Raw genomic sequence first — 57,178 nt, forward strand, 5'->3', positions numbered from 1 at the left:
CCCCTCTCGCAATTGCAAGCGTTCTATCAGCAGCGGCTGCCCATCCCGCCACACTTCCAGACGGTTTTGCAGCGTGCCGTGGCTGAAGACTTCCTGCATAACCGGTCGCCCAAGACACAGCAGATCCCAGGCCAGCAGGTGGCTTGCGGATGTCAGATGAAAGACGGTCTGAATAGCGGCGTTGGCACCGGGAAAGAGGATCGTATCCTGCGGCAGCCACTCCAGCGTGGCGTGTGAGGCAAGCGTGAAATGCTGGCGCAACAATGCCTGTGGTCCGCGGCTGCGATAAAATTTTCCCGCGCCTGGCTGGGTGATTAACGCGTGGCTGTTTTCGTCGAGCGTTACGGCGATATGGAGCTCATCCCCGCCGACGATCCCCGCCGGTGGATGAAGCAAATAGAGATGGCAAACGTCCTCTTCCGGGTAAAACGGGCGCTGAACCGTCAATGGACCCTGATGGCGCGCCGAGACGAGCACCGTTTTGTGACCGGTGCGGGTAAAATGCAGATCCAGTTCGGCCTGCCAGCCCCGTGTGAGTGTCTCGTGCGCAACCGTGTCCAGAGCGTTTCCCTTATCAGCATGAGGGTGTTTGCATACAAAAAAGTATGCCTCAGCGCATCGGGAAATCGATCATATGAGAAGCTTATGGATAAAGGGGCGGCAATACGCCGCCCCACCAGAGTCTTACAGTAAAACGAGGGGCATCCAGACCAGACCGGTAATCACCAGCAGCACGAGGAAAATCAGGCCAAAAATAGCACCGAGTCGCCAGTAATCCGCCGTTGGCAAATAGCCGCTGCCATAGTAGATAGGGCTGGGACCGGTGGCGTACGGGGTCAGAATGCTTCCGAGGCCAATGGCTGCGCCGACCATCAGGCAGAAGACCGGAAGCGGGATTTCCGGCATTGCCAGCGCGGCGGCAATCATCATCGGCGCCAGGGCGGAGGTATACGCCGTGGCGCTGGCAAAGAAGTAGCGCAGCAGATAGAAAACCACGATCAGCGCCACCATCACCATCATTGGCGAATAGCCGCTCAGCCCGTTTGCCAGCAGCTTGCCAAACCAGGTAATAAAACCGGTGTTATTGAGCCCGGTGGCCAGCGTGATCAGCGAGGCCAGCCAGAAAAAGACGTTCCACGCGGCTTTATTGCTGATAATGTCATCCCAGCTAATGATGCGCAGTACCAGCATCAACGCCACCACGCTGTATCCGACCATCGCAGCGTCAATGTAATCGCCGCCGAAGATCCACAGCACCAGCGCGCCGACCATCAGCACCAGCATCTTTTTCTCGCGAGCGCAGAGCGGTCCCATCGCTTTTAGCTCCGCATCCGCCCAGCGCGGAACCTGATCGCCGGATTTGAGCACTGGTGGATACAACACGTACGCCAGCCAGGGCACAATCAGCACCAGTAAAATGCTCAGCGGCAGCATGCCTAAGAACCAGTCGCCCCAGCTCAGCGCCGTGTGGGAGGCTCCTTTCATCAGGCCGATCAACAGCAGGTTCGGTGCCATCGCCGTTAAGAAAATAGCGCTGGTAACGCAGTCGGCGACAATGCCCATCCACATGATATATGAGCCAATGGAGCGTGAACTGGCGCTATTGGGCTGTGAGTTATACAGCGGCGGCAGGTTGCGGATAATCGGGTAGATTATTCCGGCTCCGCGCGCGGAGTTGGAAGGCGTGACGGGGGCGAGGATAAGCTCAGAGAACATCACCGCATAGCCGAGAAACAGCGTCCGGTGCCCCATCTTTTTCACCAGCATCAGCGCGATACGCCGCCCAAGCCCGGTTTTCTCATAGCCGGTACCAAACATAAAGGCCGCGAAGATCAGCCAGATGACCGAGTTTGAAAAGCCAGATACCGCCCACGACAGCGATTTGGCGGTAAATTTAAAACCGTCCTGCGCGAGTTGCTCCGGGCTGAACAGCAGCCATGGCGAAAGGACGGCGATGATCGAAATACCAATCATCGCCACCACCGCGCCCGGTACAGGTTCCAGAATAAGCCCGACAATCACACCGGTAAAGACGGCAAAATAGAGCCAGGTGTGGCTCTCAAGACCGGTGGGAACGGGCAGAACAGCAATAATGGCGATGACCACCAGCGGAGCCAGGTATCGCCACCAACCAGCTAAAGGTGCCATTGTTGTATCCCTACGAAAGGGGAGAGGCGCAGCGCCTCTCCGGGAGGGTTATTTGATGTAGTGCACGTGCTCGCAGATTTCATCGACGATAGGATCGCGACGTTCAGCGAACAGTTTTTTGTTTTCGGCGATCAGGTTGTTGCCGTGGGTATCGATGGAAACGATCAGCGGGCCGAACTCTTTTACCCGACACACCCACAGGGACTCCGGCATGCCGAGTTCCGTCCAGTGCACTTCTTCGATCTCCTCAACCTGGGTTGCCGCCACGACCGCGCAGCCTGCCGGGAAGATGACGTGCAGCGCTTTAAACTGCTGGCAGCCTTCTTCTGTCAGCGGTCCCATGCCGCCCTTGCCGACCACCAGCTTGACGCCAGTCTGTTCGATAAAGTCTTTCTCAAACGCTTCCATACGCATGCTGGTGGTTGGGCCGACGGAGACCATCTCCCATTTCTCACCGTTCTTACGTACGATTGGGCCTGCGTGGAAAATGGCTTTGCCGTTCAGGTCATAAGGAATCGGGCGCTTCAGTTCGATCAGGCGACGGTGGCAAACGTCACGGCAGGTCACCAGCGTACCCGTCAGGTAAATAACATCGCCAACGCGAATGTCTGCCAGATCTTCGGCTTTGATCGGGGTTGTGAGGATCTTTTTCATAACGCGCTCCGGGTGTGAGACAGGTTTTCGAAGGAGAGGTCTGCATGAACCAACAGCGTGCCGCGGCGGTGCGCCCAGCAGCCGGTAGAGACGGCAACGCCGATAGTCGACGGATGGCGTGCGGCGGATTCGATATGCACGCCCATTACCGAGCTATTCCCGGTCAACCCTTGTGGACCAATACCCAGACGGTTAAGCCCTTCTTCCAGACGCAGTTCCAGTTCGGCCGCTTTCGGATTCGGATGACGTGATCCGATAGGGCGCAGCACCGCTTTACGAGATAGAACAGCGGCGGTTTCTACGGAGGTGGCAATACCTACGCCCACCAGCACCGGCGGACAGGCGTTGACTGCCAGCGTGGAGATATTTTCGAAGACAAATTTCACCACGCCTTCGTAGCCCTCAGAAGGCATTAACACTTTCGAGCGTCCCGGCAGCGTACAGCCGCCGCCTGCCATGTAGACTTCGATTTCCGCGTCATCATTATCAGGAATGATGTCCCAGGTGACCCACGGCACACCGGTACCGGTATTTTTGCCGGTATTCACTTCATCAAAAATCTCGACAGCGTTATGGCGCAACGGCGCTTTTACCGTGGCGTCTTCAACGGCCTGCTTCAGGATGCTTTGCAGTTCGCCGAGGAGTGGAAAACGGGAACCAACCTTCACAAAAAACATAATCTCGCCGGTGTCCTGACAGGCAGGACGGTTCAGGTCGATAGCCTTCTGCATGTTGTCAAACATGGTGTGGTAGATGATTTTACCCATCGGCGAGGTTTCGCCTTCACGCAGCTGCTTTAATTTATCCACGACGTCGTCGGGCATGCGGGTAGAAATCATGGCGGTAAAGTCCGCGACAATGTTCGTCAGCGTAGTTATCGCATTTTGGTTATTTTGATTGCTCATCTTGTTAACTCCAGTTCTTTTATTTGTCTGGAAATAAATTCTCCGCCACAAACTACCATTAAAAGTGTGGTTTTATATTATTTACCACTGTGAATATCCAATTAACAGTTCGTGAATGATGTCCGGATAAGACAATAAAAATTGCGCAAAGGCAGGGTTTAATACGCATGAGGGAATTACACTGCGGTTAACAACATTACGGATCTACCGATCATGCTGAACACGTATCCCCTGGCGAAAGACCTGCAGGTGCTGGTCGAAATTGTGCGTAGCGGCAGCTTCAGCGCCGCCGCAGCGACGCTTGGCCAAACGCCGGCGTTTGTGACGAAACGCATTCAGATCCTTGAGGCCACGCTGGGAGCGACGCTGCTAAGCCGCTCTGCGCGCGGTGTGGCATTAACGGAGAGTGGTCAACGTTGCTATGAACATGCGCAGGCTATTCTTGCGGGCTATCAGCATCTGGTCGATGACGTCACGCAGCTCAAAACACGCCCGGCAGGGATGATTCGTATCGGCTGTAGCTTTGGTTTTGGGCGCAGTTATATTGCACCGGCAATTACCGAATTGATGCATAGCTATCCTGAATTACAGGTGCATTTTGAACTTTACGATCGGCAAATTGATTTGGCACAGGATAATATTGATTTGGATATTCGTATTAATGACGAAATTCCTGATTATTATATTGCGCATTTGTTAACGAAAAACAGAAGAATATTATGTGCAGCACCGATGTATTTACAAAAATACGGCAAACCGATGACGCTACAGGAATTAAGCCGGCATGATTGTCTGGTTACCAAAGAACGCGATATGACTCACGGGGTGTGGGACCTGGATAACGGCAAGGAGAAAAAGTCGATCAAGGTAGCGGGTCATCTTTCCTCTAACAGCGGTGAGATTGTGCTGCAGTGGGCGCTTCAGGGGAAAGGGATTATGCTGCGTTCCGAATGGGACCTGCAGCCGTTTCTGGCAAGCGGTGAACTGGTGCGTGTGCTGCCGGACTATGCGCAAAGCGCCAATATCTGGGCGGTTTATCAGGAGCCGCTGTATCGCAGCGTGAAGCTGCGCGTGTGCGTGGAGTTTCTGGCGACGTGGTGTCAGAACCGTTTAGGCAAACCGGTGGAGGGGTATCACATCCCTCACGCCGGATAAGACGCCGTCGCGTCGCTATCCGACATCGAAATCACTCGGGATCTCTTTCGCGCTTTTTCTTCAGCTTGGTCCAGATCTTTGGTTCCTGACGACGCCACAGACGCTGAATGTTGTCATGGTGACGTAGCAGAATTAAGCACGACAGCATAGACACCGGGAACGTGAACTGGGGATTGAACCACCAGACGTAGAAGGGGGCGATCAGCGCGCTGACGATAGCGCCTAACGACGAATAGCCGCTTAATAAGACGGTCAGCAGCCAGGTTCCGGCCATCACGCCGGTTAAGTCCCAACCAATCGGCGCAATTGCGCCAAAGGCGGTGGCAACGCCTTTCCCACCTTTAAAGCCGAAGAATACTGGCCAGATGTGTCCCAGACAGGCGGCGATCGCGATCAATCCCAGCCAGAAGGGGCTGACGCCTAGCGCATAGGCACCCCAGACGGGTAACATACCTTTCAGGACGTCGAAAATCAGTACCGCGACGGCGGCTCCCTTGCCACCAATGCGCAATACGTTCGTCGCGCCCGGATTCCCAGAGCCGCTGTCGCGCGGGTCCGGCAATCCAGCAAGGCGGCATACCAGAATAGCACTGGAAATTGAGCCACAGAGGTACGCGAAGATAATCATTCCAGGCGCGATTGCACTCATAAGCTGTTCCGTTTTGAAAATGTCGTGTAAAACGCTACTTCTGTGGATAATACGCATATTTCGCCGGAAGTGGTATCCGGGTTAGCCAAAAAGCAGGCAGGTCGTGATGGATATTGTATTTATAGAGCAACTTTCTGTAATCACCACTATTGGTGTTTACGACTGGGAACAAACGATCGAGCAACGATTGGTGTTCGATATCGAAATGGCGTGGGATAACCGCAAATCGGCTAAAAGCGATGATGTGGCTGATTGCCTGAGCTATGCTGATATTGCTCAAACGGTTGTTAATCATGTGGAAGGTGGGCGTTTTGCGTTGGTAGAACGCGTGGCGGAAGAGGTGGCGGATCTGCTGCTTAGCCGCTTTAATTCTCCCTGGGTACGGATCAAACTCAGTAAACCTGGCGCGGTAGCCCGTGCGGCGAACGTCGGGGTTATCATTGAGCGTGGCAATAATCTGAAAGAAAATAATTAATTTAATAATTTCTAAAACAAACGGGTATAAAAGGGTCCTTTCGTCGGCTCTTTTTTGCCGTGGTTTCTCTATCTAGGGGTTTATTAATGAGTGATATGCACTCGCTGCTGGTGGCGGCAATTTTGGGTGTGGTCGAAGGGTTGACGGAATTTTTACCCGTTTCCAGTACCGGCCATATGATTATTGTTGGCCATCTGCTGGGTTTTGAGGGTGACACCGCAAAAACTTTCGAGGTGGTAATCCAGCTAGGTTCTATTCTGGCAGTCGTGGTGATGTTCTGGCGACGTCTGTTTAGTTTGATTGGCATTCACTTCGGCAAAACCCCGCATGAAGGTACTGGCAAAGGTCGACTGACGCTGGGACATATTCTGTTGGGGATGATCCCAGCCGTAGTGCTGGGGCTGATATTCCACGACACCATCAAATCGCTGTTTAACCCGATCAACGTGATGTATGCGCTGGTGGTAGGGGGCGTGCTGCTGATTGCCGCAGAATGCCTGAAGCCGAAAGAGCCGCGTGCGCCGGGTCTGGATGATATGACCTATAGGCAGGCGTTTATGATCGGCTGTTTCCAGTGTCTGGCCCTGTGGCCGGGCTTTTCTCGCTCCGGGGCGACGATTTCTGGCGGTATGCTGATGGGCGTGAGCCGTTACGCGGCGTCTGAGTTTTCTTTCCTGCTGGCCGTGCCGATGATGATGGGTGCAACGGCGCTGGATCTCTACAAGAGCTGGTCGTTTCTCAGCGCATCAGATATCCCGATGTTTGCCGTCGGTTTCGTGACGGCGTTTATCGTGGCGCTGGTAGCGATCAAAACCTTCCTGCAGCTGATTAAGCGTATCTCGTTCATTCCGTTTGCGATTTATCGCTTTGTTGTAGCGGCTGCCGTTTACGTCGTGTTCTTCTGATGACTTACCGTTGTGCCGGATGGCGGCGTTCCGCCTTATCCGGCCTACGGGTTATATCCGTTTAGGTGGTGGGTTTAGGGCAACGCTGCTCCTTCCAACATGCCACTGCCGCGATGCGACGCCGGGTCAGCTCCTCGCGAATAGCCTGACCTTTGAATCCCGCCTCAACGACGTCTTTCGTTGGCACCGCCTGCGCAACCTGCCAGGCTTCGCGCAACAGTCTGCCTTGCGGGTAATCCGCCGCTTCAAAACCGGTTCGCCCGCGTACGTCGGCCTCGCTGGTCAGGGCGATTTGCTCCACGCGCTGCGGTTTACGCCAGGCATCGATGGAATCAAACAGCTTAACGATGGTTTTTGGCTGCAGGATCGGGAAGGTATGAATGAGGTCGTGGAACTCGGCCACCAGTTTGGCTAAATCACGGATGTCATTCGGCACGCGCAGGCGCAGACACAGTTGCTCGACCAGCTTAACGCCAGCCGGACCGTGGCCGTGGTGGCGCGGCCACAGCGCTTTTGGCGTCAACGCCTTGCCAAGATCGTGGCACAGCGTGGCGAAACGCACGTCGACCTCCGGACTTAACATGGCTGCCATCGACAGCGTCATCAACGTGTGAATACCGGTATCGATTTCCGGGTGCCACTGAGCGGGCGCGGGAACGCCGAACAGAGCATCCACTTCCGGAAACAGAACGCGCAGTGCGCCGCAGTCGCGCAGGACCTGAAAAAATACCTGTGGGTTGCGGGTGGTTAATGCGCCTTCTGTTTCTTTCCACACCCGCTCTGGCGTCAGGTGTTCCAGTTCGCCAGCGTCGTTCATGTCTCGCATCAGCGTCATGGTTTCGTCAGCGATACGAAAGCCGAGGTGCGCATAGCGGGCAGCAAAGCGCGCCACGCGCAGCACGCGCAGCGGATCTTCGCTAAAGGCAGGAGAAACATGGCGCAGCAGACGCCTTTCCAGATCGTCGCGTCCGTTATACGGATCGATAATCTCTCCATCGTCATCGCGGGCGATTGCGTTGATAGTCAGGTCGCGCCGCTGAAGATCGGCCTCCAGCGTTACATCCGGCGCGGCGTAGCAGGTGAACCCGGTATACCCCGAACCGGATTTACGTTCGGTACGCGCCAGCGCATACTCTTCCCGGGTTTGCGGATGCAGAAACACGGGAAAATCGCGGCCTACCTGCTGGTAGCCCGCGTCGAGCATCTCTTGCGGCGTGGCGCCGACAACAACCCAATCTTTATCTTTAATCGGTAGCCCTAATAACGCATCCCGAACAGCACCACCGACCAGATAAATCTTCACGCCACTTTCCTTTTGAAATTATGATCTCTTAATCATATGTCAGTGTGGCTGAGAAGGCGATTCAGTTCATCCAGCGATCTTTGCGTTTACGGCTTGGGATCATGTGTGGCAGAACCAGACCGAGCAGCAGACCAAGACCCAGTACGCCGCCGCCGTACATGAACCACTGCATAATGATGGTGCGCTGTTTGTCATCAAGCTGAAGGTTGGCTGCGCTGACCTTCTTTTGCGCCACAATAAGCTCGTTCTTCAGCTTCTGGTTTTCTTGTTTCAGACCGTCGATCACGCTGTCGCTTTGCGATACTTTTTGCTGCATATCGGCGGTGCGCTGATTCCACGTGGTATCGATATTATTGAGCTTATCGGTCAAGGTCTTAACCTGGTTTTCCAGATCGGGAACGCGGGTACGCAGGCTCGGAGTACTGTTCAGCTCTTTCAGCGGGATCCAGGCGGTACGACCGGTGCTGTCTTTCACCTGGCCGTAGTTAGTGTTGGCATCGGTCTGTAATAGCGTAACTTCCTCGCCTGCGTTAACCGTGCCCACGAGGCGATAATTATCTCCCGGACCGCTGCGGACCCAGGTGTTCAGTTCGTCAGAGACATAGCGCTTTTCTTCGGCATGAGAAACTGCAGTGGCGCTAAGTGCGAGTAAAGTTAATCCAATCAGGCGTAATTTTGGCATCAGGCTGTCGTTATTGTCATAGAAAGTGGAACGATAGTAGTGGCATCAGTGTCTCTACGCAAAGCATTCGACATCAATCGGAATCATCTGTGTCCTTTTAGCCACCACCCGAAACTTTTACGCCCGTCAAATTGCTCGTTGCATGGCAATTTGGCGCAAAATACTATCTACTGACCATAAAGAACGAACTTAGTTCGCAGTCAGTTTTCTCAACTGTGACATAACCCATAAGTACAAGACCATGGCCCAGGAAATCGAATTAAAATTTATCGTCAATAGTGATGCTGTAGATGCACTACGTGAACGTCTGAATACGCTGGGGGGTGAGCATCATGCGCCCAGTCAGTTGCTGAATATCTACTACGAAACGCCGGATGCGTGGTTGCGTGGTCACGATATGGGGCTGCGTATTCGTGGTGAGAATGGTCATTACGAAATGACCATGAAAATTGCCGGACGGGTGACGGGCGGCCTGCATCAGCGGCCTGAATATAACGTTGCGCTAAACGCGCCAGAGCTGGATCTCGCTCTGTTCCCAACGGAAGTCTGGCCCGATGGCGAGCTGCCTGCTGAACTTGCCTCTCAGGTGCAGCCGCTGTTCAGCACCGATTTTTATCGTGAGAAATGGCTCCTTGATGTTGACGGCAGTCGAATTGAAATGGCTCTCGACCTTGGGGAAGTGAAAGCGGGCGAGTTTGCTGAACCTATCTGTGAGCTTGAACTTGAACTGCTAAGCGGCGATACCCGTGCGGTATTGAAGCTGGCAAACCAGCTGGTTTCGCAAGCCGGCTTACGCCAGGGCAGTCTGAGTAAAGCGGCGCGTGGCTATCATCTGGCTCAGGGGAATGCGCCGCGTGAACTCAGACCGACGCGCATTTTGAAGGTTCCGGCGAAGGCGAGCATTGAGCAAGGGCTGGAAGCGGCGCTGGAGCTGGCATTATCACAGTGGCAGTACCATGAAGAGCTGTGGGTGCGCGGCGTCAAAGGGGCGAAAGCCGAGGTGCTGGCGGCAATGGGCCTGGTGCGTCACATACTGATGCTGTTTGGCGGTAATGTGCCGCGAAAAGCGAGCGCTCACTTACGTGATTTGCTGACCCAGTCGGAAGCGGTCATGGCGTCGGATGTTTCTGCCGTTTCGGCGGTTTACAGCACGCAAACAGCAATGGCTAAACTGGCCCTGACCGAATGGCTGGTGACCAAAGGATGGCAGTCGTTCCTGGATGAGAAGGCGCAGGGCAAAATTGCCGACTCCTTTAAGCGTTTCTCAGATACTCATCTTTCGCGCCATGCCGCTGAACTGAAAACCGCTTTTGCTCAGCCGCTTGGCGATCAGTACGCCGATCAACTTCCACGCCTGACGCGCAATATTGATAGCATGCTGATGCTGGCGGGGTACTACGACGAAAATGTTGCCTCGGAATGGATCGCCAACTGGCAGGGTCTGCGTCACGCCATTGCGGCCAATCAATATATTGAAATTGAACACTTCCGCAACGAGGCAATCGCACTGGAACCGTTCTGGCTGCATAGCGGTAAACGATAATCAGGGTTGAGACCGGGATGCCTGATGGCGCTGCGCTTATCAGGCCTATAAGGCCATACCTTGGGCCTCAATACGCAAAGGATGTCCATAAATGAAGCAGCTCTCTTCACCGTTACAGCAGTACTGGCCGACCGTTGTGGAGCGGCTGCCAGCAGCAATATCTGAGTCCTCGCTTAGCGTGCAGGCGAAGTCAGTGCTTACATTCAGTGATTTTGTCCGCGACAGCATTATTGCCCATCCCGAATGGCTGGTAGATCTGGAAAGCGCGCCCCCTCAGGCGGATGAATGGCAACACTATGCCGACTGGTTACAGCAAGCATTGGCCGACGTCAGCGATGAAAACACGCTGATGCGCGAGCTACGCCTGTTTCGCCGTCACATCATGGTGCGTATCGCCTGGGCGCAGACGCTGTCGCTGGTGGCGGAAGAGAGTATCTTGCAGCAGTTAAGCCATCTGGCTGAAACGCTGATCGTCGCCGCGCGCGACTGGTTATACGCCGCCTGCTGTCGCGAGTGGGGAACGCCCTGTAATCCTGAAGGTGTTGCGCAGCCGCTGCTGATTTTAGGCATGGGGAAACTGGGCGGCGGCGAGCTGAATTTTTCCTCTGATATTGACCTGATTTTTGCCTGGCCGGAGCACGGCAGTACGCAGGGTGGGCGTCGCGAACTGGATAACGCGCAGTTCTTTACCCGTATGGGCCAGCGGCTCATCAAAGTGCTGGATCAGCCCACAATGGATGGGTTTGTTTATCGAGTGGATATGCGCTTACGTCCGTTTGGCGACAGCGGCCCGCTGGTGCTGAGCTTCTCCGCGCTGGAGGATTATTACCAGGAACAAGGGCGCGACTGGGAACGCTATGCGATGGTCAAAGCCCGCATTATGGGCGATGCCGATGGCACTTACGTCAGCGAGCTTCGCGCTATGCTGCGACCTTTTGTCTTCCGCCGCTATATTGATTTTAGCGTGATCCAGTCTCTGCGTAACATGAAAGGGATGATTGCCCGAGAAGTGCGCCGCCGTGGCCTGAAAGACAACATCAAGCTGGGGGCGGGCGGCATTCGTGAAATCGAATTTATCGTACAGGTATTCCAACTGATTCGCGGTGGGCGCGAGCCGTCGCTGCAATCCCGCTCGCTGTTACCGACGCTTAGCGCCATCAATGCGCTGCACCTGCTGTCTGATACCGATGCGGAACAACTGCGAGCAGCCTATCTCTATTTACGCCGCCTCGAAAACCTGCTGCAAAGCATCAATGATGAACAGACCCAAACGCTTCCTGGCGATGAACTGAATCGCGCGCGGCTGGCGTGGGGGATGAACGTCGATGACTGGCAGCAGTTAACCGATGTGCTGGCAAATCATATGAACAACGTGCGCCGGGTATTTAACGAGCTGATTGGCGATGACGAAGCTGAAACCCAGGAAGAGTCGCTCTCAGAACAATGGCGCGAACTGTGGCAGGACGCCTTGCAGGAAGATGACACCACGCCGGTGCTGACGCATCTGGCTGATGACGATCGCCGGCGCGTGCTGTCTCTGATTGCTGATTTCCGCAAAGAGCTGGATAAACGCACCATTGGCCCACGCGGACGGCAGGTGTTGGATCATTTAATGCCGCATCTGCTGAGCGATGTCTGTTCGCGTGACGACGCCTCGGTACCGCTGTCGCGCATTACACCACTGCTGGTGGGTATTGTGACCCGCACGACCTATCTGGAGCTGCTGAGCGAATTCCCCGGAGCGCTGAAGCACCTGATTTCGCTCTGTGCCGCCTCGCCGATGATCGCCAGCCAGCTGGCGCGGTATCCGCTGTTGCTCGATGAACTGCTGGATCCGAACACCCTGTATCAACCCACCGCGACGGACGCCTACCGTGATGAGTTACGCCAGTATTTGCTGCGCGTGCCGGAAGATGACGAAGAGCAGCAACTGGAAGCGCTGCGCCAGTTTAAGCAAACGCAGTTGTTGCGTATTGCCGCGGCTGATATCGCCGGAACGCTGCCGGTGATGAAGGTAAGCGATCACCTAACCTGGCTGGCGGAAGCTATTATTGATGCGGTAGTCCAGCAAGCGTGGATGCAGATGGTTGCTCGCTACGGGCAACCCACTCATCTTAGCGAACGCGAGGGGCGCGGTTTTGCCGTCGTCGGTTATGGCAAGCTGGGCGGCTGGGAGCTGGGATACAGCTCGGATCTCGATTTGATCTTCCTGCATGACTGTCCGATGGACGTGATGACGGACGGTGAGCGTGAGATTGACGGGCGACAGTTCTATCTGCGTTTGTCGCAGCGCATTATGCACCTTTTCAGCACCCGCACCTCGTCCGGTATTTTGTACGAAGTGGATGCGCGCCTGCGTCCGTCCGGCGCGGCGGGAATGCTGGTGACATCAACCGACGCCTTCGCCGATTACCAGCGCAACGAAGCCTGGACATGGGAACATCAGGCGCTGGTACGTGCGCGCGTGGTATACGGCGACCCGCGGTTGACCTCTCAGTTCGATGCGATTCGTCGCGATATCATGACCCTCGTTCGCGATGGCAAAACCTTGCAGACCGACGTGCGCGAAATGCGTGAGAAAATGCGTGCCCATTTGGGCAATAAGCATCGCGATCGTTTTGATATTAAAGCGGATGAAGGCGGTATCACCGACATTGAGTTTATTACGCAATATCTGGTGTTGCGCTATGCGCATGAAAAACCGAAGCTGACGCGCTGGTCGGATAACGTGCGCATTCTGGAGTTACTGGCGCAAAACGACATTATGGATGAGCAGGAAGCGCTGGCGCTTACTCGTGCTTATACGACGCTGCGTGATGAACTTCACCATCTTGCCTTGCAGGAGCTTCCGGGCCATGTGGCACCAGAGTGCTTTGAGGCTGAACGCACGCTGGTGCGCGACAGCTGGCAGAAGTGGCTGGTTGCCGAGTGAAGTGTGCTATTATCGCGCGCAAATTTTAAGACCCTCAGAGAATCTCTCAGGAGACAGGAATGAAAGTAACGCTGCCAGAGTTTGAACGTGCAGGAGTCATGGTTGTCGGTGATGTGATGCTGGATCGCTACTGGTACGGTCCTACCAGCCGTATTTCACCTGAAGCGCCGGTGCCGGTGGTGAAGGTTGATACCATCGAAGAACGTCCCGGTGGCGCAGCAAACGTGGCGATGAACATAGCCTCTCTGGGAGCGAATTCGCGTCTGGTGGGCCTGACCGGCATTGACGACGCGGCGCGTGCGCTGAGCAAAACGCTGGCGGATGTGAACGTAAAATGTGACTTCGTTTCCGTGCCCACTCATCCGACGATCACTAAACTGCGCGTACTTTCCCGTAACCAGCAACTGATTCGCCTGGATTTCGAAGAAGGCTTTGAAGGTGTGGATCCGCAGCCGCTGCACGAGCGTATTAACCAGGCGCTGGGGTCTATCGGCGCACTGGTACTCTCCGACTATGCCAAAGGCGCGCTGGCAAGCGTGCAGCAGATGATTGCGCTGGCGCGGAAGGCTGGAGTGCCGGTGCTTATCGATCCTAAAGGGACCGATTTTGAACGCTACCGTGGCGCAACGCTGCTGACGCCGAACCTGTCCGAGTTTGAAGCGGTAGCGGGCAAGTGCAAAAGCGAAGATGAACTGGTTGAGCGCGGCATGAAAGTGATTGCGGATTTTGACCTTTCCGCACTGCTGATCACGCGCTCCGAACAGGGGATGACGCTGCTGCAACCGGGCAAATCGCCGCTGCATATGCCGACGCAGGCGCAGGAAGTGTATGACGTGACCGGTGCGGGCGATACGGTTATTGGCGTGCTGGCGGCGACGCTGGCGGCGGGTAACACCCTGGAAGAAGCGTGCTATTTTGCTAACGCCGCAGCAGGCGTAGTCGTCGGTAAGCTGGGGACCTCCACCGTTTCTCCTATTGAACTGGAAAACGCCGTGCGCGGTCGGGCCGATACTGGCTTTGGCGTGATGAGCGAATCTGAGCTGAAACAGGCCGTTGCCAGCGCCCGCAAGCGCGGTGAGAAAGTGGTGATGACCAACGGCGTGTTCGACATCCTGCATGCGGGCCATGTTTCCTATCTGGCGAATGCGCGCAAGCTGGGCGATCGCCTGATCGTAGCGGTAAACAGCGATGCTTCGACCAAACGTCTGAAAGGCGAATCTCGCCCGGTCAATCCGCTGGAACAGCGTATGATCGTGCTGGGCGCGCTGGAGTCCGTCGACTGGGTGGTTTCTTTTGAAGAAGATACGCCGCAGCGTCTGATTGCCGGCATCCTGCCGGATCTGCTGGTCAAAGGCGGCGACTATAAGCCGGAAGATATTGCGGGCAGCGAAGAGGTGTGGGCGAACGGCGGTGAAGTGCTGGTGCTGAACTTCGAAGATGGCTGCTCAACGACCAATATCATCAAGAAGATCCAGAAAGACAGCGATAAGTAACACCTGGAAAGTTTGCCGGATGGCGGATAAAACGCGTCAGCGTTGCCATCCGGCAATTCTATATCTTATTCTTCAGTCGTTTTCTCAACAGGCTGTGGGCTGTTTTTCAGCGGATCGGCCAGCGCCGACAGCGAACCGCCGGACAAACCAATTTCATTTAACAGCGAGTCAATCAGCGGCGCTTGTGTACGATAGGCAAGAGCTGCGGATAATGCTTGCTCCGCCAGATTCCCACCGTTTACGTTACCTGCGGTCACTTCACCGACTGCACCGCCGCGATTGAGACCATCAACCTGAATAATCTTGATCCCATCGATAGACTTCATTGGCTCAACGGATTTCTCAATGACTGCTGGCAGGGACTGCAACAGGGCCAGCTTAAATTTCAGACTGGTCTGTTCGTCGGAAAGCACGTTGATGGCATCGTTCAGCGCGCGTTGTGCTTCTGCTTCCGCCAGACCTTTTTTCCGCGTGGCTTCAGCCAGTTCAACAATCGCGGCGGCCTGCAATTCTGCCGCTTCTTTCTCCGCTTTCGCACGTACGGTTAGCTCAACGGCCTGTGTTTCCGCATCCTGCGCGGCGGCAATCAACGCCACCTGTTTGGCACGATCCGCTTCTGCAGTCTGACGGGTGGTTTCTACGTTTTGCTGGGCGCGAACCGCTTCGGCCAGCGCATCGTTAGCGCGTGCTTCAGCCTGAGACTGCTGTTCGGACTTGGCGGCAATAGCGATGGACTTGGTCTGGTTGGCGATCTCCGTTGCCTGCTGCTGTTCGATCTCTTTGATGCGAACTTCACGCTCGGCCTCGACTTTTCTTGAACGCACCGCCTGTTCGCGCTCGATTTCTGTTTCCTGAATCTGGCGTTCAGCTAGGATACGCGTCTGTTCAGCTTCACGATGACGTTCGGCTTCAAAGGCGGCAATTTTGGCATTTTGCTCGGCCGTGCGGGTTTTCACCTGCTGCTCCTGCTCGAGCGTCATGAAGGCTTCCTGCTGTTCGATCTCCAGCTTGCGCGACAGCGCATCACGGTTTTTCTCTCGAACGGCAACTTCTACGTCCTGCTCGACTTCGTTACGTTCGCGACGACGACGTTCCGTTTCCTGGGTCAGCTTGGTCAGACCCTCGGCATCAAAGGCGTTATTGGGGTTGAAATGGATTTTTTCGGTCTGGTTAAAGTTGGTGAGTGAAACGCTCTCCAGTTCCAGGCCGTTTTTGGACAGGTCTTCCGCGACGGTATTTTGTACGCCCTGAACGAAGTTTTCACGCGTATCCTGCAGTTCATGCATGGTCATCTGCGACGCAGTGGCACGCAGGGCATCGACAAACTTATCTTCTATTAGCACACGTAAATCCTCTGGCGACAGCGTTCGCTGTCCCAGCGTCTGTGCGGCGGTAGCAATCCCTTCCACAGACGGTTTTACACGCACGAAAAAGGCGACGACGACATCCACGCGCATACGGTCTTTGGTGATGAGACTGTCAACAGTTGAACGGCTCACCTCAAGTTTGAGGGTGTTCATGTTGATAGGAATAATTTCGTGGAAGATAGGCATGACAATTGCGCCGCCGCTCATCACCACTTTTTGCCCGCCAAGGCCGGTACGCACAAACGCCTGTTCAGCAGACGCGCGGCGATACAGGCGGGCAAAAATAATCCCGATAATTACTAAGACGATCACCGCGACAATGGCGGTAAACATCCATGAAGGTAACATGCCTAAAACATCATCCATCTATAAGGTCCCTCTGTATAAAATTATAAAACAGTCGGCCAGGGGTTTAGCTCGGCCAGGTAACGCGTTGCAGAGAGTCGGCAAATAATCAGCACCTTGTCTCCTTTTTTGAATTCTTTGCCCGCTTCAGGCTCCAGCAGCACATAGTGGGTCTGCCCAAACTTGTCGGTAAATTTGCCTTCGCATGGAGTTCCGGCACTCGCAGAATGGCCAGTAATAATTGCCATGCTGCCGATAAACTCATCTTCAGCGAGGGCGGTGGTTTCATCCCGTGGCAGCCAGGGGGCGATAATTTTCCCGCTGTAATGCACGGCGAAGACCGCAAAAATAAAGCTCACCGGCGCGAGCAGCAGATTGCTGATCGGTGCTTGCCACAGCGTGACCCAGCCATGCTGAAGGAGGATACCGAAGAGTCCAAAGAAGCCTGCGAGTAAGCACAGTACGATCAGCGCCGGGATCCGCCCGATATTGAGATAGTGAAGCGCCTGGCCGATATTGCCGGAGGTCAGGGCATCGTAATGTTCGAGGTGAGCATCAAGCGCACCTGAAAGAAAATGGCCAAAAATCAGAGAGATGATTTCCAGTAGGCCAATCAGCAGTACAAATGAAATAGCAAACAGGTAGGGGCTGTTGTAATCCGTGAATAATACCAAGTTGTTTCCTCCTGTTACTGCGTTCCCTGTCAGTATCAAAAGTAATGGTTTTACCCCTTACTTTTACATGTCGTTACAATAACATGCGTCACCCTGACCTTAAATCCGAAAAGGGGGTCATCCCCCTCTTAGATTTCGTAGGAAACTGTGAAGCAGACGGTTTTTTTGCGCACAATATGTACAGAATAACTTCGTATCCAGGGAAATACTGAAATTAGAAAAAGCATATGGCCTTAGCAGATATTCAATAACTGGAGGGTATGCTCATGAACAGCAATATGTATTCAATGAACAATTTCGATTTCCTGGCCCGTAGTTTTGCCAGGATGCAGGCTGAGGGCCATCCCGTTGATATCCAGGCGATAACTGGGAACATGGATGAAGAACATCGTAGCTGGTTTTGCAAACGCTATGCGCTGTACTGCCAGCAGGCTACAGAGGCCAGGAAGCTAGAACTGGAACACTAACAGAAAAACGGGCCTTGCGGCCCGTTGTCGTTTTACTCTTGCGGATCGACTGGCGGGATCGCGGGGGCAGGCTTAACTTCTGCCGTTTTTTCACGCGACTCCAGCTCAGTCAGACGTTGCTCAAGCAGCGCCAGTTTTTCACGGGTACGCAGCAAAACCTGAGTCTGTACATCAAACTCTTCACGGCTTACCAGATCCAGACGGGTTAGCTGTGACTGCAGCGTTTGACGAATTTTCTTCTCGACGTCTTCGCCAAACTCGCGGATCCCTTTCGGCATCGACTCGTGAACCTGACGAGCAATCTGCTCAATTTTTTTCGGGTCAATCATTGTGGTTTCCCTGAACTGGTACGTGTTGCTGCCTATTGTAGTGCGAACTGGCACAGGCATAAACCAGAATTGTGTGAAGCTAAGACGAGCAAAGGCGTTGATGAAGGTAATCAATAGCGTTATAGTTAACCCGCTTATTCTCAGGGCGGGGCGAAATTCCCCACCGGCGGTAAATCAACGAATGTTGAAAGCCCGCGAGCGCTTTTTGTTACGGCAAAAAGGTCAGCAGATCCGGTGTAATTCCGGGGCCGACGGTTAGAGTCCGGATGGGAGAGAGTAACGATCCAGTCGGGCATGGACCCGCTCACGTTATTTTTTTGCCGCTTAGACGGTACTCCTAAGACTGCCCTGATTCTGGTAACCATAATTTTAGTGAGGTTTTTTTACCATGAATCAGACGCTACTTTCCTCTTTTGGTACGCCTTTCGAACGTGTTGAACATGCGCTGTCTGCGCTGCGTGAAGGACGCGGTGTGATGGTGCTTGACGACGAAGATCGTGAAAACGAAGGCGATATGATTTTCCCGGCAGAAACCATGACCGTTGAACAGATGGCGCTGACCATCCGCCACGGCAGCGGTATTGTATGCCTGTGCATCACTGAAGACCGACGCAAACAGCTCGATCTGCCAATGATGGTGGAAAATAACACCAGCGCCTACGGTACCGGTTTTACCGTGACCATTGAAGCAGCAGAGGGCGTGACCACCGGTGTTTCCGCTGCGGACCGTGTGACTACGGTGCGTGCGGCAATTAAGGATGGCGCCAAACCTTCCGATCTTAACCGTCCGGGGCACGTTTTCCCGCTGCGTGCTCAGGCAGGCGGCGTGTTGACTCGCGGTGGTCATACTGAAGCAACCATCGACCTGATGACGCTGGCAGGGTTTAAACCGGCAGGCGTGCTGTGCGAACTGACTAACGACGATGGCACCATGGCGCGTGCGCCAGAATGCATCGAATTTGCCGGCAAGCATAATATGGCGGTGGTTACTATCGAAGATCTGGTGGCCTACCGTCAGGCGCATGAGCGCAAAGCCAGCTAATCGCAAGACGAACGGGTAAAACAGCAAAAAGCCGATGCAATGTCATCGGCTTTTTGCGCTTAGTTGTAGTTAATTTTAAATAATACTACCGTTTCGAAAGGGCCAGTCTTTACGGTATCGCCAGTCACCTGGCTTAATTCAGCCTGATAACTTTTCTCTCTGGTCAGTAATTCTGTATCGAATTCAGCATACTCAGAGTAGGCGTTATAGGTTGAGAGCGTATTATCTTCCGTATTGCGTATTTTTAATTGTAAACCATTGCCGATTCTTAAGGATGTGTCATTTTCTGCCAATTCTTCTGTGGTATAGAATGATGATGAAACCTTAAACGTATCGGTACATCCACTGTCAGAATTCAGATTCTTGGTTGTTTTAATCGAGAACGCTTTTGTCAGCGTTTTGGCGTTAATCTCCATATTATTGAAGGTGCCAAAATCAATAGTCTGATTTTCCGGGAAAATATTGAATTTCACGCTACAGTCCAGCACGCGAATTTGATCTAAGCCGGTGACGTGATATTTCAGGTTCGAGGCATCCGGGCTGACGTTAATCCCGCCAACACCATCAAACTGCACCAGAATATAATCACCGATGCTACTGGCGTAGTCGTGGGGGGGCATCGAAATCACTTTTACGTACAGGCGCATGCGGGCAATGAACGTTCTTGAATAGTGCGTATCTTCTGCATTACCTGAACAGAGATAATGTTCCCAACCGCTGGCTTTGATTTGCGCGGGGGTATAGATCTTAAGCTTCTGATTATCAATGCACTGATGTGTATCAATATTGACCGCACCTTGCGTGGCGTCATAATCAACGCCTTCATAGGTGACGCCAAGTTGATAATAGGTATCGTTGACTGAGGTGTAGGGGTTGACCCAAGCGTAGACGTTTTCGCTGCTATAAGCATTTTCGGAGGTTGCGTTATCGCAGTAGACGGGGATTTTTATATCGTTGCTTTCCCAGATTTTGTCCCCGGGTTTGGCGTTGTTAGGGACTGCAAACGGCTCGATAGCGGTATAACCTTCAACAGGACCACCGGTGGCTCCCAGATAGCAGTGAACCGCCAGCGCTGAACGAAAAGGGAGCGCGATGAATATTAACAGCAGAAATAACCGTAGCGTGCGGATCATTTTCTGGCCTCCGGCACGATAAGATCGCATTGACCATGGCATTTCACGTTCAGCATGCGCAGTCCGCCATAATCATCCATATATCCCAGTGCGAACGCATTTCCGTTATAACCGCCGGCATTTAATGTAACAGAGGAAAAAGGGGCAATCATTTTACTGCTAAAGCCTGACAATTGGCTTTTGCTGTCTTTGCCAAAAAAAGCCAACGTAATGTAGTAGGCGGTAGGATTATTAACCAACAGCGTATTTCCCTGTTGGCTAACTTTGAGCTGAAGTTCAACTTCAGTACCCGGCTTTTTCTTCAAAGCCGCTGGACGCCAGAATAATTTCAACTGGGATTGCAGCGCCATCTGCACGATGGCATTGTTGCCTTTATTTTCTGGTGCAGGTGGAATTTCCCTAACATTAAAGTAAAACAGTGATTCCCGATCCTGAGGAAGCGAGCGTGCTTTATCTTGCTTAACAATTCTCACCTGCGAAATTGCCCCAGGGTTTAACCGCTGTATTGGGGGCAGGGCGACTAAAAAAGAGTCATCCTTATTACCTTTTTCATCTTCAATCCACGAGTAAGCAAGATAAGGTAACTGCTTGCTCTGGTTTTCAATTTTCAGACTGCTGGCCTTATCGTTGCCGTTGAAGATAATCCGCGTTCTGTCAGGCTGAATTGCCGCCTGGTTGGTGAGCGATAAGGCGAGTAATACAATTGGTAATCCTTTGAATAATGCCATTTTTCATCCTTAATTAATGACAAGGTAAAATCAGATACTGGGTGGAGATATCCAGCGCGTCTGGCAAAGTGATGGTGCAAGTCTGTTTGTCACCCCACATCACCGTAAACTGCTGTCCACTGTCGACACCGCCAAGCCAGGCATGACCATCTTCGCTGACCATTCCTACTTCTGCGTTGTTTTCAATTTGACGTACGATCGCGCCGAGTGGCGGGAAGTCGCCATTTTCCATTCTGATAGCGACGGTAATATTTTTGCCTGAGCGTGATACCAGTGATTTGTAGCCAATGGCGCCTTCGGTCCAGGTCTGACGGGTGATCGTTTCATCAACGGTAACGCCGTCAGGCAGATCGTTCATATTGACGGCGATGGTTGAGGGCTGATAACTGGAAATCATCGGCACAACGGCATAGCCAAAATGGTTTGTACGGTTGCTGTCGCCCTGCACAGGAATGTCGGCAACGCCGTCGGCCCCGACCATGACTCTGGGTTCATTGCCAAAGCTGCGGCGATGTAACGCGATGCCGTTGCCCGTTGCGGTCATTGAGCCGTTCCAACTGGCGCTGGCAGAGGTGTAGTCGCTGGCGGCATAGCTTCCGGAGAACTGCAGTTCTCCTGCAGGGGTGGTATGTTGGTAATTTCCCCTGAACTGCGCGCCGTTGTTCGGCCTGTCGGTCGCGGTTCCTGCTGATACGCCCCAGGTGTTGTGTGGATCGGAGGAGTCATTCCACGAGAGTGTATTGGTAGTGTTGCTGCTATTACGCATGTCGTAATTCAACCGTCGACCATAGTCGAAAGGAACGGAGAGCGAAACGTAAACCTGCTTGTCGTTATCACTCTCCTCGTAGTGCGTTGTACTGAAGGATGTCGACAGCGATAAGCCTTTCCAGTCACCGAGATCGAAATTAAAACCGGCGGTCACCGACGCGGTAGTGGAGCTGTCACCATCCCACCATTGCTGGCGCAGTGCGCTGACGTACAGGTTCATCCGCAGCGGATCGATCGGCTGGTTGAAAGAGATGCTTACGGTCTGCTTCTCGTCCTGAGTATCCGCATTATTGAATTGATGGGCGACAAAGTTGGCATAGCTATGAAATTCGCGCTCGGAGAAACGATATGCCGCGAGTGAAACCTGACTGTTGGTCGCATCAAAGCGTTTACTGTAGTTCAGTCGATAGCTGAGGCCACTTTCTTCATGGCCGTCATCGAACGTACTGCTGGAATGCGTAACATCAAAGGACACGGCCCCCAGCCACAGCATGTTCTGCCCAATTCCTAACGCCGCAGAGCGGTAATCGCTGCCTGCCGCGAGGATCCCGCCATACAGCGAGGTATTGGATAACATGCCCCATGAGGCTTCGCCGCTGACGAAGGTATCATCAATTACGTGATGCGAGTTGTCCGGGCGGGCACGACCCGCCGCGATTTTATAACGGACCTGTCCTTCACGAGTCAGAAAAGGCGTGGAGGCGGCAGAAACCTGAAACGTGTTGGTGCGGCCATCTTCTTCGGTGATTTTTACGTCCAGCGTTCCCTGTACGGATTGATTAAGATCGGTAATGACAAAGGGGCCCGGGGCCACTTTTGTTTGATAAATCAAGCGACCGGAGTGGCTAACGGTGACGGTGGCATTGGTTTGCGCGATCCCGCTGATTTGTGGGGCGTAGCCACGTAATTCCCATGGCAGCATACGGTCGTCGCTCGCCATAGCCGCGCCATTATAAGAAAAGCCATCAAAGATATTGGAGCTTAAATCTGTCTCTCCCAGAGTGAGTTTGGCGCCCAGCGAAGGGAGAGGACGAAAAAGATAGGTGCGTGAAATACTCCGCGTTGTTTCGGTGCTTTCGTCGCTGCGGTTTTGGCTGACCTGATAATCGCTACGTAAGCGCCATGCGCCCATGTTCAGGCCCGCGGTGCCATAGGAGTTTAGGTTTTCTGTACTTCCACCTGCGTTGGGACGGTAGGTGCTGGCAAACAGGTTGTAGTCGAACAGCAGACCGTTCACGCCGTGATCCCAGGTTGAGGGCGGCATCCAGCTTTCTGATTTCCAGGCCAATAGCGACTGAGGAATACTGATATCCAGACGTTGATTCGCCATATCTAAGGTAAAGGTGATATCAGAGTATTCAGTGAAATCGACACACTCGTGCTGTACAGGCAGTGAACCTAAAATATTTTCTTTTAATCCCAGTTGCCCGGCGAGTTCAGATGGAATACAAGCGGCGACGCTCTCCCCCTGTTTTTCCCAGCTTATCTGACGACCTGAGGAGATTTGATTTTTATTTACGGCAACGGTAACAAAATAGCTTCCGGGAGCTATTGCGGAATCTTCTTTCAGCAAAGAGAGATCCACACTGTTGCGCATGGATTTATCCAGTACGTTCAGGTTGAATTCGACAGCCTGAGCGGAAAATGACAACAGCAACCCACATCCACAGGCCGCAATCTTGCAGGTATTCATGGCAATCCTTACCTATACCCAGTCGATGCAAGTGTTAGATGGTGGCCATCCGGCCACCATTGCGTGCTTACTTATAGGTAAGTCTGTAGGTTGCCGTTGCGGCGACGGCGCCCACGGTGACATCCGTTGCGCCCACTTTTTGCATATAGGCCATAAAGGGCAGAATTTGGGTCGCAGAACCTGCGCTTAAATCAATGGTCTTTGCGGTACCCAGAGTAATATTGGCACTCGTTTTATCGAGCAAACGTACACCAACATTCTGCGCGCCGCTGGCGAAAGTGTTGCTTAGCAGGCTGGTGTCTTCCGTTGTAACGCTGTCGCTGTTGAAGGTGACATCGACTTTGCTCACGGCTACGCCGCTACCGTTGTCTGAGTTTGGCAGGTCGCAGTTGATTAAATGCAGGCTGGAATCTACCGCATCAGAATGCCCGTTAGCATTAATGTAGGAGGCAGGTACTTCACCCAGTTCGACCTGCTTATCAATATCTTCAGGCAGGATAGCGCATGGGGCATTGATGATAGTACCGGTGAAGGTGATTTTGCCGCTACCGCCATCAACATCGGCGAAGGCATAGCCGGAGGTTAGTGCGGTGATGGCCAGTGCTAACAGCGCCTTATTTGCTGATTTCATATACATTCCTTTAGTGATGAAAATATCCTTGATATACAAGTTAAGGCACGAGGCCTTTTAAAAAATTATATCATCAGATATTCCCAGAATGTTCGTGCTCGTACTGAATTCAGAATTTGACGCGCTACCAATTAAATAATCATATATAATATAAATACTATATTTGCTTTGGTATTAAGAATCGGAATGTGTGATGGTTTATTATGTTTTCTTGTATTAAGGGCAGAAAGACATTTTTTTAAAAATGTGAGTTGGATGCACTATGTTTCTGAAAATCAGAATATATCAATATGGAAAAATTATCGTTGGTGTTAGGGGGATATATATGTGAAATGTTTTTAACTCGAAGAAGCACTAACACTTGAATTGTATAGCTATTGTGAGAAAAGCAGAAGTCTGATTACAGACCTCTGCCTTGGTTTACTCTGCAGTTTGTTTGGCTTTGACCACCTCCCACTCCCCAGTCAGCGCTCATAACCAATAGCAACAATCTGGTTGCAGGTTATTCGTTCGCAAATACCATTTTTATCATGTTCTTATGATGTCGATGAAATCAAAACCATATTGATAAAACTAATTTGATGACAGGCGCATTAGTTTTGACAGAGTGTATTATTTAACGTGCTAATATTTTTATATATTTGAATGGTATGTGTACCCTGGATTAAGGGTTTATTTATTACTGTGAAGTATGGGTTTATCAATATTGGTCTATTTTTTGTAACGCCGTTGGCTATTGGCATAGCTGCTGGTTTATATGATCGAAATCATATATTTGTTTGAGGAATATGCCACTATAGGAGTATGTCAGAATAAGGTTGTGTAAAATTTTAACGTTAAATGTTTAATGATGTTAAATTTTAAGGGTAAAAGAATGTTTATTGCCTGGTACTGGATTGTATTAATTGCACTCGTTGCGGTTGGTTATTATTGCCATATGAAGCGTTATTGTCGGGCATTTCGGCAAGATCGGGATGCATTACTCGAGGCGCGAAACAAACTCTTTCGTCATTCTGGCGAGGATAACAGCGCGGTTAAGGAACAGGAATAGTCCTTCACGTTCTGCTATGGATGAGCGGATGCTGTAAATTAGCAGGGTGGCATCCGCCCTATGAATTAGCCGATTCCCATGGACTGGAGGATGACGAGACTTAACCCCATCACCGACATGCCGCAAAGTACCCCATAACTGGGATTATTATTCGGGTCGATCTCTTTTGCCAACGGCATGAGTTCATCGACGGACAGCGCCACCATAATACCTGCAACTGCCGCCATTATTGCCGCCATCACCACCGGTGAGATTAAGCTCCCCAGAATTAACCACGCCAGTACGCCGCCCAGTATTTCCGCCATGCCCGAGATCCCGGCCCAGAATATCGCCGTACGTTTGGAGCCTGTAGCGGCATAGACCGGACCCGCAACGGCTAATCCTTCAGGAATATTGTGTAATGCGACGGCAAGGGCAATACCAAAGCCCAGCTCGAGGTTGCTGCTGGCGGTAACAAACGTTGCGATCCCTTCCGGAAAGTTGTGCAGGCTGATGCCGAGCGTTAATAAAATTGCGGTTCGTTTAATAGAGCCGGGCAGAGGCTGCGTTGTTTTCTGTACCAGATCCTGAGGGTGCGCGTGCGGCAATAGACGGTCCAGGCCAAAGTAGCCCAGTAAGCCAACGATGAACATTCCGTAGCCTAATACCGGTGACATGCCTACAGCGGCCAGCGCAGCTGGTAGCATCTCCATCAGTGAGATCAGTAACATAATCCCGGCGGCGAAGCCTAAAGAAAAGGCGAGAACGCGGTTGGAGGGCTTTTGCCCTAACACGCCGAGAAATGCGCCGATAAACGTGGCGGCACCTGCCAGTAAAGTCAGAAGTAAAGGTACTGACATCGACAAATAAAACTCCTTATCAATCTGCTTTGCGGATTAGATCGTCAAAATAACTGATGATCTTCATCATGGTTATCTGAGTTCTTCATCAACCGAATAAGCGTATTGTGGTGGTATCAAAATGACTCCCTCAGTAAGGATATCATCATGTCTTCAACTCGTATGCCAGCATTGTTTTTGGGCCATGGTAGCCCGATGAATGTTCTGGAAGATAACGTTTATACCCGTGCCTGGCAGCAACTGGGGGAAACGTTGCCGCGTCCGAAAGCCATTGTGGTTGTCTCGGCGCATTGGTTCACCCGTGGCACGGGCGTGACGGCGATGGAAGCGCCTAAAACGATCCACGATTTTGGCGGTTTTCCGCAGGCGCTGTATGACACGCATTACCCGGCTCCCGGTTCACCTGAACTGGCACAGCATCTGGTTGACCTGCTGGCACCGGTGCCCGTTACTTTAGATAAAGAGGCGTGGGGCTTTGACCACGGTTCATGGGGCGTGCTGATCAAGATGTACCCGAATGCGGATATTCCGATGGTGCAACTGAGCATTGACAGCACTAAACCCGCAGCCTGGCATTTTGAGATGGGTCGCAAGCTGGCGGCGCTGCGTGATGAGGGTATTATGCTGGTAGCCAGCGGTAACGTGGTACATAACTTGCGTACTGCGCGTTGGCACGGTGAAAACACGCCGTATCCATGGGCAACCTCATTCAATGATTATGTTAAGGCAAACCTGACATGGCAGGGACCGGTTGAACAGCACCCACTGGTGAACTATCTCGATCATGAAGGTGGATCGTTATCAAACCCGACGCCGGATCACTATCTGCCGCTGCTGTATGTATTAGGCGCGTGGGATGGCAAAGAGCCGGTGACTATTCCTGTTGATGGGATTGAGATGGGAAGTTTGAGCATGTTGTCGGTTCAGGTCGGATGAAGTATGCCCGCTGGCGCTACGCTTATCGGGCATTAAGTTCATGCTGAAGGCCGGGTAAGGCGGAGCCGCTACCCGGCACTCTCAATCATTCGACAAAAATATGCGGATAGAAACGCGAGAGATCCTGCGTGATCAACGCGCGGTCTTCGCGAATGCCGATACCCGCAGGTTGATCGTTGATCAGCCAGCTGCCGATCAGCATATAGCTGTCGCCAAACTTCGGTAGCTGATGGAACTGCTGGACGATCATACCTTCTTCACCGTACGGTCCTTCCACTGCTTCGATCGTTTTACCGTTTTCGATAATGGAAACGTTAGCGCCTTCACGCGAGAAGATCGGCTTGACGACGAATTTTTCCATCTGCGGATAGTCATCTTCGGCGAAATACGCAGGCAGCAGGTTCGGATGATCAGGGAACATTTCCCACAACAGCGGTAACAGCGCTTTGTTGGAGATGATGCTCTTCCAGGCTGGTTCCAGCCAGCGAACACCGGCATCTTCCAGCTTGGTGGAGAACATTTCACGCAGCATGAATTCCCACGGATACAGCTTGAACAGGTTAGCAATGACCTGATCCTGCATATCCGTGAACTGGCCTTTTTCACCAAGACCGATATCTTCGACATAGAGGAATTCAGTGGCGATTTCAGCTTCGGCAGCGCAATCCTGCAGATACTGGATCGTACCGCGATCTTCCACCGTATCGCGACAGCAGGTCAGATGTAGCAGTTGAAAACCATACTGCTCACGCAGCTCGGTGAAACGCTCGATCAGTTTTTCCTGCAAACTATTGAACTGATCGCTGCCTTCCGGCAGATTGCCTGCATTGAGCTGATCTTCCAGCCAGATCCACTGGAAAAACGCGGCTTCGTACAGTGAGGTTGGCGTATCGGCGTTGTTTTCTAAAAGCTTAGGCTCACCCGTACCGTCCCACGCCAGATCGAGGCGCGAGTAGAGCGACGGTTGCTGTGTCTGCCAGGACTGGCGGACAAAGCCCCAGGTATGCTTCGGAATGCGAAACTTCGTCATCAGCTCATCGCTGGCGATGACCCGTTCCACCACTTTGAGGCACATCTGATGCAGCTCTGCGGTGACCTCTTCCAGCTTTTCGACCTGAGCAAGCGTGAGCTTGTAGTACGCGTCTTCACACCAGTACGGCTCGCCGTACATCGTGTGAAAGTTGAAACCGTATTCGGTGGCTTTATCGCGCCAGTCCGGGCGCTCAACAATACTGACTCTTTCCATGACGGTCAGCCGCCCATTGAACGTGTGGTGGTACCGCTTGCGCTACGCTGCATGGTGCTCTGTTTAGCCACAGATTCGCCAAATCCACCGCGGGTTACGGTAGAGGTGGTGGCCGGTTTCGGCGCCATGGCGGTTTTCGGTACGGTCATGGTGCGACCCGGCGTTGCTGCGCCGTAGTTTTTGCCGCCTGCATCCGTATATTTGCCGTATGCCGGGCTGGCCGGATTTTTCGAGCTGAACAGCGGCTGCTGAGCGCCCATACCGCCACCCATCATGCGGCCCATCATATAACCGGCCATCAGCGGCATCCAGAAGCTGCCGCTGCTTTGATTCTGCGCCTGAGCCTGACCTTCACCGGTCGGCGCCATACCTGCCTGTGCAGGTGCCTGCTGGCACTGGCCTTCGCCAAATTCAGCGATACAGTCTTCGCGAGTGGCGTATTTTGGCGCGGTGCGTTCAGCTTCTTTCAGCGCATTGTTAAACGCGGTGGTACATTCGGCGCTTTTACCCGGATTAGCTGCAGAGCAGTCGTCCGCGTTCTGATAAAGCGAAACCGTTTCGTCACTCTTTTCACAGCCCGCGAGCATAAACACAGTGGTAACTGCCAAAGCGACAGGAGTCAGGTGGCGTGCGCTCCAGCTTTTGCGGAACGAGGCGTGATGTATAGATTTTGTCCGTTTCATTTATGTCTTCCAGGACCCAGTGGTAACTCTGCTCAGAATAGAGGATGACTGGTCGAAATTGAAGCGGGAAGAGGCGAGAATGCGGAAGAAGAGGCGGATCTTTACGTTGTCTTACGTTCAGACGGGGCCGAAGCCCCGTCATCAGCATCAGTTACGGAACGGGTTGTTGCCGTTGCTGCTGGTTGAACGTGCGGCCGTTGGCTGAGCCGCAGGCATATTGCCCGTGCTGTTAAAGTCATTCACCGCGGCATCTTGCTGCGGATTTTGCGGTGCTACGCTATCCGGAGAAGTTGGGATCGGTTTACCCAGCGTATTGTTCAGCGCCACCAGATCCTGCTCGTTCAGCGTACCGAGCGCAGATTTGACGTTAAGCTGATTAATAAGATAGGTATAACGCGCATTAGCCAGCTGTTGCTTAGCGTTGTACAGCGTGGTGGTGGCATCCAATACATCCACGATGGTACGGGTACCTACGGAATAGCCGGCTTCCATTGCATCTAAAGAGCTTTGGGCAGAGACAACCGCTTGTTTGTACGCGTTAATGCTACTGATGGAAGCATTAATGTTGTTGAACGAAGAACGCACGGTTTGCACCACGCTGCGGTGCGCGCTTTCCAGTTGTTCGCTCGCGCCAACAAAGTTGTACTGCGCTTGTTTCACCTGCGAGTTAACCATTCCGCCCTGGTATAGCGGCAGCGAGAAGCTCAGACCGATTTTGTTCTGGCCCATGTTGCTGTCGTCATACTGGGAACCAGTTGCACCACGGGTTTTAGACCCACTGTAAGAGGTATCAGAAACGCCGGTAGAGGCAGTCAAATCCAGGGTCGGTAAGTGACCATCCTGCGCCTGACGAATCTGCTCACGCGCCAGATCCTGGCTCAAACGCGCCTGCAATAACGTCAGGTTGCGGTTTTCTGCTTCTTTCAGCAGTGCGTTTACCGCCTGCGGTTTGTTGGTTTTAAAGCCGTCAACGTTCAGAGATGCCAGTTCCGGATAATAGTTACCGGTTACCTGGCGCAACTCTTCCACAGCGTTATCCAGATTGTTACGCGCGGTAACTTCGTTCGCCAGCACGGTATCGTATTGTGAACGGGCGTTTTGCACGTCAGTGATGGCAACCAGGCCAACGTTAAAACGCTGTGTGGTCTGATCTAACTGACGATAGACCGCATCTTTTTGCGCCTGAGTGTAAGACAGCACGTCAATCGCGTTCAATACTTTAAAATAAGCGGTAGCGGTATTCAGGATCAGCGTTTGCTGATCGGTCTGATACGTTACGTCCTGGATGCCGGCTGATTTTTCTTGCAGCGTCAGGGCGCGCCATTTAGACATGTCGAACAGCGTCTGAGTCAATTGTAATGACGCGCTGGTTGCGTTGGAGTTGACGCCATTTGCATCACGGTAGCCATTGCTGTAGGTGTAATCGGCACCTAAACCCAGTTGCGGCAGTAATGGGCTACGCGCTTCGTTAATTTTTTCGAATGCAGCATCGCGATCGGCGGCGGATTTACGCAATTCCGGGTTGCTCAGGCGTGCTTGCTGATAAACCTGCATTAGGTTTTCTGCCTGGCTCAAAGTACTGAACCCCGACAGGCTCAGGCCGATAAGGATGGGGAGCAATTTCTTCATTTGCATTCCTTGTTGTGAAGCAGTATTTAGCGCTGATCAAATTGTAAAAATATTTGCTGATTCTAGCAGAATCCGCCACTTCAAAAAGTTGGCGTTACGTGCCATACGGCGTTAATTTGCATCAATTTAACACAAGGGCGTTCAAACATCAGTCAAACGACCTTGAAATTCACATTTTAATCACTATTGGTTTCAGGACAGCACAATGCGTAAACCAGACAACTTGCCAATGACTTTCACTAAAAATGATGTAGAAATTATTGCACGAGAAACGCTATACCGCGGTTTTTTTTCATTGGATCTTTATCGGTTCCGCCATCGCCTGTTTAACGGCGGTATGAGCGGCGAGGTAAAGCGCGAAATTTTTGAGCGCGGACACGCGGCAGTCTTGCTACCCTTTGACCCTGAGCGGGACGAAGTTGTGCTGGTTGAGCAGATCCGCATCGCGGCGTTTGACACCAGCGAAAGCCCGTGGCTTCTGGAAATGGTAGCCGGGATGATCGAAGAGGGTGAAACCGTTGAGGATGTTGCCCGACGTGAAGCGATGGAAGAGGCCGGGCTGGACGTTAAACGTACGAAGCCCGTTCTGAGCTATCTGGCAAGCCCGGGCGGCACCAGCGAGCGCCTGTCTATTTTAGTTGGCGAAGTGGACGCCACGACCGCGAGCGGGATCCACGGTCTGGCTGATGAAAACGAAGATATTCGTGTTCATGTGGTGAGTCGGGAGCAGGCTTACCAATGGGTAGAAGAGGGGACAATCGACAACGCGGCTTCTGTCATCGCCTTGCAATGGTTACAGCTGCACTATCAAGAGTTAAAAACTGAGTGGAAAAAATGAAGCGTTACACACCTGACTTCCCTGAAATGATGCGCCTGTGCGAAACCAACTATTCGCAATTGCGCCGCCTGTTGCCGCGTAATGACGCAGCCGGTGAAACAGTGAGCTATCAGGTAGCAAACGCACAATATCGGTTAACGATCGTTGAATCGACCCGATACACTACGCTTGTCGCGATCGAACAAACGGCACCGGCAGTCACTTACTGGAGCCTGCCGTCATTGACTGTGCGCCTGTATCATGACGCAAGGGTGGCTGAAGTGTGTTCGAGTCAGCAGATCTTTCGCTTCAAAGCGCGGTATGATTATCCAAATAAAAAGTTGCATCAACGCGACGAAAAGCATCAAATTAATCAGTTTCTGGCCGACTGGTTACGGTACTGTTTAGCACATGGAGCGATGGCGATTCCGGTTTATTAGCGTCGTGAAACCTAAGGACACCATTTGGAAAGCCTGTTAACCCTTCCTTTGGCTGGTGAGGCCAGAGTCAGGATCTTACAAATTACAGACACTCACCTGTTTGCCGAAAAGCATGAAACGCTGCTGGGTGTGAACACCTGGGATAGCTATCAATCCGTACTGGATGCAATACATGCAGAGTCGCCTGAGTACGATCTGATCGTCGCGACGGGGGATTTGGCGCAGGATCAATCCGCTGCGGCCTATCAGCATTTTGCTGAGGGCATCGCAAGTTTTCGTGCGCCCTGCGTTTGGCTACCGGGCAATCACGATTTTCAGCCAGCAATGTACAGCGCGCTTCAGGATGCAGGGATTTCCCCCGCTAAACGCGTCTTCATTGGCGAGCAGTGGCAAATCTTGTTGCTCGACAGTCAGGTGTTCGGCGTTCCACACGGTGAGTTAAGCGAATTTCAGCTAGAATGGCTGGAACGTAAACTTGCCGATGCGCCTGAGCGCAATACCTTACTGCTTCTGCATCATCATCCTCTGCCTGCGGGCTGTAGCTGGCTCGATCAGCATAGCCTGCGTAATGCCGCAGAGCTGGATAACGTGCTGGTGAATTATCCTCGCGCTAAATATCTGTTGTGCGGGCATATTCATCAGGAGCTGGATCTGAACTGGAACGGACGCCGCCTGCTGGCGACGCCGTCGACCTGCGTGCAGTTCAAGCCGCACTGTTCCAACTTCACGTTAGATACCATTAGCCCCGGCTGGCGGACGCTGGAGCTTTTTGCTGACGGGACGTTGCAGACTCAGGTACGTCGTCTGCAGGGTAATCGCTTCCACCCTGATACCGCTTCAGAAGGCTACTGATGTCTACGCTTCTCTATCTTCACGGATTTAACAGTTCTCCTCGCTCGGCGAAGGCGTGCTTGCTGAAAAACTGGCTGGCGGAGCACCATCCGCACGTTGAGATGATCGTACCGCAACTGCCGCCGTATCCGGCCCAGGCCGCAGAGATGCTGGAATCGATCATTCTTGAACATGGCGGAGAGTCGCTGGGCATTGTCGGTTCCTCGTTGGGAGGCTATTACGCCACCTGGCTGTCGCAATGTTTTATACTGCCAGCGGTGGTAGTGAACCCTGCTGTCCGACCTTATGAACTGCTGGTCGACTATCTCGGTCAAAACGAGAACCCCTACACGGGGCAGCAATATGTGCTAGAGTCACGCCATATTTACGATCTTAAAGTCATGCAGATTGACCCGCTGGAAGCGCCGGATTTGATCTGGCTGCTTCAACAAACGGGCGATGAAGTGTTGGACTACCGCCAGGCGGTGGCGTATTACGCCTCCTGCCGCCAGACAGTTATTGAGGGCGGAAACCACGCATTCACGGGCTTCGAAGATTATTTCAACCCGATTGTCGATTTCCTTGGACTGCACAGTTTCTGACGATCAATTCGAATTGCTTATTTAAACCATGACGCAAACTTATAACGCTGATGCCATTGAGGTACTCACTGGGCTTGAGCCGGTACGCCGTCGCCCGGGGATGTACACCGATACCACCCGTCCGAACCATCTTGGACAGGAAGTGATTGATAACAGTGTGGATGAAGCACTGGCGGGCCACGCGAAACGCGTGGACGTGATCTTACATGCCGACCAGTCTCTGGAAGTTATTGATGATGGCCGTGGCATGCCGGTAGACATTCACCCTGAAGAAGGCGTTCCGGCGGTAGAGCTGATCCTCTGTCGTCTGCACGCGGGCGGTAAATTCTCCAACAAGAACTATCAGTTCTCTGGTGGTTTGCATGGGGTGGGGATCTCTGTGGTTAACGCCCTGTCGAAGCGTGTGGAAGTGAACGTGCGCCGTGACGGGCAGGTATACAACATCGCGTTTGAGAACGGCGATAAGGTGCAGGATTTACAGGTTGTCGGTACCTGCGGTAAACGCAATACCGGAACCAGCGTGCACTTCTGGCCGGATGAAAGCTTCTTTGACAGCCCGCGCTTTTCCGTTTCGCGCTTAACGCACGTACTGAAAGCTAAAGCGGTGCTGTGCCCGGGCGTTGAGATCACCTTCAAGGATGAGGTCAATAACAGCGAACAGCGCTGGTGCTACCAGGATGGTCTGAATGACTATCTGAGCGAAGCGGTGAATGGCCTGCCGACGCTTCCTGAAAAACCGTTTATCGGTAATTTTAGCGGTGAGACGGAAACTGTGGACTGGGCGCTGCTCTGGCTGCCTGAAGGCGGCGAGCTGCTGACCGAAAGCTATGTGAACCTGATCCCAACTATGCAGGGCGGTACGCACGTTAACGGTCTGCGTCAGGGTCTGCTGGATGCGATGCGCGAGTTCTGTGAATACCGCAATATCCTGCCGCGCGGCGTGAAGCTGTCGGCGGAAGATATCTGGGATCGCTGTGCTTACGTGTTGTCGGTAAAAATGCAGGATCCGCAGTTTGCCGGACAAACCAAAGAGCGCCTCTCTTCGCGTCAGTGTGCGGCATTCGTCTCTGGCGTCGTGAAAGATGCTTTCAGCCTGTGGCTGAACCAGAATGTGCAGTCGGCTGAACTGTTGGCTGAGATGGCGATTTCCAGCGCCCAGCGTCGTTTGCGTGCGGCGAAAAAAGTGGTGCGTAAAAAGCTGACCAGCGGTCCGGCGCTGCCGGGGAAACTGGCGGACTGTACCGCTCAGGATCTCAATCGCACCGAACTGTTCCTCGTCGAAGGTGACTCGGCGGGCGGATCGGCAAAACAGGCGCGCGATCGTGAATATCAGGCGATCATGCCGCTGAAAGGTAAGATCCTCAATACCTGGGAAGTTTCTTCCGATGAAGTGCTGGCCTCGCAGGAAGTTCACGATATTTCGGTGGCGATCGGCATCGATCCGGACAGCGACGATCTGAGCCAATTGCGCTATGGCAAGATCTGTATCCTGGCGGATGCGGACTCCGATGGTCTGCACATCGCCACGCTGCTGTGCGCATTGTTTGTGAAACACTTCCGCACGCTGGTGAAACACGGTCACGTCTACGTGGCGCTGCCGCCGTTATACCGTATCGACCTTGGTAAAGAGGTGTATTACGCACTGACGGAAGAAGAGAAAGCGGGCGTACTGGAGCAGTTAAAGCGCAAGAAAGGCAAGCCGAACGTGCAGCGCTTTAAAGGTCTGGGCGAAATGAACCCGATGCAGTTGCGTGAAACCACGCTGGATCCGAACACCCGTCGCCTGGTGCAGCTCATCATTGATGATGAAGACGATCAGCGTACCAACGCAATGATGGATATGCTGCTGGCCAAGAAGCGTTCTGAAGATCGCCGTAACTGGTTGCAGGAGAAAGGCGACCTGGCGGATCTCGAAGGATAATTGACCGTGAATGCCGGATGGCGGCGTAAACCGCCTTATCCGGCGTTACTGTTTATGCCGCTTGCGATACTGCAGCGGCGTCTCGCCAATGCCTTTGCCGAAGGCGCTGATAAAGTACGTCACCTCTGAAAATCCCACCTTTTGCGCAATCTCCCGCACGCTGATTTCACTGTGTAGCAGCGCTTCACAGGCTTTTCGCAGACGTAGAGTATTGAGATAGTCGAGAATGCTCTCGCCTGTTTCCATCTGGAAGCGGCGGGAAACATAGCTTTTTGATTTGCCCAGCTCCTGCGCCAGCGCCGCCAGACTAAATTTGTGGGTGTAATGCTCATCCAGCCAGAACATTACCTGACTGGCAATTCCACTGCTAATTTCTGGCATATTGCCGTTATCTTCGGGTAACAGGCTGAATAAATTAACTAACAGACAGGCAACCTGCTCAGTGTTCAGCGGCTTCTGTGCAGCCATTTTTTCATAACGGCTGAAAAGAAAATCAACATGGATGTGGATATCCGCCGCGTCGACAACCCATGCTTCGCTGCCGCGCACGCTCAGATTTTGCAGATGCTGCTGAGTGTGCGGAAAGTCGCGTAGCACCTTCAGCACCGCATGTTGATCGAGATGAATAATGGTACGCCGATAACCATCCCGCGCCTGCTCGTCGACCCATATCTTGTGTAGGGTAAACGGCGGAAAAAAGAACATCCGTCCTGGTCGCATGGTGAACTGCTTATGGTCAACCGTGACCACGCCAAAGCCTTCTTCCACATACAGCACTTCCAGACACTGATGCCAGTGGTGGTAACGCACCGTATTGGCGAATAAACGGCTGAACGATGCAATCGCATCGTTGAGGGCGATCAGCTCCAGATGTTCTTGCTGTGAGGATAAGGTCATAGTGCAATAAATTTAAACTTTTGCCGCCGAATAGTAATTTATAAACCCTATTTTTAAATTTCCTCAATCGCTGTTTTACTTTAATGCTGGTGGTGTGATTGACGTAACATTTCTGCTGCTCTGCGATTCACTATTCTTTAGCCACTTAATTCAGAGGGGCAGAGTATGTGGTCAACAACTGAAGAAAAATCAAATCCATTGTCATCACGTGAAGACGTAACGTGCGCTGTTAACGCCATTTTGCGTGCGCTGGATCAGCAGTTTCCGGCGGGACAGGCTCAGTTTTCACTTGGCAATACCTGTGCTCACTACAGCGTGGATATTGCCTGTATGGAAGGACTTTCCCGGGCGCTGTGGGGACTGTTTCCGCTGATGGCGGGCGGGGCTGATGCGCCGTATGCCGAAAAATACATTCAGGCGATAAAACTTGGCACCGATCCGCAAAGTCCTCACTACTGGGGGGATACCGGCCCGTACGATCAGCGCCTGGTCGAGATGGCTGCATATGGTCTGGGTCTGGCATTGTTACAGACGCAACTGACGGACTGCTTCTCCTTGCGCGAACGTGAAAATCTGCATTGCTGGCTGAACCAGATAACCGACGCGCAAATGCCGGACAGCAACTGGAACTACTTTGCGATTATCGTTCAGCTTGGCTTCAAGCGGGCGGGTCTGCCTTATGATCAGGCTGCTATCGATCGCCGTTTTGAACTGATGGAAGCCTACTATCTCGGTGACGGCTGGTATTCCGATGGTCCCGGGCGTCCGAAAGATTACTACATCTCTATGGCCTTCCATTTTTATGGCCTGTTATATGCCACCCTAAGCCCCGATGATGCCGATCGTGCCGCCACTCTGCGTGAGCGCTCGCGTCTGTTTGCCGAAGATTTCATTTATCTGTCCGCAGCAGACGGCGCATCGGTGCCGTTTGGCCGCAGCCTGACCTACCGCTTTGCCATGGTTGCGTTCTGGAGCGCAGTAGCGTTTGCTGAACTGGATGTCTTTTCGCCAGGCGTCATTAAAGGCGTGATCTTGCGCCATTTGCGTTGGTGGCAGAAGCAGCCGATTTTCGATCGTGATGGCATTCTGACACTGGGGTTTGCCTATCCGAACCTGGCGATGTGCGAAGATTACAACTCGCCGGGATCGCCCTACTGGGCATTGAAGGTCTTTTTGATCCTCGCTCTGCCCGAGAAGCATCCCTTCTGGCAGGCTGAAGAGCAGGCCTTACCCGTACTTGACGAAAAACGGGTGATTACGCATGCCGCGCAGATCATGCAGCACAGTGAGCATTCTGAACATGTCACGATGCTGACCTCAGGCCAGCTTGAACTGAACAACTACGTCAATACCGAAGCCAAATACACCAAATTCGCCTACTCCAGCCGTTTCGGTTTCACCATTGAGCGTGGCCGTTACGGCATCAAACATGCGGCCTGTGACTCTATGCTGCTGTTGGCAGACGGCGATGGCTACTATCGTGGCCGTCGTCAGTGCGATGACGTTCGGGTTGATGAGAATTTTATCTGGTCCCGCTGGTCTCCCTGGCATGACGTTACCCTTGATACATGGCTGGTCCCGTTTGGTGAGTGGCATCTTCGTTTGCATCGTATTCACAGCGCGCGAAGCCTGCAAACGGTGGAAGGGGGATTTGCGGTAATGAAAGCCGAGCCTCAGCTACGCGATCGCGGCTGTCTCATTGCGGCACGTAATGGAACCAGCGTTATCGTTGATCTTTCACCGTCCATAGTTCGTCAGCCAGACAATGTGGTCACGCCGCCAAACAGCAGCATCATGTTCCCTGAATGCGCCTCGATCCCTGTGCTTACCGCCGAAATCCCACAGGGCGAAAGCTGGCTTTGCTGCGCCGTGAGCGCCAGTGGACAGCAAAGACAGTACGCCGCCGTTCCGCTGCTTTCTATCAACAATAGCCAGGTTGTTATTCAGCAGCCTGAAAGTGCACGCCAGTTGTCGTTCTTTTTATAGCGAGGATGGTATGAAAAATAATTCAATGGGAAATCGGACTGAATATTATAAAATAAGTAGTTTTATATTCCTCTATTTCTTTACATGGTCTGCAAGTATTGGTCTGCTGGCTATCTGGTTAGGGCAAAAAGCGCAATTGAGTGGTACGGTGATCGGCACCGTATTTGCCGTGAATGGTATTTTTTCGGTTATTCTGAAACCTATTTATGGCTATATTCTCGATAAAATAGGGATGAGTAAATATCTGCTCTATTTTGTCGTGGTGATGTCTGCATTAATGGCACCCTTTTTTATTTATGTCTATCAGCCATTATTACTGTCCAATACAATGCTGGGCATTATCGTTGGCGCGATTTACTTAAGCTTTGCGTGGTATGCCGGGGTGGCTGCCTGTGAATCGTATTCCGATCGCTACAGCCGCCTGAACGGCATGGAGTTTGGGCAAATCCGCATGTGGGGGTCACTTGGCTGGGCAGTGGCGTCATCGTTCTCTGGCCTGCTATTTAACCTCTCTCCGGCCTATAACTTTATGCTCGGCAGCGTGGCGTCGGTGGTGATGCTGGTCGTTCTGCTGAGTCTGAAAGTCAATGTCAATGCGGCCAACGCCTCGGAGGTGTTAACCAAAGAGAAAATCGCCCCGGCGGATGTGTACGCCCTGCTGCGAAATCGCAAATTCTGGGCATTCTGCCTGTATGTTGCAGGCGTAGCGTGGATGATGTTCATCGCTGAGCAGCAGTTCTCCCGCTACTTCGTCACTTTCTTCTCGGATGTGCATGAAGGGAACGCCGTGTTTGGTTATCTGGGGACGGTGCAGTCGGGAATGGAATTTGTCATGTACATGGTCATTCCGTTATTCGTCAATTACGTTGGCGCAAAGCGTGGCCTGCTGATTGTTGGGGCGCTGGTGGGCGCACGGTTGGTTATCTCTGGCCTGTGCGACTCTCATCTGCTCATTTCTGTGCTGAAACCGCTATACGGTCTGGAGATCTGTTTATTACTGGTTTCCGTCTTTAAATATATTGCCGAGCATTTTGATAAACGGGTAAATGCGACCATGTATTTACTGGGTTATCAGGCCATGCTGTATGTCGGTAACGTAGTAGTTTCATCACCTGCTGGATTAATGTATGACCGGATCGGTTTTGAGAAGACATATATCATTATGGGCATTGTGGCGCTGATCTTTACATTGATATCAGCATTTACTTTATCTGCCTGTCAGAGCAAACGAGGCAAAAATATCGCTCTCGATATTGCTGAAAATAATCCTGCAAAATAATTTACGTAAGAAGGAACCGAAATATGTTAAATCATATCGTTGAGGAATCGTTGCGCGTATTTCCTGGCAGCCCGGTTAATCCTGGTAGCTTTCAGGATCAAATGAGTAGCGCTCGAGAACATGTCCTCGAATTGATTAGCCGTCATTTAACGGTATTCGGTGAACAATTTCCTGCCGAAACCTGTGTGCAAGGTTATTACCCGCTGACAGATAATGTGGAATGGACGACCAGCTTCTGGACCGGGCAGTTATGGCTGGCGTGGGAAATGAGTGGTGAGAGCAAATTTCGTGAGATGGCGGAGAAACATGTGCGTTCGTTTGGCTTGCGTATTGGCGGACGCCACGATACCAACACCCACGACCTGGGATTCCTCTACACGCTTTCCTGCGTGGCGGCCTGGCGATTGACGGGTAATCGTGATGCGCGAGGGTTTTCCCTGATGGCGGCAGAAGCGCTGTTGGAGCGTTTTCATGAAAAGGCGCAGATCATCCAGGCATGGGGCGATCTTCGCGATCCCGAGCAGGCCGGGCGGATGATCATCGACTGCAATATGAATCTGCCGCTGTTGTACTGGGCAAGCGAGCAAACGGGCGATCTGCGTTTTGCGAATGCCGCCAAAGCGCACGTTGCGCAGGCAGCAAAATATCTGATCCGCCAGGATGCCTCGACCTTCCACACCTACTATATGGACGTGCAAACCGGCGAGCCGCGTTACGGTAATACTCAGCAGGGCTATGCCGACGATTCTTGCTGGTCGCGTGGGCAGGCGTGGGGAATTTATGGTTTTCTGCTGAGCTATATCTACACCGGTGATACCCAGATGGTGCAGCTGTCGAAAAAGTTGGCCAACTATTTTCTTAATCGTTTGCCGGAAGATGCCGTTTGCCATTGGGATCTGGCATTAGTCGGGACCGATGCGCTGCGCGATTCATCTTCGGCAGCGATTGCCGTCTGCGGTCTGCTGGAGCTGATTAAACACCTGCCGGTGACCGATCCGGATCGCGAACGCTATCAGCAGTGGGCGATGGGGATCATGTCTTCGCTGACCAGGCACTATCTGATGGGCAAAGATGAGCTGGGGAACGGGCTACTGAAACACTCGGTGTATCACCTGTCGAGCAACAAAGGGGTCGATGAGTGCGCAAGCTGGGGGGATTATTTCTACGTTGAAGCGTTAATGCGCTTCACTCAGAGCTGGAAGCTTTACTGGTAAAGAATGCCCGGTGGTGCTGCGCTTACCGGGCCTGGAGATTGCTGTGTAAGCCGGATACGTCTGTTTGTGGCGTTATCCGGCAAATCGACAATCTTAAATGCCAGATTCCAGAATACGAATATTCATCTCCAGCACATCACCTTTCACGGCTTCGCTATAGGCTTTCATGTGCGGTGTCTGCAAATGCGCTTCAAGATGCGCAATGCTTTCCCACTGTTCAATCATTACGATTGAGTCCGGGGCCGTGGTCTGAAAACTGACGCCAGCAGCATGATCGACCATCGGCGCGTAGCCGTGGCAGCCTTCTTCTTTCAGTACGGTCGGAACGATTTTAGCGAACTGATCCAGTACCGCCTGGCGGTGATGTTGACCTGGACGTGTACGGATTTCTGCAATAACGGTAAGCATGGTTAACTCCTTCTAATTCCAGGTTACCAGTTAACCAAAAATTTCGTTCAGATGCTTGCGATATTCTGCGATATAACGCGGGACGTCCGGCATTTTAATCACGTCATTGGTGATAAAGGTCGGCAGCGCTTCCATTCCCAGGAACTGGTTTGCTTTATGGAACGGGAGATAAACGCCATCAACGCCAACGCCATGGAAGAACTGATCTTTTTCTGTGAAGGCTTCCATCGGTGCGTTCCAGGTCAGAGACAACATGTATTTTTTGCCCTGAATCAGCCCGCCGGAACCGTATTTTTTAGAGGCATCTGAACGTGTACGGCCATCGCTGGCATACAGCGTACCGTGACCTGCGGTAAACACGTCATCGATGTATTTTTTCACGGTCCACGGTGCGCCCATCCACCAGCCAGGCATTTGCCAGATAACCGCATCGGCCCACACGAAGTTCTGCACTTCTGTTTGAACGTCATAATCGCTGTCTGCGCGTACGACTTTAACATCATGCCCGAGGTCGCGCAGGATACCGTCCGCGACCTCGGTCAGGGTGTCATTCAGTTGACCATTAGAATGGCCGAATTTTTTCGCACCATTGATAATCAGAATGTTGCTCATTTTGTGTCCTCAAGGAAATACGTTTGAGGACGATTTTACTCCCACCAGCGGTGCGGTGAAATTAGCAAAATGTGCAAAGTCTTTTGCTGTTTGAGCAATAATAATCCAGTTACCAACTGACCTTAGCTTCAAAGCCACCTTGCGGAGCGTTACCAAATGAGGCTGACATTCTATGCAAAGTCGCAATACGGCGGACAATCGACAGGCCGAGACCGCTGCCGGTCACGCTTTGTCCCGGAGGGCGATAAAAGCGTTCACCGATGTGGGTAAGGACCTCAGGCGTGATGCCAGGACCATTATCTTTGACGCTGAAATTGCGGGCGTTGAGCGTCACTTCCACAATGCTACCCTGCGGACTGTAGCGGATCGCATTATCCAGCAGATTTCGTACCATCAGGCTGAGTAACAGCGGCTGTCCCGTACGCGTAATGTCGTGCGCGTTAATCTGCAAACGCACATCGATGTGCGCCTGCTGGGCCGGGTGGTAGATATCCATCACCGCGGATTGCAGTAGCTCCTCCAGCGAGATTTCCGCTACATCCTGAAGATTGTCGAGGGAGTCGAGGCGCGAAAGCGTCAGGAGTTGATCGACCAGTCGGGTGGCGCGTTCAATGCCGGTTTGCATCTGCATTAAGGCTTTTTGCCTTGCCTGCGGATCATCGTCAGACAATTGCGCCACTTCGGCCTGTACTTTCAGCGCGGTGAGTGGGCTACGTAGTTCATGAGCCGCATCGGAAGTAAAGCGCCGTTCGCGCACCATGGTGGTGTGAATACGGATAAAAAGTTGGTTGAGCGATTCAACCAGCGGGCGAACCTCGCCGGGAATGCCTTTTAAACTGAGGGGATCTTCAGATTCCGGGTCGCGCAAACGTAACGCCTGCGCCAGTTTTTTCAGGGGTTTGAGCTCAAGACTTAACAATACGATCAGGATTAATAGCATCAATGGCAATGCGATAAGCCAGGGTACCAGTTGCGTTGTCACAATCGCCAGGGCCATGTCTTCACGGTATTCCCATTCCTGCCCCACAACGATGCGGTATTTTTTATCCGCCGACGTCAGCCAGACAAAGCGCCATTTATCGTTGTCGCCGGTTAAATAGCCATCGTCAAAACCTTCCCGGCGATAGCTATAGGGAATGTACTGACCATTGTCGCCATCGTGGAGCACCATTTTCCCTTCTGGCGTATAGACAGCAAAGGTCAGCACATCGTCATCAATATGGCCATGTTTGAATTTTTTCGGCGTATGCGCAATGCGCTCTGAGGCTTTTAGCTCGTCAAGATCCAGCGTGCTGAGCCGTTTGGCGAACAGCATCAGTTGCGTATCAAACAGCTCATCGACGTTATCGGTAGTCTGCTTCCAGGCCACAAAGCTGGAAACGGCCCAGGTCGCTGATGCCAGAATCAAAAAAATAAGCGTTAGCCTGACGCGCAGGCTGAGGCGTTGTGTGAGTTTCATGCGTCACCCAGGGTGTAGCCAATGCCATGCACGGTACGGATAAAGTCGCTGCCGAGCTTACGGCGTAAGTGATGGACGTGTACTTCAACCGCATTGCTGGAGACGTTTTCGTCCCAGGTATACAGTTTTTCTTCAATCAGTTTGCGTGGCAGGACGCGACCTTTGTTGCGCATAAGTAGCTCCAGCAGCGCGAACTCTTTGGGTTTGAGAGACAAAGGCTCATCCGCCGCCGTGGCGACCAGCGCGCCGGGATCGAGCGTCACCTGACCATGGCGTAATATGCTGCTGGCCTGGCCGCTGGCACGGCGCACCAGCGCCTCCAGCCTCGCGGCAACTTCAATCAGCGCAAAGGGTTTGCAAAGATAGTCATCCGCGCCCAGACGTAAGCCTTCAACGCGTTCTGCCAGCGCGTCGCGAGCGGTCAGGATCAGCACCGGCTCCTGCTTCCCGTTGGCTCGCCATTCGCGCAAGATGTCCCGTCCGTCAATGCCAGGCAGCGTCAGGTCGAGGATAACTGCATCATAAGGAGCGCTATAAAGCGCTTCTTTCCCCTGACGGCCTTCGCTAAACCAGTCGATGCTGAAACCCATTTTATTCAGACCCGTTTTCAGGCCATCGCCAATCAATGTGTCATCTTCGATCAGTAAAATACGCATATGTTCTTCCCTGCCGCCGCTTTCTTTACCATCAGTAAACCTGTGGCTACAGCCTCTGTACAGCAAAAAAAGTATCTTTTTTTGCCTTAAGAACTTGTTAAGGATTAACTTATTTAATAGTCGTAAACCAACATGAAAGGGAGACATGACGATGAAAAAATTAGCTGCAATGGTTGCCGTAATGGCACTGTGTTCCGCACCTGTTCTGGCAGCTCAGCAGGGCGGCTTCTCTGGACCAACCACCACCACGCAAAGCCAAAACGGCGGATTTGTCGGCCCGAACGGTAGCAGCACAACGGTAGAAAGCGCCAAATCGCTGCGTGATGACACCTGGGTTACCCTGCGTGGGAACATCGTTGAACGTATTTCCGACGACCTGTATGTGTTTAAAGATGCGACCGGCACGGTGAATGTGGATATCGACCACAAGCGCTGGAACGGTGTAACCGTCACGCCGCAGGATGTGGTTGAAATCCAGGGCGAGGTGGATAAAGACTGGAACTCCGTTGAAATCGACGTGAAACAGATTACCAAAGTTGCCAAATAATCCCCATCAGGGCCGCATTCGCGGCCCTTTTCTTTGTGACTCAACACGCCAGATAGGGTAGTATCTGCGGCAATATTGCCCTTTCATTGAGGGGTATAAAGTTGAGGAACCACGATTAATGAGCGATATGGCAGAGCGCCTGGCGCTGCATGAATTCACGGAAAACGCTTATCTGAACTACTCCATGTACGTCATCATGGACAGGGCGTTGCCGTTTATTGGCGATGGTTTGAAACCCGTTCAGCGTCGCATCGTGTACGCGATGTCCGAACTGGGGCTGAATGCCAGCGCCAAATTTAAAAAATCCGCCCGTACCGTCGGTGACGTGCTGGGTAAATACCATCCACACGGCGACAGCGCTTGTTATGAAGCGATGGTGCTGATGGCGCAGCCGTTCTCTTACCGTTATCCGCTGGTTGACGGGCAGGGGAACTGGGGGGCACCAGACGATCCGAAATCCTTCGCGGCGATGCGTTATACCGAATCCCGCCTGTCTAAATATGCGGAAGTCCTGCTGGGTGAACTCGGTCAGGGAACGTCAGACTGGGTGCCAAACTTCGACGGCACCATGCAGGAGCCGAAGATGCTGCCTGCACGTCTGCCCAATATTCTGCTGAATGGTACGACCGGTATTGCCGTGGGTATGGCGACGGACATTCCGCCGCACAACCTGCGTGAAGTGGCAAAAGCAGCGATTACTCTGATTGAGCAGCCGAAAACGACGCTGGATCAGTTGCTGGATATTGTACAGGGGCCGGATTACCCGACCGAAGCAGAGATCATTACCTCGCGTGCGGAGATTCGTAAGATTTACGAAAACGGACGCGGCTCCGTACGTATGCGTGCGGTATGGACGAAAGAAGACGGCGCAGTGGTGATTTCCGCGCTGCCGCATCAGGTTTCCGGGGCAAAAGTGCTGGAGCAGATCGCCGCTCAAATGCGCAATAAAAAGCTGCCGATGGTAGACGACCTGCGCGACGAATCGGATCACGAAAACCCGACCCGTCTGGTGATTGTCCCGCGCTCTAATCGCGTGGATATGGAACAGGTAATGAACCACCTGTTTGCCACCACCGATCTGGAAAAAAGCTACCGCATCAACCTGAACATGATCGGCCTCGACGGTCGCCCGGCGGTGAAAAACCTGCTGGAGATCCTCACCGAATGGCTGGCGTTCCGTCGTGATACCGTGCGTCGTCGCCTGAACTATCGTCTGGAAAAAGTGCTTAAACGCCTGCACATCCTTGAAGGTTTGCTGGTGGCGTTCCTCAACATTGACGAAGTGATCGAAATCATTCGTCATGAAGATGAACCTAAGCCCGAGCTGATGTCGCGGTTTGGTATTTCTGAAACCCAGGCTGAAGCCATCCTTGAGCTGAAATTGCGCCACCTTGCCAAACTCGAAGAGATGAAAATCCGCGGTGAGCAGGATGAACTGGCGAAAGAGCGCGATCAGCTGCAGGGCATTCTGGCTTCCGAGCGTAAAATGAGTAACCTGCTGAAGAAAGAACTGCAGGCTGACGCCGAGGCCTATGGCGACGATCGTCGCTCTCCGCTGACAGAGCGCGAAGAAGCGAAGGCGATGAGCGAGCACGACATGCTGCCGTCAGAGCCGGTGACCATTGTGTTGTCCCAGAGTGGCTGGGTGCGTAGTGCGAAAGGCCACGACATCGATGCGCCAGGATTAAGCTATAAAGCGGGCGACAGCTTTAAGTCGGCAGTGAAGGGTAAGAGCAACCAGCCGGTGGTGTTCGTTGACTCGACCGGGCGCAGCTATGCCATCGACCCGATTACGCTGCCGTCGGCGCGTGGCCAGGGCGAACCATTGACCGGTAAGCTCACTCTGCCGCCGGGTGCGACGGTTGAGCACATGCTGATGGAAGGCGACGATCAGAAACTGCTGATGGCTTCCGATGCGGGCTACGGTTTTGTCTGCACCTTCAATGACCTGGTAGCACGTAACCGTGCTGGTAAGGCATTAATTACGCTGCCAGAAAATGCGCGCGTGATGCAGCCAGTGGTGATTGAAGATGAAACCGATATGCTGCTGGCCATCACCCAGGCTGGTCGCATGTTGATGTTCCCGGTAAGCGATTTGCCACAATTGTCTAAAGGCAAAGGGAACAAGATTATCAATATCCCTTCAGCGGAAGCGGCGAAAGGCGAAGATGGCCTGGCGAAGCTCTACGTGCTGCCGCCACAAAGCACGCTGACCATCCACGTCGGTAAGCGCAAAATTAAACTGCGTCCTGAAGAGTTGCAGAAAGTAACCGGCGAGCGTGGCCGTCGCGGGACGCTAATGCGTGGTCTGCAGCGTATCGACAGCATTGATATTGACTCGCCTCGACGCGCCAGTCACGGCGACAGCGAAGAATAACGCTACCGTCCGGCTCTCCCTGTTTTAGCCCAGGGAGAGCCAACGTTAAAAATTCCCGTGAAACCGTTGTTTATTCGTGCGTTGCGATTAACAATACGCTTTTCCAGAGAGCCGCCCTTAACAAAGCCCTAACCTGATACTGCATGATGAATCAGGTGACGTAAAATGCCAGGCTCTTAGGCCTTAGAGGTTGTTATGCTATATATTTTTCGTTTAATCATTACTGTTATTTACTGCATTCTGGTCTGTATTTTCGGTTGTATATACTGTCTGTTCAGCCCGCGAAATCCAAAACACGTCGCAACGTTCGGTCATATGTTTGGCCGCCTGGCTCCGCTTTATGGCCTGAAGGTCGAGTGCCGCATGCCGGCAGACGCGCAGAACTATGGTAATGCTATCTATATTTGTAACCATCAGAACAACTATGACATGGTTACCGCGGCGAATATCGTTCAGCCGCCGACGGTGACGGTAGGTAAAAAAAGCCTGCTGTGGATCCCGTTCTTCGGGCAGTTGTACTGGTTAACCGGCAACCTGCTGATTGACAGAAACAACCGCGCAAAAGCGCACAGCACCATTGCAGCCGTGGTGAACCATTTCAAAAAACGTCGCATTTCTATCTGGATGTTCCCGGAAGGAACACGCAGCCGTGGTCGCGGTTTGCTGCCGTTTAAAACCGGTGCGTTTCATGCGGCGATTGCGGCGGGTGTCCCGGTCATTCCAGTGTGCGTTTCAACAACCTCGAACAAGATAAAACTCAACCGACTCAATAATGGTCTGGCGATTGTAGAGATGCTGCCGCCGGTAGATATTAGCCACTTTGGGAAAGATCAGGTTCGTGAACTGGCAGCGCATTGCCGTACGCTGATGGAACAAAAAATCGCAGAACTCGATAAAGAAGTTGCTGAGCGGGAAGCCGCCGGTAAGGTTTAATCCGCGCAATTCGGGTTTTTTACAGGAAAAGATTTCCTGCGTGTTAATCGCCAGTTTTTCATGGAGTTTATATGTCATTCAGTCGGCGTCAGTTCATTCAGGCATCGGGGATCGCACTGTGTGCAGGTGCTGTTCCGCTGAAGGCTAATGCTGCCGGTCAGCAACAACCGTTACCCGTGCCTCCGCTGCTGGAGTCCCGTCGGGGACAGCCGCTATTTATGACGCTGCAACGCGCGCACTGGTCCTTTACGCAAGGCACCCGCGCGCCTGTCTGGGGGGTTAACGGCCGCTACCTGGGACCGACGATCCGCGTCTGGAAAGGGGATGACGTCAAGCTTATCTACAGCAACCGTTTGACTGAAAATGTCTCAATGACCGTCGCCGGACTACAGGTGCCCGGCCCGCTGATGGGCGGCCCGGCGCGTATGATGTCTCCTAATGCGGACTGGGCGCCAGTGCTGCCGATTCGCCAGAATGCCGCCACGTTGTGGTATCACGCCAATACGCCAAATCGTACCGCCCAGCAGGTTTACAACGGTCTTGCCGGGATGTGGCTGGTTGAAGATGAAGTGAGTAAGTCACTGTCTATTCCAAACCACTATGGCGTGGATGATTTTCCGATCATTATCCAGGACAAGCGCCTGGACAACTTTGGCACGCCGGAATACAGCGAGCCCGGTAGCGGTGGTTTTGTTGGCGATACGTTACTGGTCAACGGGGCGCAAAGCCCGTATGTCGAAGTCTCCCGCGGCTGGGTGCGTTTGCGCTTGCTGAACGCCTCAAACTCGCGTCGTTACCAGCTGCAAATGAGCGATGGCCGTCCGCTGCATGTGATTTCCAGCGATCAGGGTTTTTTACCTGCGCCGGTTTCGGTGAAGCAGCTCTCGCTGGCGCCGGGCGAGCGCCGTGAGATTCTGGTGGATATGACTAACGGAAATGAGGTCTCTATCACCTGCGGTGAGGCGGCCAGCATTGTCGACAGGATCCGCGGATTCTTTGAGCCTTCCAGTATTCTCATCTCCACGCTGGTACTGACGTTGCGCCCGACAGGTCTTCTGCCACTGGTGACTGATAGCCTGCCAATGCGTCTGCTGCCAACTGAAATCCTCAGCGGTTCGCCGATTCGCAGCCGTGATATCAGCCTGGATGACGATCCTGGCATTAACGGTCAACTGTGGGACGTCAACCGAATGGATATTACCGCCCAGCAGGGCTCCTGGGAGCGCTGGATGGTAAGGGCGGATATGCCTCAGTCTTTCCATATTGAAGGCGTCTCGTTCCTGATCCGTAATGTGAATGGCGCGATGCCGTTCCCGGAAGACAGAGGCTGGAAAGATACCGTCTGGGTCGACGGTCAGGTTGAATTACTGGTTTACTACGGACAACCTTCCTGGGCTCATTTCCCGTTCTACTTTAACAGCCAGACGCTGGAAATGGCGGACCGGGGCTCGATCGGTCAGATATTGGTGAATCCGGCGCCGTAGCTAATTTATTGATATCGCATGGATTCGTTTTATTGCAAAGGATGCAACGATGATTAGTTTTACCTGGTATGACCTTATTGTATTTTTTTTGATGATGGCGATGCCTGTAATAGCAGGCATCGCTATTTTGGTGTTGATTTGCTCCAGTTTTAAAAATCTCACCAGTCGTCATATCCTGCTATGGCTGGTATTACCACAGTGCGTCGCTTTGCTATCGCTGTGGGGCGTTTTTACTTTTTATGGCGACGAATTAAACTCGCGTATTCTTTTGATCGTTTCCCCTGCGATACTTGCTGGAATACTGGCTTTTTGGTTGCTGTACAAAGGAAAAACACTGCTCGGTTCTTCGGTTGGCGGCCATCTTGTCGCCATAGCCATTTTTTTCGTATGTCAGAATCAACTGGAGCCGCAGCTTTATGTAGATTTCCAGCGCGCGCGAGATATTAATCAACTCTATACGCTGCATCAGGCCAGTGATAGCTTTAAAAACCAGTTAAGCGATCCCGCTTTCCGTCAGAAAATGCTTTCTTATTCGGCATATGAACAAGATATGCCGGAGTCAACGTTCAGGATTTTAATCGCCAGTGGGGCTAATCCTTTTGATAACGCGGGCTACCCTTATGTATCGCCACTGACCCAGGCGGTTAATAGCCAGAATAAGACCGCGCTGAAGGTTTTCAGTGAATTATTGTCAGGTGATTCCGAACAGGCTGCTCGCAATCGGGAAGCGCTGATGGAGGATAACCCATTAAGCAATAATGTTTATTTTTCTGCTATACCAACGACCGAACAAAAACAGCGCTATTTTGCAATGGCAACGGTCTTATTACGCCACATGCCATCGTTATTAAATGATGAGGTTTACCGCAGGATACTCAAAGAAGGCGATGCTGAACTGACGCAGTTTCTGTGGAATCATCGTCAACCGATAAAGCGGATGTACCAGCTCCAGGCCAGAGCGTTGTCAGGAGATGTCACGATCGCGGATGATATTGCCGCTACGCCCGCTATCCTGAAGGCGGAAACCGACTCCGACTATCGCGACCAGCTTTTGAAGTATTTGGTGGAGTATGCGCCGCGTCCGGTGATTCAGGCCATTCTGGACAAAGACGTCGTACAATGGACGGATTTTGACGACCGCGATGGGAACAATAAGGTGCTGGAAGAGGCCATCGACCGTGCGAGGGGCTACAGTAATGGAGATCCGCAAGTCCTTACCCTTGTTATTCGCGACATACTGGAGCGTAAAGCGCCTTACTCTGATAACCAACTGGCGCACGGTTTTTACACTGAAGATAAGGGATCGCAGGTCGTGAGCGCGCTACATGCAGGAGGGATTTCTTGTACGGAACTTCGCGATGCTTTCAGGCAGTATATTGGCGAGTCTTCTGTTTTTGATGGCAAAGCGCGAATAGACGAAGTTTGCGGTGCGGGAAAATAATGCTTCAGCGCTCATAATCTTTCGATCTCTATTGCATTCCGGCTTATAATCCCCGGCCTTTGATTATTTTTTTACCATTTTTGGAAGCACTATGAGCGCAATATCCCTGATCCAGCCGGACAGAGACCTTTTCTCCTGGCCGCAGTACTGGGCTGCCTGTTTTGGCCCGGCACCGTTTTTGCCGATGTCACGTGACGAAATGGACCAACTTGGCTGGGATAGCTGCGACATCATTCTGGTTACCGGCGATGCATACGTCGATCATCCCAGCTTTGGCATGGCAATTTGCGGCCGTATGCTGGAAGCGCAGGGCTTTCGCGTTGGGATTATCGCCCAGCCGGAGTGGAACAACAAAGACGATTTTATGCGTTTGGGTAAACCGAACCTGTTCTTTGGTGTGACCGCAGGCAACATGGATTCGATGATCAACCGTTATACCGCCGATCGCCGACTGCGCCATGACGATGCCTACACGCCAGACAACGTGGCTGGCAAACGCCCGGACCGCGCCACGCTGGTCTATACCCAGCGTTGTAAAGAAGCATGGAAAGATGTGCCGGTTATTCTCGGCGGCATTGAGGCCAGCCTGCGCCGTACCGCGCATTATGACTACTGGTCTGATACCGTTCGTCGCTCCGTTCTGGTGGATTCCAAAGCCGACATGCTGATGTTCGGCAACGGTGAGCGTCCGCTGGTGGAAGTGGCGCATCGTCTGGCGATGGGTGAAACTATCGATCAGATCCGCGACGTGCGTAACACCGCGATTATGGTTAAAGAAGCGCTGCCGGGCTGGAGTGGGGTGGACTCCACGCGTCTCGACACGCCGGGCAAGATTGACCCGATCCCGCATCCGTACGGTGAAGATTTGCCGTGTGCCGACAACAAACCTGTCGCCCCGAAAAAGCAGGAAGCGAAAGCGGTCACCGTACAGCCGCCGCGCCCGAAACCGTGGGAAAAAACCTACGTGCTGCTGCCGTCCTTCGAAAAAGTGAAGGGCGACAAAGTGCTGTATGCGCATGCGTCACGTATCCTGCACCACGAAACGAACCCAGGCTGCGCGCGCGCGCTGATGCAAAAGCATGGCGATCGCTATATCTGGATCAACCCGCCAGCCATTCCGCTGTCTACCGAAGAGATGGACAGCGTCTTTGCGCTGCCTTACAAGCGCGTGCCGCATCCGGCGTATGGCGACAGCCGTATTCCGGCCTATGAGATGATCCGTTTCTCGATCAACATTATGCGTGGCTGCTTTGGCGGCTGTTCGTTCTGCTCGATCACCGAGCACGAAGGCCGCATCATCCAGAGCCGCTCTGAAGACTCAATCATCAATGAAATCGAAGCCATTCGCGACACCGTTCCGGGCTTTACCGGCGTGATTTCCGATCTCGGTGGCCCAACGGCGAACATGTATATGCTGCGCTGTAAGTCACCGCGTGCGGAGCAGACATGCCGTCGTCTGTCGTGCGTCTATCCGGATATTTGTCCGCATATGGATACCAACCACGAACCGACGATTAACCTTTATCGCCGTGCGCGTGATTTGAAAGGTATTAAAAAGATCCTCATCGCTTCCGGTGTACGCTATGACATCGCGGTTGAAGATCCGCGTTATATCAAAGAGCTGGCGACCCATCACGTTGGCGGCTATCTGAAGATTGCGCCAGAGCATACTGAAGAAGGCCCGCTGTCGAAGATGATGAAGCCGGGGATGGGCAGCTACGATCGCTTTAAGGAATTGTTCGATACCTACTCTAAACAGGCGGGTAAAGAACAGTACCTGATCCCGTACTTTATTTCCGCGCACCCGGGTACGCGTGACGAGGATATGGTGAATCTGGCGCTGTGGCTGAAACAACGTCGTTTCCGCCTCGATCAGGTGCAGAACTTCTACCCATCGCCGCTGGCGAACTCCACAACCATGTATTACACCGGGAAAAATCCGCTGGGTAAAATTGGTTATAAGAGTGAAGACGTGGTGGTGCCGAAAGGTGATAAGCAGCGTCGTCTGCATAAAGCCCTGCTGCGTTACCACGATCCAGCCAACTGGCCGTTAATCCGCCAGGCGCTGGAAGATATGGGTAAAAAGCATCTGATCGGTGGTCGTCGCGAATGTCTGGTTCCGGCGCCTACGCTGGAAGAGATGCGCGAAGCACGTCGTCAGAACCGTCATACTCGTCCGGCGTTGACTAAACATACGCCAGTGGCGCATCAGCGCCAGACGCCTGCCGCGAACAAAAAACGTGGGAAAGTGGCGGGGCGCTAATCCGTCTTGCCCGGTAGTGAAATACTTATCAGGCCTACGAATAGCACGATTTTGTAGGCCGGGTAAGTGGCTTGCGCCGCCATCCAGTAGAGAGACTCAGTACTTACGCCTCACGAATTCTGGCCGCTAATGCGACCAGTTTTGCATCATCCGCCCGTTCATGATCGTGTGACGACAGATACCCTTCATACTGCTCGAAAAATTTGTTCTGCCGCGCTTCAATCGGTTTCCAGTGGGTTAAATCGCCAGTACCGTGCATGGGGCTTAATTTACTGTGCACATGGTCTACGCCGAAACCTTCGAAAAACATCCCCGTACGGCTGACGTCCGGGAAAGCCTTATCCAGTTTCTTAGCCACTTTTTGGGTTGCCAGCATCAGGTCAGCCAACGCCTGCGGCGGCATATCGAAGGCATAGCTGGGGTAATGCTTTTTCGGGATCACCACGGTAAAACCGTCGGTGTTCGGGAAAATCGACAGAAAAGCCAGGTGATGCTCGTCTTCCCAGACCTTATGGCAGGGCGCTTTGCCTTCAACAATTTGACAGAAAATACAGGTCATTGCGGTGACTCTTCCAGGGGATGATGGACTCAGAGTATCATTCGCTCCTGGAAAACGTAAATGGACTTAATTCAAAGTGAGAGCAAGGATGGCTAAGTGGATAAGGTCAGCAGTGCTGCTGACGGTGATACTACAAAGCGGTTGTGTGGCACATCATCAGACGCAGCCCGCGGTGGATGGGCGACTGACAAATAGCGCTGGACAACCCGTTCAGGGTGCGGAAATTACCTTAAACAGTAACGCATCTCCAGTCAGTACCGTGTCCGATCGAGATGGTTTTTTTTCCTTTCCCGATAAGTACGAATGGACATTCTTTCTGCCAATTGGCCCCATGGACTGGATTTATCGCTCCGCGCTGCATATTTCCGCTGAAGGGAATTCGTACGAGGTTGAACTGGGCGGTCGTTTGGGCGGGGTGCATGCGGCAGATGGCGAGGCTTATCGCGTGACATGTTCCTTGCCGGATGCGTCGCATTCGATACCAAAAGCGGGGATTTGCCAGCCTGGTAGTGAGTAAGCCCGGACATCTGGCGCCGGGCTTAAAGGGGGAGTTAACCGCCGAACTGGTCCGGGTCTGGTCCCAGCCGTCTGCCTTGATCGAGTTTCGCAATTTCGCCTAATTCTTCTTTATCCAGGCGGAAGTCCCAGACGTTAAAGTTTTCTGCGATACGGGCTGGGGTGACCGATTTTGGAATAACCACCAGGCCGCTATCCAGATGCCAACGGATGACAATCTGCGCCGGTGATTTACCATATTTCTCAGCGAGGTCACGGATGATCTTTTGGTCGAAGACGTCTTTCCCGCCCTGCGCCAATGGACTCCAGGATTCGGTCTGGATCTTATGCGTAGCGTTCCAGGCATGAAGCTGGCGCTGCTGCATAAGTGGGTGCAGTTCTATCTGGTTGATCACGGGATGAACGCCAGTTTCATCGATCAGGCGCTGGAGATGGTTGATCTGAAAGTTGCACACGCCGATGCTCTTAATCAGCCCTTCTTTTTGCAGGTCGATCATGTTTTCCCACGCTTCAACGTAGTGATCGATCGCCGGAACAGGCCAGTGCATCAGGTAAAGATCGAGGTAATCGAGCTGGAGTTTCTCCATGCTTTCGAGTAAGGCTTCCCGGGCGCGTTTTTGATCATCATTCCACAGCTTGGTGGTGATGAATAACTCTTCCCGCGGCACGCCCGCATTACGTATCGCTTTGCCGACACCTTCTTCGTTTTTGTACGCGGCGGCGGTATCAATCGAACGATAACCCACTTCCAGTGCTTTATGGATAGCGGTAATGACTTCTTCGTTGCTTGCCTTCCAGACCCCCAGGCCCAGTTGCGGCATGACGTTACCATCCTGTAGTTTGATCATGGTTGGAGTGGTCATAATTCCCCCCTGAATAACTGTCACCGGAACATACTCCGGTGACATGGTGTGACTTAAGCCTGGTATAAATACCCAAAAACGAAAGGCGGAGGTCAAAAAACCTTAGCGAGCCGCTTCGTAAATCCGACGGCTGACCTCAAGCGTAATGTCCTGATGTTCGCCCAGTTTCGTACCGCCATGCGCTTGCAGTTTTTCCAGCAGCGCCGGGATAGAGCTACCGTCCAGGCCGTAGTCAGACAGGCGAGTCGGGACACCCATTTGCTCGAAGAACTGACGGGTGGCGGCAATGGCGGCGTCGATACGCTGATCGTCAGAACCCTCGGTGATATTCCAGATACGCTCTGCGTATTGCAGCAGTTTGGCGCGTTTGGTGTCGCGTTTTTCATTCCACAGCGCTGGCAGAACGATGGCCAATGTTTGAGCATGATCCAGACCGTGCATTGCGGTCAGTTCATGGCCCAGCATATGTGTTGCCCAGTCCTGCGGTACGCCTGCGCCAATCAGGCCGTTCAGCGCCTGGGTTGCCGCCCACATGACGTTCGCACGCACGTTGTAGTTTTCCGGCTCCTGCAAGGCTTTCGGGCCTTCTTCTATTAGTGTCAGCAGAATGCCTTCGGCAAAGCGATCCTGAATTTTCCCGTCTACCGGATAAGTCACATACTGCTCAACGGTATGCACAAAGGCATCCACGACGCCGTTCGCAACCTGACGCGGCGGCAGGGTATAGGTGTAAACCGGATCCAGCACGGCAAATACCGGCTGCACAAACGGGGTCATAAAGGCCAGCTTATCGCCGGTGGTTTTACGCGAAATTACCGCACCGGAGTTAGATTCAGAGCCGGTAGCGGGCAGGGTTAATACGGAGCCCATCGGGATAGCGCTTGTTACGTCGTTACCGTGGGTTTCCAGAATGCGCCATGGATCGATACCGTCAGCGTACTGTGCCGCTGCCGCGATAAATTTGGTGCCATCCAGCACAGAACCCCCGCCTACAGCCAGCAGGAACGTCACTTTTTCATCACGCACGATTTTTACTGCGTTCATCAGCGTTTCATAAGACGGGTTCGGCTCAATACCGCCAAACTCCAGCACATCCAGGCCTTTCAGCGCATCCTGAACCTGTGCCAGAACGCCGGTTTTTTTCACGCTGCCGCCGCCGTAGGTAATCAGTACGCGAGTATCCTGAGGGATTTGATCGCGCAGCTCAGCAATAGCGCCTTTACCAAACAAAATACGGGTTGGGGTATGGAGATTAAAGTTGTTCATTGCTCGTTCCCTTATGTGGGTAAAAAAGAGGGCAGGAGGGTGTCTGCCGGATGATGAACATTGTGGTCGCCCGCCGCGTTGCTCTCAATGCTCATTTCTGCCGATGTCTTGCCCATTTCTACAGACTGCTGGAGAAAACGGATAAATCTGCGCATTATGTCAGGGTCGAAAACCGATGATGAAATGGTGCTCCATGAACCGTGATGAGATCTGCCTTCTGCTGACAGATAAAATTAAACAGCTGAAAAACAATGAAAATAAACTCAGTGAATTGCTGCCAGATGTCCGCCTGCTGCACGGCACGGAGCCAGCGGCGCGTACGCCAGTCATGTATCAGCCAGGCATCATATTTCTCTTTTCGGGACATAAAATTGGTTATATCAATGAGCGCGTATTTCGTTATGACGCCAACGAATACCTGCTGCTAACCGTTCCTTTACCCTTTGAATGTGAAACGCATGCGACACCGGAGGTTCCCCTGGCCGGTATCTACCTGAATGTTGATATTCTGCAGTTGCAGGAGCTGTTGATGGACATCGGGGAAGATGAGCTCTTCCAGCCCGCCATGGCGGCCAGCGGGATCAACTCCGCGACGCTCTCTGACGAAATTCTTTGCGCCGCTGAGCGCCTGCTGGATGTGATGGAGCGACCGCTGGATGCGCGTATTCTGGGGAAACAGATTATTCGCGAGATCCTCTACCATGTGCTGACCGGGCCGCGTGGCGGCGCGTTACTGGCGCTGGTCAGCCGTCAGACGCATTTCAGTTTGATAAGCCGGGTGCTGAAGCGGATTGAAACCAAATACACCGAAAACCTCAATGTAGAACAGCTGGCGGCAGAAGCGAACATGAGCGTGTCGGCGTTTCATCATAATTTTAAAGCGGTAACCAGCACGTCGCCGCTGCAATATCTGAAGAGCTACCGTCTGCATAAAGCACGGATGATGATGATCCACGATGGAATGAAGGCCAGTGCGGCTGCCATGCGCGTCGGCTATGAGAGCGCATCGCAATTTAGCCGGGAGTTTAAACGTTTCTTTGGTGTAACGCCGGGGGAAGATGCGGCCAGAATTCGAATGATGCAGGGGAGTTGATTTCATGTTGGCCTGACAGTTACTCCGCAGGCCTTAAAGCTGTGCGCCATCAGGCGAAATGCCGGAGATTATCCGGCCTCGGATGCGGCTCAGGCGCTACAATATTTTTTTTTAATTACCACGAACAGCGTTCCCAACAGACCTGCGGTTAACAGGGCAACCGGCAGGATCATTAAAAAGGTCATCACCTGATCTTCATGACGTTTGACGAACGGGATCATGCTCAGTGCATAGCCAAAGCTGGTGACGACGGTCACCCACAGCAGACCGCTCAGCCAGTTAAAAAACTGGAACCGACGGTTTGGAAGG

53 protein-coding genes and 1 riboswitch (2 of these 54 only partly in view) are annotated in these 57,178 nt (G+C 52.7%); of the genes, 26 read left to right on the top strand and 27 right to left on the bottom strand.

The annotated features are described in order from the left end of the window. The 4 genes from OGV80_RS06015 to ttdA all read right to left on the bottom strand — a co-directional run. Positions 1-561 carry the 5' portion of an urease accessory protein UreD gene (locus OGV80_RS06015; RefSeq protein WP_196781245.1) on the bottom strand. The gene continues 264 nt to the left of window position 1, outside the view, so 561 of the gene's 825 nt are visible here — the first part of the coding sequence; its start codon is at positions 559-561; its stop codon lies off the left edge, out of view. Between the two features lie 123 nt (positions 562-684). Further along, complete coding sequence (locus tag OGV80_RS06020) at positions 685-2,148, bottom strand: anion permease (protein ID WP_075145613.1); 1,464 nt, start codon at positions 2,146-2,148, stop codon at positions 685-687. Between the two features lie 48 nt (positions 2,149-2,196). After that, positions 2,197-2,802: a L(+)-tartrate dehydratase subunit beta gene (ttdB, locus tag OGV80_RS06025; RefSeq protein ID WP_047408532.1), complete on the bottom strand. Its 606-nt coding sequence runs from the start codon at positions 2,800-2,802 to the stop codon at positions 2,197-2,199. After that, positions 2,799-3,707, bottom strand: a complete 909-nt coding sequence (gene ttdA / locus OGV80_RS06030) for a L(+)-tartrate dehydratase subunit alpha (protein ID WP_016154538.1) — start codon at positions 3,705-3,707, stop codon at positions 2,799-2,801. The genes ttdB and ttdA overlap by 4 nt, the downstream gene beginning before the upstream one ends. 213 nt (positions 3,708-3,920) lie before the next feature. On the opposite strand from ttdA, the gene ttdR reads away from it, so the two are divergent. Beyond that, the gene (gene ttdR, locus OGV80_RS06035) at positions 3,921-4,862 is read left to right on the top strand and encodes an L-tartrate utilization transcriptional activator TtdR (protein ID WP_047408535.1); all 942 of its coding nucleotides are present in this window, start codon (positions 3,921-3,923) and stop codon (positions 4,860-4,862) included. Positions 4,863-4,893: 31 nt separating this feature from the next. Here ttdR and plsY read toward each other — a convergent pair whose 3' ends face one another. Then, positions 4,894-5,511, bottom strand: coding sequence for a glycerol-3-phosphate 1-O-acyltransferase PlsY (gene plsY / locus OGV80_RS06040; protein WP_003828443.1), 618 nt, complete (start codon positions 5,509-5,511; stop codon positions 4,894-4,896). Between the two features lie 106 nt (positions 5,512-5,617). On the opposite strand from plsY, the gene folB reads away from it, so the two are divergent. Both folB and bacA read left to right on the top strand, forming a co-directional pair. Then, positions 5,618-5,986, top strand: coding sequence for a bifunctional dihydroneopterin aldolase/7,8-dihydroneopterin epimerase (folB, locus tag OGV80_RS06045; RefSeq protein WP_003024659.1), 369 nt, complete (start codon positions 5,618-5,620; stop codon positions 5,984-5,986). 86 nt (positions 5,987-6,072) lie between these two features. Further along, positions 6,073-6,891 carry an undecaprenyl-diphosphate phosphatase gene (gene bacA / locus OGV80_RS06050; RefSeq protein WP_213733228.1) on the top strand — a complete coding sequence of 273 codons (819 nt, stop codon included), beginning with the start codon at positions 6,073-6,075 and terminating at the stop codon, positions 6,889-6,891. Between the two features lie 61 nt (positions 6,892-6,952). On the opposite strand, the gene OGV80_RS06055 is transcribed toward bacA, so the two are convergent. Both OGV80_RS06055 and OGV80_RS06060 read right to left on the bottom strand, forming a co-directional pair. After that, entirely contained in the window at positions 6,953-8,194 is a 1,242-nt protein-coding gene (locus OGV80_RS06055) for a multifunctional CCA addition/repair protein (protein ID WP_043017657.1), read from the bottom strand. A gap of 61 nt (positions 8,195-8,255) precedes the next feature. After that, positions 8,256-8,876, bottom strand: coding sequence for a TIGR04211 family SH3 domain-containing protein (locus OGV80_RS06060; RefSeq protein ID WP_043017656.1), 621 nt, complete (start codon positions 8,874-8,876; stop codon positions 8,256-8,258). Between the two features lie 241 nt (positions 8,877-9,117). On the opposite strand from OGV80_RS06060, the gene OGV80_RS06065 reads away from it, so the two are divergent. The 3 genes from OGV80_RS06065 (at position 9,118) to hldE (ending at position 14,844) form a co-directional block, all read left to right on the top strand. Beyond that, complete coding sequence (locus tag OGV80_RS06065; protein WP_043017655.1) at positions 9,118-10,419, top strand: CYTH domain-containing protein; 1,302 nt, start codon at positions 9,118-9,120, stop codon at positions 10,417-10,419. A 91-nt stretch (positions 10,420-10,510) separates the two neighbouring features. Beyond that, complete coding sequence (gene glnE / locus OGV80_RS06070) at positions 10,511-13,351, top strand: bifunctional [glutamate--ammonia ligase]-adenylyl-L-tyrosine phosphorylase/[glutamate--ammonia-ligase] adenylyltransferase (RefSeq protein ID WP_286514127.1); 2,841 nt, start codon at positions 10,511-10,513, stop codon at positions 13,349-13,351. Positions 13,352-13,410: 59 nt separating this feature from the next. Beyond that, a complete protein-coding gene (hldE, locus tag OGV80_RS06075; protein WP_043017653.1) occupies positions 13,411-14,844 on the top strand; it encodes a bifunctional D-glycero-beta-D-manno-heptose-7-phosphate kinase/D-glycero-beta-D-manno-heptose 1-phosphate adenylyltransferase HldE in 1,434 nt (477 codons plus the stop codon). A 65-nt stretch (positions 14,845-14,909) separates the two neighbouring features. On the opposite strand, the gene OGV80_RS06080 is transcribed toward hldE, so the two are convergent. Together OGV80_RS06080 and OGV80_RS06085 are read right to left on the bottom strand one after the other, a co-directional pair. Beyond that, positions 14,910-16,577 carry a flotillin family protein gene (locus OGV80_RS06080; RefSeq protein ID WP_043017652.1) on the bottom strand — a complete coding sequence of 556 codons (1,668 nt, stop codon included), beginning with the start codon at positions 16,575-16,577 and terminating at the stop codon, positions 14,910-14,912. Positions 16,578-16,600: 23 nt separating this feature from the next. After that, on the bottom strand, positions 16,601-17,230 hold the full coding sequence (locus OGV80_RS06085) for an OB-fold-containig protein (protein WP_286514129.1): 630 nt from the start codon (positions 17,228-17,230) through the stop codon (positions 16,601-16,603). Between the two features lie 260 nt (positions 17,231-17,490). On the opposite strand from OGV80_RS06085, the gene glgS reads away from it, so the two are divergent. Further along, a complete protein-coding gene (glgS, locus tag OGV80_RS06090; RefSeq protein WP_019077704.1) occupies positions 17,491-17,697 on the top strand; it encodes a cell surface composition regulator GlgS in 207 nt (68 codons plus the stop codon). Between the two features lie 32 nt (positions 17,698-17,729). Here glgS and ubiK read toward each other — a convergent pair whose 3' ends face one another. Further along, positions 17,730-18,026 (bottom strand): ubiquinone biosynthesis accessory factor UbiK, encoded by a 297-nt coding sequence (gene ubiK, locus OGV80_RS06095; RefSeq protein WP_032940759.1) that lies wholly within the window; start codon positions 18,024-18,026, stop codon positions 17,730-17,732. A 132-nt stretch (positions 18,027-18,158) separates the two neighbouring features. Next, positions 18,159-18,308, top strand: a riboswitch (FMN riboswitch). Positions 18,309-18,414: 106 nt separating this feature from the next. Here ubiK and ribB point away from each other — a divergent pair. Then, positions 18,415-19,068: a 3,4-dihydroxy-2-butanone-4-phosphate synthase gene (gene ribB, locus OGV80_RS06100; protein WP_003828424.1), complete on the top strand. Its 654-nt coding sequence runs from the start codon at positions 18,415-18,417 to the stop codon at positions 19,066-19,068. Positions 19,069-19,127: 59 nt separating this feature from the next. Here ribB and OGV80_RS06105 read toward each other — a convergent pair whose 3' ends face one another. The 4 genes from OGV80_RS06105 to OGV80_RS06120 form a co-directional block, all read right to left on the bottom strand. Next, complete coding sequence (locus OGV80_RS06105; RefSeq protein WP_087051984.1) at positions 19,128-20,201, bottom strand: fimbrial protein; 1,074 nt, start codon at positions 20,199-20,201, stop codon at positions 19,128-19,130. Beyond that, positions 20,198-20,929 (bottom strand): fimbrial biogenesis chaperone, encoded by a 732-nt coding sequence (locus OGV80_RS06110; protein ID WP_286514134.1) that lies wholly within the window; start codon positions 20,927-20,929, stop codon positions 20,198-20,200. The genes OGV80_RS06105 and OGV80_RS06110 overlap by 4 nt, the downstream gene beginning before the upstream one ends. Positions 20,930-20,942: 13 nt before the next feature. Continuing rightward, the gene (locus OGV80_RS06115; protein ID WP_286514137.1) at positions 20,943-23,390 is read right to left on the bottom strand and encodes a fimbria/pilus outer membrane usher protein; all 2,448 of its coding nucleotides are present in this window, start codon (positions 23,388-23,390) and stop codon (positions 20,943-20,945) included. Positions 23,391-23,457: 67 nt separating this feature from the next. Beyond that, positions 23,458-24,021 carry a fimbrial protein gene (locus OGV80_RS06120; RefSeq protein ID WP_087051986.1) on the bottom strand — a complete coding sequence of 188 codons (564 nt, stop codon included), beginning with the start codon at positions 24,019-24,021 and terminating at the stop codon, positions 23,458-23,460. Between the two features lie 874 nt (positions 24,022-24,895). Here OGV80_RS06120 and OGV80_RS06125 point away from each other — a divergent pair. Then, positions 24,896-25,072, top strand: coding sequence for a hypothetical protein (locus OGV80_RS06125; RefSeq protein ID WP_072033368.1), 177 nt, complete (start codon positions 24,896-24,898; stop codon positions 25,070-25,072). 65 nt (positions 25,073-25,137) lie between these two features. Here OGV80_RS06125 and zupT read toward each other — a convergent pair whose 3' ends face one another. After that, a complete protein-coding gene (zupT, locus tag OGV80_RS06130; protein WP_087051987.1) occupies positions 25,138-25,911 on the bottom strand; it encodes a zinc transporter ZupT in 774 nt (257 codons plus the stop codon). Positions 25,912-26,058: 147 nt separating this feature from the next. On the opposite strand from zupT, the gene ygiD reads away from it, so the two are divergent. Next, on the top strand, positions 26,059-26,847 hold the full coding sequence (gene ygiD, locus OGV80_RS06135; protein WP_043017645.1) for a 4,5-DOPA-extradiol-dioxygenase: 789 nt from the start codon (positions 26,059-26,061) through the stop codon (positions 26,845-26,847). Positions 26,848-26,932: 85 nt separating this feature from the next. On the opposite strand, the gene OGV80_RS06140 is transcribed toward ygiD, so the two are convergent. The 3 genes from OGV80_RS06140 to tolC form a co-directional block, all read right to left on the bottom strand. After that, on the bottom strand, positions 26,933-28,093 hold the full coding sequence (locus OGV80_RS06140) for a glutathionylspermidine synthase family protein (protein ID WP_043017644.1): 1,161 nt from the start codon (positions 28,091-28,093) through the stop codon (positions 26,933-26,935). 5 nt (positions 28,094-28,098) lie between these two features. Next, a complete protein-coding gene (locus OGV80_RS06145) occupies positions 28,099-28,776 on the bottom strand; it encodes a DUF1190 family protein (RefSeq protein ID WP_286514143.1) in 678 nt (225 codons plus the stop codon). Between the two features lie 147 nt (positions 28,777-28,923). Further along, a complete protein-coding gene (gene tolC / locus OGV80_RS06150; protein WP_087051988.1) occupies positions 28,924-30,405 on the bottom strand; it encodes an outer membrane channel protein TolC in 1,482 nt (493 codons plus the stop codon). A gap of 205 nt (positions 30,406-30,610) precedes the next feature. On the opposite strand from tolC, the gene nudF reads away from it, so the two are divergent. Genes nudF through parE form a run of 5 tightly spaced genes read left to right on the top strand, consistent with a single transcriptional unit; the run spans position 30,611 to position 35,016 of the window. After that, positions 30,611-31,243, top strand: a complete 633-nt coding sequence (nudF, locus tag OGV80_RS06155) for an ADP-ribose diphosphatase (protein WP_043017642.1) — start codon at positions 30,611-30,613, stop codon at positions 31,241-31,243. Further along, positions 31,240-31,662, top strand: coding sequence for a DUF1249 family protein (locus OGV80_RS06160; RefSeq protein WP_003024582.1), 423 nt, complete (start codon positions 31,240-31,242; stop codon positions 31,660-31,662). Before nudF ends, OGV80_RS06160 begins: the two co-directional genes overlap by 4 nt. A 24-nt stretch (positions 31,663-31,686) precedes the next feature. Further along, positions 31,687-32,514 carry a 3',5'-cyclic-AMP phosphodiesterase gene (cpdA, locus tag OGV80_RS06165; protein WP_043017641.1) on the top strand — a complete coding sequence of 276 codons (828 nt, stop codon included), beginning with the start codon at positions 31,687-31,689 and terminating at the stop codon, positions 32,512-32,514. After that, positions 32,514-33,095: an esterase YqiA gene (gene yqiA / locus OGV80_RS06170; RefSeq protein ID WP_043017640.1), complete on the top strand. Its 582-nt coding sequence runs from the start codon at positions 32,514-32,516 to the stop codon at positions 33,093-33,095. The genes cpdA and yqiA overlap by 1 nt, the downstream gene beginning before the upstream one ends. A 28-nt stretch (positions 33,096-33,123) precedes the next feature. Further along, positions 33,124-35,016 carry a DNA topoisomerase IV subunit B gene (gene parE / locus OGV80_RS06175; protein WP_003024571.1) on the top strand — a complete coding sequence of 631 codons (1,893 nt, stop codon included), beginning with the start codon at positions 33,124-33,126 and terminating at the stop codon, positions 35,014-35,016. 45 nt (positions 35,017-35,061) lie between these two features. Here parE and OGV80_RS06180 read toward each other — a convergent pair whose 3' ends face one another. Beyond that, positions 35,062-35,913: a helix-turn-helix transcriptional regulator gene (locus OGV80_RS06180; protein WP_286514149.1), complete on the bottom strand. Its 852-nt coding sequence runs from the start codon at positions 35,911-35,913 to the stop codon at positions 35,062-35,064. A 165-nt stretch (positions 35,914-36,078) separates the two neighbouring features. Between OGV80_RS06180 and OGV80_RS06185 the strand changes: the two genes are divergently transcribed. Genes OGV80_RS06185 through OGV80_RS06195 form a run of 3 tightly spaced genes read left to right on the top strand, consistent with a single transcriptional unit; the run spans position 36,079 to position 40,392 of the window. Further along, on the top strand, positions 36,079-37,899 hold the full coding sequence (locus tag OGV80_RS06185) for a DUF2264 domain-containing protein (RefSeq protein ID WP_087051190.1): 1,821 nt from the start codon (positions 36,079-36,081) through the stop codon (positions 37,897-37,899). 10 nt (positions 37,900-37,909) lie between these two features. Next, the gene (locus OGV80_RS06190) at positions 37,910-39,178 is read left to right on the top strand and encodes an oligosaccharide MFS transporter (RefSeq protein WP_075145626.1); all 1,269 of its coding nucleotides are present in this window, start codon (positions 37,910-37,912) and stop codon (positions 39,176-39,178) included. Positions 39,179-39,201: 23 nt separating this feature from the next. Beyond that, positions 39,202-40,392, top strand: a complete 1,191-nt coding sequence (locus OGV80_RS06195; RefSeq protein WP_200008392.1) for a glycoside hydrolase family 88 protein — start codon at positions 39,202-39,204, stop codon at positions 40,390-40,392. Positions 40,393-40,485: 93 nt separating this feature from the next. Here the strand turns inward: OGV80_RS06195 and OGV80_RS06200 are convergent, their stop codons facing one another. From OGV80_RS06200 to qseB, 4 genes are all read right to left on the bottom strand, one after another. Beyond that, positions 40,486-40,800 (bottom strand): putative quinol monooxygenase, encoded by a 315-nt coding sequence (locus tag OGV80_RS06200; RefSeq protein ID WP_042289259.1) that lies wholly within the window; start codon positions 40,798-40,800, stop codon positions 40,486-40,488. A gap of 30 nt (positions 40,801-40,830) precedes the next feature. After that, positions 40,831-41,412: an NAD(P)H-dependent oxidoreductase gene (locus OGV80_RS06205; protein WP_043017635.1), complete on the bottom strand. Its 582-nt coding sequence runs from the start codon at positions 41,410-41,412 to the stop codon at positions 40,831-40,833. Positions 41,413-41,521: 109 nt separating this feature from the next. Then, positions 41,522-42,871: a quorum sensing histidine kinase QseC gene (gene qseC, locus OGV80_RS06210; protein ID WP_286514154.1), complete on the bottom strand. Its 1,350-nt coding sequence runs from the start codon at positions 42,869-42,871 to the stop codon at positions 41,522-41,524. Then, positions 42,868-43,527, bottom strand: a complete 660-nt coding sequence (qseB, locus tag OGV80_RS06215) for a quorum sensing response regulator transcription factor QseB (protein ID WP_080626089.1) — start codon at positions 43,525-43,527, stop codon at positions 42,868-42,870. The genes qseC and qseB overlap by 4 nt, the downstream gene beginning before the upstream one ends. 151 nt (positions 43,528-43,678) lie before the next feature. On the opposite strand from qseB, the gene OGV80_RS06220 reads away from it, so the two are divergent. From OGV80_RS06220 to OGV80_RS06245, 6 genes are all read left to right on the top strand, one after another. After that, positions 43,679-44,074: a YgiW/YdeI family stress tolerance OB fold protein gene (locus OGV80_RS06220; protein ID WP_005123105.1), complete on the top strand. Its 396-nt coding sequence runs from the start codon at positions 43,679-43,681 to the stop codon at positions 44,072-44,074. A gap of 118 nt (positions 44,075-44,192) precedes the next feature. Continuing rightward, positions 44,193-46,451, top strand: a complete 2,259-nt coding sequence (gene parC, locus OGV80_RS06225; RefSeq protein WP_043017632.1) for a DNA topoisomerase IV subunit A — start codon at positions 44,193-44,195, stop codon at positions 46,449-46,451. A gap of 195 nt (positions 46,452-46,646) precedes the next feature. Beyond that, positions 46,647-47,384, top strand: a complete 738-nt coding sequence (plsC, locus tag OGV80_RS06230; protein ID WP_043017631.1) for a 1-acylglycerol-3-phosphate O-acyltransferase — start codon at positions 46,647-46,649, stop codon at positions 47,382-47,384. 71 nt (positions 47,385-47,455) lie between these two features. Beyond that, positions 47,456-48,868, top strand: coding sequence for a cell division protein FtsP (gene ftsP / locus OGV80_RS06235; RefSeq protein WP_286514158.1), 1,413 nt, complete (start codon positions 47,456-47,458; stop codon positions 48,866-48,868). Between the two features lie 49 nt (positions 48,869-48,917). Then, on the top strand, positions 48,918-50,309 hold the full coding sequence (locus OGV80_RS06240; protein ID WP_087051991.1) for a hypothetical protein: 1,392 nt from the start codon (positions 48,918-48,920) through the stop codon (positions 50,307-50,309). A 91-nt stretch (positions 50,310-50,400) separates the two neighbouring features. Further along, a complete protein-coding gene (locus OGV80_RS06245) occupies positions 50,401-52,572 on the top strand; it encodes a YgiQ family radical SAM protein (protein WP_003024532.1) in 2,172 nt (723 codons plus the stop codon). Between the two features lie 103 nt (positions 52,573-52,675). Here the strand turns inward: OGV80_RS06245 and OGV80_RS06250 are convergent, their stop codons facing one another. Beyond that, positions 52,676-53,131, bottom strand: a complete 456-nt coding sequence (locus OGV80_RS06250) for an HIT family protein (RefSeq protein ID WP_172862398.1) — start codon at positions 53,129-53,131, stop codon at positions 52,676-52,678. Between the two features lie 88 nt (positions 53,132-53,219). Here OGV80_RS06250 and OGV80_RS06255 point away from each other — a divergent pair, with 88 nt between their 5' ends. Beyond that, the gene (locus OGV80_RS06255) at positions 53,220-53,648 is read left to right on the top strand and encodes a carboxypeptidase-like regulatory domain-containing protein (RefSeq protein ID WP_075145632.1); all 429 of its coding nucleotides are present in this window, start codon (positions 53,220-53,222) and stop codon (positions 53,646-53,648) included. A 34-nt stretch (positions 53,649-53,682) separates the two neighbouring features. On the opposite strand, the gene dkgA is transcribed toward OGV80_RS06255, so the two are convergent. After that, the gene (gene dkgA, locus OGV80_RS06260) at positions 53,683-54,510 is read right to left on the bottom strand and encodes a 2,5-didehydrogluconate reductase DkgA (protein ID WP_286514166.1); all 828 of its coding nucleotides are present in this window, start codon (positions 54,508-54,510) and stop codon (positions 53,683-53,685) included. A gap of 102 nt (positions 54,511-54,612) precedes the next feature. After that, on the bottom strand, positions 54,613-55,776 hold the full coding sequence (gene yqhD / locus OGV80_RS06265; protein ID WP_286514168.1) for an alcohol dehydrogenase: 1,164 nt from the start codon (positions 55,774-55,776) through the stop codon (positions 54,613-54,615). Positions 55,777-55,969: 193 nt separating this feature from the next. On the opposite strand from yqhD, the gene OGV80_RS06270 reads away from it, so the two are divergent. Next, a complete protein-coding gene (locus OGV80_RS06270) occupies positions 55,970-56,869 on the top strand; it encodes an AraC family transcriptional regulator (protein WP_140389834.1) in 900 nt (299 codons plus the stop codon). Between the two features lie 89 nt (positions 56,870-56,958). On the opposite strand, the gene yghB is transcribed toward OGV80_RS06270, so the two are convergent. Then, a protein-coding gene (yghB, locus tag OGV80_RS06275; protein ID WP_043017623.1) for a DedA family general envelope maintenance protein YghB crosses the window boundary here: on the bottom strand, positions 56,959-57,178 show its 3' end. 440 nt of this gene lie beyond the right edge of the window; the window shows 220 of its 660 coding nt (coding positions 441-660); its start codon lies beyond the right edge, outside the window — the gene reads right to left on this strand; it ends in the stop codon at positions 56,959-56,961.

Origin of the sequence: Citrobacter sp. Ce119, assembly GCF_030334525.1 — a bacterium.
Classification (GTDB): domain Bacteria; phylum Pseudomonadota; class Gammaproteobacteria; order Enterobacterales; family Enterobacteriaceae; genus Citrobacter; species Citrobacter europaeus.

What these genes read in the sequence shown, in the direction of transcription:
- OGV80_RS06205 (WP_043017635.1), bottom strand. Translation starts at nt 41,412, where the DNA reads ATGAGCAACATTCTGATTATCAATGGTGCGAAAAAATTCGGCCATTCT.
- glgS (WP_019077704.1), top strand. Translation starts at nt 17,491, where the DNA reads ATGCTCATGAACAGCAATATGTATTCAATGAACAATTTCGATTTCCTG.
- OGV80_RS06220 (WP_005123105.1), top strand. Translation starts at nt 43,679, where the DNA reads ATGAAAAAATTAGCTGCAATGGTTGCCGTAATGGCACTGTGTTCCGCA.
- tolC (WP_087051988.1), bottom strand. Translation starts at nt 30,405, where the DNA reads ATGAAGAAATTGCTCCCCATCCTTATCGGCCTGAGCCTGTCGGGGTTC.
- folB (WP_003024659.1), top strand. Translation starts at nt 5,618, where the DNA reads ATGGATATTGTATTTATAGAGCAACTTTCTGTAATCACCACTATTGGT.
- nudF (WP_043017642.1), top strand. Translation starts at nt 30,611, where the DNA reads ATGCGTAAACCAGACAACTTGCCAATGACTTTCACTAAAAATGATGTA.
- OGV80_RS06200 (WP_042289259.1), bottom strand. Translation starts at nt 40,800, where the DNA reads ATGCTTACCGTTATTGCAGAAATCCGTACACGTCCAGGTCAACATCAC.
- ribB (WP_003828424.1), top strand. Translation starts at nt 18,415, where the DNA reads ATGAATCAGACGCTACTTTCCTCTTTTGGTACGCCTTTCGAACGTGTT.
- OGV80_RS06105 (WP_087051984.1), bottom strand. Translation starts at nt 20,201, where the DNA reads ATGATCCGCACGCTACGGTTATTTCTGCTGTTAATATTCATCGCGCTC.
- OGV80_RS06195 (WP_200008392.1), top strand. Translation starts at nt 39,202, where the DNA reads ATGTTAAATCATATCGTTGAGGAATCGTTGCGCGTATTTCCTGGCAGC.
- OGV80_RS06145 (WP_286514143.1), bottom strand. Translation starts at nt 28,776, where the DNA reads ATGAAACGGACAAAATCTATACATCACGCCTCGTTCCGCAAAAGCTGG.
- parE (WP_003024571.1), top strand. Translation starts at nt 33,124, where the DNA reads ATGACGCAAACTTATAACGCTGATGCCATTGAGGTACTCACTGGGCTT.
- OGV80_RS06065 (WP_043017655.1), top strand. Translation starts at nt 9,118, where the DNA reads ATGGCCCAGGAAATCGAATTAAAATTTATCGTCAATAGTGATGCTGTA.
- ttdB (WP_047408532.1), bottom strand. Translation starts at nt 2,802, where the DNA reads ATGAAAAAGATCCTCACAACCCCGATCAAAGCCGAAGATCTGGCAGAC.
- OGV80_RS06255 (WP_075145632.1), top strand. Translation starts at nt 53,220, where the DNA reads ATGGCTAAGTGGATAAGGTCAGCAGTGCTGCTGACGGTGATACTACAA.
- OGV80_RS06140 (WP_043017644.1), bottom strand. Translation starts at nt 28,093, where the DNA reads ATGGAAAGAGTCAGTATTGTTGAGCGCCCGGACTGGCGCGATAAAGCC.
- OGV80_RS06060 (WP_043017656.1), bottom strand. Translation starts at nt 8,876, where the DNA reads ATGCCAAAATTACGCCTGATTGGATTAACTTTACTCGCACTTAGCGCC.
- OGV80_RS06080 (WP_043017652.1), bottom strand. Translation starts at nt 16,577, where the DNA reads ATGGATGATGTTTTAGGCATGTTACCTTCATGGATGTTTACCGCCATT.
- bacA (WP_213733228.1), top strand. Translation starts at nt 6,073, where the DNA reads ATGAGTGATATGCACTCGCTGCTGGTGGCGGCAATTTTGGGTGTGGTC.
- ftsP (WP_286514158.1), top strand. Translation starts at nt 47,456, where the DNA reads ATGTCATTCAGTCGGCGTCAGTTCATTCAGGCATCGGGGATCGCACTG.
- OGV80_RS06160 (WP_003024582.1), top strand. Translation starts at nt 31,240, where the DNA reads ATGAAGCGTTACACACCTGACTTCCCTGAAATGATGCGCCTGTGCGAA.
- plsC (WP_043017631.1), top strand. Translation starts at nt 46,647, where the DNA reads ATGCTATATATTTTTCGTTTAATCATTACTGTTATTTACTGCATTCTG.
- plsY (WP_003828443.1), bottom strand. Translation starts at nt 5,511, where the DNA reads ATGAGTGCAATCGCGCCTGGAATGATTATCTTCGCGTACCTCTGTGGC.
- OGV80_RS06240 (WP_087051991.1), top strand. Translation starts at nt 48,918, where the DNA reads ATGATTAGTTTTACCTGGTATGACCTTATTGTATTTTTTTTGATGATG.
- OGV80_RS06125 (WP_072033368.1), top strand. Translation starts at nt 24,896, where the DNA reads ATGTTTATTGCCTGGTACTGGATTGTATTAATTGCACTCGTTGCGGTT.
- qseB (WP_080626089.1), bottom strand. Translation starts at nt 43,527, where the DNA reads ATGCGTATTTTACTGATCGAAGATGACACATTGATTGGCGATGGCCTG.
- OGV80_RS06190 (WP_075145626.1), top strand. Translation starts at nt 37,910, where the DNA reads ATGAAAAATAATTCAATGGGAAATCGGACTGAATATTATAAAATAAGT.
- OGV80_RS06180 (WP_286514149.1), bottom strand. Translation starts at nt 35,913, where the DNA reads ATGACCTTATCCTCACAGCAAGAACATCTGGAGCTGATCGCCCTCAAC.
- parC (WP_043017632.1), top strand. Translation starts at nt 44,193, where the DNA reads ATGAGCGATATGGCAGAGCGCCTGGCGCTGCATGAATTCACGGAAAAC.
- ttdR (WP_047408535.1), top strand. Translation starts at nt 3,921, where the DNA reads ATGCTGAACACGTATCCCCTGGCGAAAGACCTGCAGGTGCTGGTCGAA.
- glnE (WP_286514127.1), top strand. Translation starts at nt 10,511, where the DNA reads ATGAAGCAGCTCTCTTCACCGTTACAGCAGTACTGGCCGACCGTTGTG.
- OGV80_RS06020 (WP_075145613.1), bottom strand. Translation starts at nt 2,148, where the DNA reads ATGGCACCTTTAGCTGGTTGGTGGCGATACCTGGCTCCGCTGGTGGTC.
- yqhD (WP_286514168.1), bottom strand. Translation starts at nt 55,776, where the DNA reads ATGAACAACTTTAATCTCCATACCCCAACCCGTATTTTGTTTGGTAAA.
- ttdA (WP_016154538.1), bottom strand. Translation starts at nt 3,707, where the DNA reads ATGAGCAATCAAAATAACCAAAATGCGATAACTACGCTGACGAACATT.
- OGV80_RS06110 (WP_286514134.1), bottom strand. Translation starts at nt 20,929, where the DNA reads ATGGCATTATTCAAAGGATTACCAATTGTATTACTCGCCTTATCGCTC.
- OGV80_RS06245 (WP_003024532.1), top strand. Translation starts at nt 50,401, where the DNA reads ATGAGCGCAATATCCCTGATCCAGCCGGACAGAGACCTTTTCTCCTGG.
- ubiK (WP_032940759.1), bottom strand. Translation starts at nt 18,026, where the DNA reads ATGATTGACCCGAAAAAAATTGAGCAGATTGCTCGTCAGGTTCACGAG.
- OGV80_RS06185 (WP_087051190.1), top strand. Translation starts at nt 36,079, where the DNA reads ATGTGGTCAACAACTGAAGAAAAATCAAATCCATTGTCATCACGTGAA.
- hldE (WP_043017653.1), top strand. Translation starts at nt 13,411, where the DNA reads ATGAAAGTAACGCTGCCAGAGTTTGAACGTGCAGGAGTCATGGTTGTC.
- qseC (WP_286514154.1), bottom strand. Translation starts at nt 42,871, where the DNA reads ATGAAACTCACACAACGCCTCAGCCTGCGCGTCAGGCTAACGCTTATT.
- OGV80_RS06270 (WP_140389834.1), top strand. Translation starts at nt 55,970, where the DNA reads ATGAACCGTGATGAGATCTGCCTTCTGCTGACAGATAAAATTAAACAG.
- OGV80_RS06115 (WP_286514137.1), bottom strand. Translation starts at nt 23,390, where the DNA reads ATGAATACCTGCAAGATTGCGGCCTGTGGATGTGGGTTGCTGTTGTCA.
- yqiA (WP_043017640.1), top strand. Translation starts at nt 32,514, where the DNA reads ATGTCTACGCTTCTCTATCTTCACGGATTTAACAGTTCTCCTCGCTCG.
- ygiD (WP_043017645.1), top strand. Translation starts at nt 26,059, where the DNA reads ATGTCTTCAACTCGTATGCCAGCATTGTTTTTGGGCCATGGTAGCCCG.
- zupT (WP_087051987.1), bottom strand. Translation starts at nt 25,911, where the DNA reads ATGTCAGTACCTTTACTTCTGACTTTACTGGCAGGTGCCGCCACGTTT.
- OGV80_RS06250 (WP_172862398.1), bottom strand. Translation starts at nt 53,131, where the DNA reads ATGACCTGTATTTTCTGTCAAATTGTTGAAGGCAAAGCGCCCTGCCAT.
- OGV80_RS06120 (WP_087051986.1), bottom strand. Translation starts at nt 24,021, where the DNA reads ATGAAATCAGCAAATAAGGCGCTGTTAGCACTGGCCATCACCGCACTA.
- dkgA (WP_286514166.1), bottom strand. Translation starts at nt 54,510, where the DNA reads ATGACCACTCCAACCATGATCAAACTACAGGATGGTAACGTCATGCCG.